This is a genomic window from Vibrio sp. L3-7, assembly GCF_963898195.1.
GTDB lineage: Bacteria > Pseudomonadota > Gammaproteobacteria > Enterobacterales > Vibrionaceae > Vibrio > Vibrio echinoideorum.
On record NZ_CAWQUW010000011.1, the window covers coordinates 57,672 to 98,361 of the forward strand.

35 protein-coding genes (1 of these 35 running past the window's edge) are annotated in these 40,690 nt (G+C 45.3%); 17 read left to right on the forward strand and 18 right to left on the reverse strand.

The window, feature by feature from the left end:
* Positions 1-1,681: the 3' portion of an efflux RND transporter permease subunit gene (locus tag AACW75_RS09775; RefSeq protein WP_145571467.1), read on the forward strand. It extends 1,340 nt beyond the left edge of the window; 1,681 of the gene's 3,021 nt are visible here — the last part of the coding sequence; its start codon lies off the left edge, out of view; it ends in the stop codon at positions 1,679-1,681.
* 69 nt (positions 1,682-1,750) lie between these two features.
* Here AACW75_RS09775 and AACW75_RS09780 read toward each other — a convergent pair whose 3' ends face one another.
* Positions 1,751-3,625 carry a methyl-accepting chemotaxis protein gene (locus AACW75_RS09780; RefSeq protein WP_145571468.1) on the reverse strand — a complete coding sequence of 625 codons (1,875 nt, stop codon included), beginning with the start codon at positions 3,623-3,625 and terminating at the stop codon, positions 1,751-1,753.
* Between the two features lie 549 nt (positions 3,626-4,174).
* Here AACW75_RS09780 and AACW75_RS09785 point away from each other — a divergent pair.
* The gene (locus AACW75_RS09785) at positions 4,175-5,611 is read left to right on the forward strand and encodes an amidohydrolase (RefSeq protein WP_145571470.1); all 1,437 of its coding nucleotides are present in this window, start codon (positions 4,175-4,177) and stop codon (positions 5,609-5,611) included.
* Positions 5,612-5,800: 189 nt separating this feature from the next.
* On the opposite strand, the gene AACW75_RS09790 is transcribed toward AACW75_RS09785, so the two are convergent.
* The 6 genes from AACW75_RS09790 to uraH form a co-directional block, all read right to left on the reverse strand.
* Positions 5,801-8,197: a hypothetical protein gene (locus AACW75_RS09790; protein ID WP_145571472.1), complete on the reverse strand. Its 2,397-nt coding sequence runs from the start codon at positions 8,195-8,197 to the stop codon at positions 5,801-5,803.
* A gap of 200 nt (positions 8,198-8,397) precedes the next feature.
* The gene (locus AACW75_RS09795) at positions 8,398-9,636 is read right to left on the reverse strand and encodes an alpha-xenorhabdolysin family binary toxin subunit A (protein WP_017086619.1); all 1,239 of its coding nucleotides are present in this window, start codon (positions 9,634-9,636) and stop codon (positions 8,398-8,400) included.
* Positions 9,637-10,403: 767 nt separating this feature from the next.
* The gene (locus tag AACW75_RS09800) at positions 10,404-11,768 is read right to left on the reverse strand and encodes an 8-oxoguanine deaminase (RefSeq protein WP_004732852.1); all 1,365 of its coding nucleotides are present in this window, start codon (positions 11,766-11,768) and stop codon (positions 10,404-10,406) included.
* Between the two features lie 226 nt (positions 11,769-11,994).
* Complete coding sequence (locus AACW75_RS09805; protein WP_145571476.1) at positions 11,995-13,446, reverse strand: nucleobase:cation symporter-2 family protein; 1,452 nt, start codon at positions 13,444-13,446, stop codon at positions 11,995-11,997.
* Between the two features lie 217 nt (positions 13,447-13,663).
* Entirely contained in the window at positions 13,664-15,007 is a 1,344-nt protein-coding gene (locus AACW75_RS09810; RefSeq protein WP_102320845.1) for an NCS2 family permease, read from the reverse strand.
* Between the two features lie 246 nt (positions 15,008-15,253).
* Positions 15,254-15,607: a hydroxyisourate hydrolase gene (gene uraH, locus AACW75_RS09815; protein ID WP_017083063.1), complete on the reverse strand. Its 354-nt coding sequence runs from the start codon at positions 15,605-15,607 to the stop codon at positions 15,254-15,256.
* 411 nt (positions 15,608-16,018) lie between these two features.
* Between uraH and puuE the strand changes: the two genes are divergently transcribed.
* The 14 genes from puuE to AACW75_RS09885 all read left to right on the forward strand — a co-directional run bounded on the left by puuE (position 16,019) and on the right by AACW75_RS09885 (position 26,513).
* Positions 16,019-16,957 (forward strand): allantoinase PuuE, encoded by a 939-nt coding sequence (gene puuE, locus AACW75_RS09820; protein WP_017076962.1) that lies wholly within the window; start codon positions 16,019-16,021, stop codon positions 16,955-16,957.
* 22 nt (positions 16,958-16,979) lie between these two features.
* Positions 16,980-17,495, forward strand: coding sequence for a 2-oxo-4-hydroxy-4-carboxy-5-ureidoimidazoline decarboxylase (gene uraD / locus AACW75_RS09825; RefSeq protein WP_017086622.1), 516 nt, complete (start codon positions 16,980-16,982; stop codon positions 17,493-17,495).
* A 123-nt stretch (positions 17,496-17,618) separates the two neighbouring features.
* Positions 17,619-18,605: an allantoicase gene (gene alc / locus AACW75_RS09830; protein WP_145571478.1), complete on the forward strand. Its 987-nt coding sequence runs from the start codon at positions 17,619-17,621 to the stop codon at positions 18,603-18,605.
* Positions 18,606-18,619: 14 nt separating this feature from the next.
* Positions 18,620-19,180, forward strand: a complete 561-nt coding sequence (locus AACW75_RS09835; RefSeq protein ID WP_004732859.1) for an ureidoglycolate lyase — start codon at positions 18,620-18,622, stop codon at positions 19,178-19,180.
* A gap of 14 nt (positions 19,181-19,194) precedes the next feature.
* Positions 19,195-20,514: a urate hydroxylase PuuD gene (locus tag AACW75_RS09840; RefSeq protein WP_145571480.1), complete on the forward strand. Its 1,320-nt coding sequence runs from the start codon at positions 19,195-19,197 to the stop codon at positions 20,512-20,514.
* A gap of 348 nt (positions 20,515-20,862) precedes the next feature.
* Positions 20,863-21,300, forward strand: a complete 438-nt coding sequence (locus tag AACW75_RS09845) for a hypothetical protein (RefSeq protein ID WP_004732861.1) — start codon at positions 20,863-20,865, stop codon at positions 21,298-21,300.
* Between the two features lie 230 nt (positions 21,301-21,530).
* The gene (locus AACW75_RS09850; protein WP_145571482.1) at positions 21,531-21,770 is read left to right on the forward strand and encodes a hypothetical protein; all 240 of its coding nucleotides are present in this window, start codon (positions 21,531-21,533) and stop codon (positions 21,768-21,770) included.
* Positions 21,771-21,786: 16 nt separating this feature from the next.
* The gene (locus tag AACW75_RS09855; RefSeq protein ID WP_145571484.1) at positions 21,787-22,260 is read left to right on the forward strand and encodes a GrpB family protein; all 474 of its coding nucleotides are present in this window, start codon (positions 21,787-21,789) and stop codon (positions 22,258-22,260) included.
* 354 nt (positions 22,261-22,614) lie between these two features.
* On the forward strand, positions 22,615-23,118 hold the full coding sequence (locus AACW75_RS09860) for an RDD family protein (protein ID WP_145571485.1): 504 nt from the start codon (positions 22,615-22,617) through the stop codon (positions 23,116-23,118).
* A gap of 38 nt (positions 23,119-23,156) precedes the next feature.
* Positions 23,157-24,392 (forward strand): MFS transporter, encoded by a 1,236-nt coding sequence (locus tag AACW75_RS09865; protein ID WP_081089942.1) that lies wholly within the window; start codon positions 23,157-23,159, stop codon positions 24,390-24,392.
* A 49-nt stretch (positions 24,393-24,441) separates the two neighbouring features.
* Positions 24,442-24,912, forward strand: a complete 471-nt coding sequence (locus AACW75_RS09870; protein ID WP_145571487.1) for a GNAT family N-acetyltransferase — start codon at positions 24,442-24,444, stop codon at positions 24,910-24,912.
* 248 nt (positions 24,913-25,160) lie between these two features.
* Entirely contained in the window at positions 25,161-25,679 is a 519-nt protein-coding gene (locus tag AACW75_RS09875; RefSeq protein WP_029222168.1) for a hypothetical protein, read from the forward strand.
* A 36-nt stretch (positions 25,680-25,715) separates the two neighbouring features.
* Entirely contained in the window at positions 25,716-26,072 is a 357-nt protein-coding gene (locus AACW75_RS09880) for a MerR family transcriptional regulator (RefSeq protein WP_145571489.1), read from the forward strand.
* A gap of 60 nt (positions 26,073-26,132) precedes the next feature.
* Positions 26,133-26,513 carry a carboxymuconolactone decarboxylase family protein gene (locus tag AACW75_RS09885; RefSeq protein WP_145571491.1) on the forward strand — a complete coding sequence of 127 codons (381 nt, stop codon included), beginning with the start codon at positions 26,133-26,135 and terminating at the stop codon, positions 26,511-26,513.
* A gap of 111 nt (positions 26,514-26,624) precedes the next feature.
* Here AACW75_RS09885 and AACW75_RS09890 read toward each other — a convergent pair whose 3' ends face one another.
* The 10 genes from AACW75_RS09890 to AACW75_RS09935 form a co-directional block, all read right to left on the reverse strand.
* Complete coding sequence (locus tag AACW75_RS09890; RefSeq protein ID WP_145571493.1) at positions 26,625-27,506, reverse strand: AEC family transporter; 882 nt, start codon at positions 27,504-27,506, stop codon at positions 26,625-26,627.
* Positions 27,507-27,793: 287 nt separating this feature from the next.
* Positions 27,794-29,128: a guanine deaminase gene (guaD, locus tag AACW75_RS09895; RefSeq protein WP_065605939.1), complete on the reverse strand. Its 1,335-nt coding sequence runs from the start codon at positions 29,126-29,128 to the stop codon at positions 27,794-27,796.
* A gap of 59 nt (positions 29,129-29,187) precedes the next feature.
* Positions 29,188-30,069, reverse strand: coding sequence for a xanthine dehydrogenase accessory protein XdhC (xdhC, locus tag AACW75_RS09900; RefSeq protein WP_004732871.1), 882 nt, complete (start codon positions 30,067-30,069; stop codon positions 29,188-29,190).
* 87 nt (positions 30,070-30,156) lie between these two features.
* The gene (gene xdhB, locus AACW75_RS09905; RefSeq protein ID WP_145571495.1) at positions 30,157-32,562 is read right to left on the reverse strand and encodes a xanthine dehydrogenase molybdopterin binding subunit; all 2,406 of its coding nucleotides are present in this window, start codon (positions 32,560-32,562) and stop codon (positions 30,157-30,159) included.
* Positions 32,555-34,000, reverse strand: coding sequence for a xanthine dehydrogenase small subunit (gene xdhA / locus AACW75_RS09910; RefSeq protein ID WP_145571497.1), 1,446 nt, complete (start codon positions 33,998-34,000; stop codon positions 32,555-32,557). The genes xdhB and xdhA overlap by 8 nt, the downstream gene beginning before the upstream one ends.
* 480 nt (positions 34,001-34,480) lie before the next feature.
* A complete protein-coding gene (locus AACW75_RS09915) occupies positions 34,481-35,215 on the reverse strand; it encodes a GntR family transcriptional regulator (RefSeq protein WP_017075215.1) in 735 nt (244 codons plus the stop codon).
* 194 nt (positions 35,216-35,409) lie between these two features.
* Positions 35,410-36,096: a DNA-3-methyladenine glycosylase I gene (locus tag AACW75_RS09920; RefSeq protein WP_145571499.1), complete on the reverse strand. Its 687-nt coding sequence runs from the start codon at positions 36,094-36,096 to the stop codon at positions 35,410-35,412.
* A 157-nt stretch (positions 36,097-36,253) separates the two neighbouring features.
* Complete coding sequence (locus tag AACW75_RS09925; RefSeq protein ID WP_145571501.1) at positions 36,254-36,769, reverse strand: GNAT family N-acetyltransferase; 516 nt, start codon at positions 36,767-36,769, stop codon at positions 36,254-36,256.
* A gap of 42 nt (positions 36,770-36,811) precedes the next feature.
* Positions 36,812-37,438 carry an HD domain-containing protein gene (locus AACW75_RS09930; RefSeq protein WP_145571503.1) on the reverse strand — a complete coding sequence of 209 codons (627 nt, stop codon included), beginning with the start codon at positions 37,436-37,438 and terminating at the stop codon, positions 36,812-36,814.
* 210 nt (positions 37,439-37,648) lie between these two features.
* Positions 37,649-38,308 (reverse strand): HAD family hydrolase, encoded by a 660-nt coding sequence (locus tag AACW75_RS09935; RefSeq protein ID WP_016785522.1) that lies wholly within the window; start codon positions 38,306-38,308, stop codon positions 37,649-37,651.
* Positions 38,309-38,719: 411 nt separating this feature from the next.
* On the opposite strand from AACW75_RS09935, the gene AACW75_RS09940 reads away from it, so the two are divergent.
* Positions 38,720-40,048 carry an anaerobic C4-dicarboxylate transporter gene (locus tag AACW75_RS09940; protein ID WP_145571505.1) on the forward strand — a complete coding sequence of 443 codons (1,329 nt, stop codon included), beginning with the start codon at positions 38,720-38,722 and terminating at the stop codon, positions 40,046-40,048.
* A 111-nt stretch (positions 40,049-40,159) separates the two neighbouring features.
* Here the strand turns inward: AACW75_RS09940 and AACW75_RS09945 are convergent, their stop codons facing one another.
* A complete protein-coding gene (locus tag AACW75_RS09945; protein WP_054546215.1) occupies positions 40,160-40,483 on the reverse strand; it encodes a DUF4144 domain-containing protein in 324 nt (107 codons plus the stop codon).
* Positions 40,484-40,690 lie beyond the last annotated feature (207 nt).

Below are 40,690 nucleotides of genomic sequence, written 5' to 3' on the forward strand. Positions count from 1 at the left end.
CCCAATGATGTTTATTCCGGGCACCATGGGCAAGGCGGTTGCGGTGATTCCAATTACCGTTATTGCTGCGCTCGTGTTCTCATTCATTGAATGTACCTTAACGCTGCCAGCGCATTTATCGTTGGCGAAAGAGAACAACTCAAAGACACAAGAAAAGGATCGATTTGAATGGATAGCGAACCACTACCGTTCGCTGCTCAATCTCGCTCTGAACTACAAGAAGTCAGTGATTGTATTGGCGTTGGTTGGCTTCTCTGTTTCTGGCTTTTTGGTGTCTTCGTTGAAAGTGGATATCTTCCCGACAGAAGCGGGTAAATACATTGAGGTCTACACCGAAGTGAAGGCAGGCACGCCGCTAAGCAAGGTGCGAGACGCCCATAAGTCGATAGAGCAAGCGATTGAATCCCTGCCGGAAACGGAACTGGTTAGCTATGAATTGGTTTACTCATCACCGGTATCGCAGGGCATCATCAACCTAACGAACTTTGACCAGCGCAGCCGTTCTGCAGAGCAGATTATTACGGCGCTTAATGAAGAGTTGAAAGTGGTGTCTGATGGCATGTTCATCAAGTTCTCGATTGATGCTGGTGGTCCTCCTCCCGGCGCCCCTGTTGAGGTACGTGTACTTGGCGGAACCGAGAGTGAACGTAATCAAACCGTGGATTTGGTGATGACTTGGCTAGAAGATTACAAAGGCGTGACCAGCATTAATCACAGTGAGGCACTGAAAGATCCTCAGCTGAATATTGTTCCTCAGTATCACTGGTTGGCGAAATACAACTTAACGGTGAGTGACTTATCGAATGCGCTGCGAGTCGGCTTTGACGGTAATAGCGTGACCTCCACTTGGCTTGGCGATCAAGAAGTCGATATCCGTGTTGTTCTGGACGAGCAATTTCGCGATATCGAGAAATTGAAAACGACTAAAATCTACACGGCAGAAGGGCAACAACTACCGCTCAGCCGACTAGCAACGGTTGAACCGATAGAAATCCCTCGTCTGATTAAGCACTATAACGGAGAGCGTGAAGTGACGGTGTCAGCGGCTTTATCTGACGAGAGTATTAGTTCAGTAGCATTAGCCGATGAGCTAATCACAGAGCTTACAGGTCAATATCCATCGAGCGTGACCATTAGCGTTGGTGGCGAAGCGGAAAGTACCAATGAGACCATGAGTGGCTTTATGGTGGTGTTCCCCGCGGCAATGGTGGCGATCTACTTTGTATTGGCGGTGATGTTCAATTCATTGTTGCAACCGCTGCTGATAATGGCGGTTATCCCGTTTGCGATTATGGCCTCATTAATGGCACTCGTGGTTCACATGCAGCCGATGTCTTTGTTTGGTTTGATTGGTGTTCTAGGCATGACAGGCGTGGTGGTCAACAACTCACTAGTGTTGATTAATCGAATCAACGAGCTAAGAATCGAAGGTTTAGATGCGATAGACGCAGTGATGCAAGCTGCGGTCAGTCGCCTTCGCCCGATTGTGATGACATCACTGACCACGGTTGCTGGCTTGCTTCCTCTGGCTTATGGATTAGGTGGAACAGACGTGTTTATGGGGCCAATGTCGCTAACACTGGGCTATGGTTTGTTGTTCTCTTTGCCAGTTGTGCTCTTGGTGATTCCTGCAATGTATGCGTTGTTCTTTTCAAGAAAGTCGTGGCTGAAACCAGAATAAAGTGAAGATAACTACAAGTAAAAACGCCGATGTATATCGGCGTTTTTACTTAGAGAGAAGGTCTAGCTTTTATAATTTGAAGCGTTCTAGGATTTGTTGTTGTTTATCGATCTCGCTCAATTGCGCATCCATACCACTGCTCATTTCTACAGCTTGCTCTGCGATTTGTTGGCTCAATTGACTGATTTGTTGTGTATTACGATTTATCTCAATAGATACAGAGCTTTGTTCTTCTGCTGCGGCTGCTATTTGATCGTTAAAACCAGAAATATGGGTGATGTTTGCTTGTACAGAACTGAGTGCTTCAGTGGCTTTTTTAGCACAAGAAATAGCGTCTCTTGCATTTGCTTCACTGACGGTTATAGCTTGTGCCATTGAGCTAGTCCCATTCTTTAGCTGGTTTATTTTGGAATGTATCTCTGTTGTTGATTCTTGTGTTTTCAAGGAGAGTAAGCGTACATGGTCAGCGACTACCGCAAAACCTCGACCAGCTTGCCCCGCACGTGCTGATTCAATCGTTGCGTTCAAAGCCAGTAAATTGGTTTGATTAGCAATCTCACTAATAACATCCAAAATACTCGTAATGCTGTTTGTTGCTTCGGTTAGGTTGTCGGATTGAGTGGAGGCATGTTTAATACTGAGCGATAAGCTTTTGATCGTTTGTTCGGTTTGCTGAACAACATCGACACTCTCTACGACATTTTTTTCAGCAAAATTGGCACTCTCTGCAGCATCTTGGGCACTTTTGGCGGTATCGCGAGCAGAAGCCGACATTTGCTCCATGGCGGTCACTAAACTTCTTAACTCTGACATCTGATGATTTACATTGAATCCTGTATCTTGTGTTGTCTTTTGAGTTGTATCTGCTTGGCTTTTCAAGGTTGACGCCACTCTCTTTGAATCCAACATTTGAACCTGCAGGTTTTCAACAAATTGGTTAAAGTTCTCTGCCAATTCAGCAAACTCGAGGTCGTTGTCTGTTTTTAAGCGATGAGTTAGATCCGCTTCGCCAGAAGCGATGTTCTTGATTGCTGAATTTAATTCTTTGATCGGTCGGAACAGGTAACCAATCACCCAATACAAGAGAATAGAAATAACGATGACCGAAATTGAAGCCATTAATATTAGGTGGGAGGTTAGGTCATTAAGGCTAGAGAAAACACGTTCTTCATTTACAAGCGCACCAATATACCAATCTTCTCCTTTCACTTTTTGTAAACTGATCAGATGCAGTGCGTCATTGAGCATAACTTCTTTTACACCCGTTTCGAGTTCTACACCTGGAGCAAACTCGGTTAAAGGCTGACCGTTGTAATCACTGTTAGGGTGAGCAATCGTTGTGCCGTCACCTGTTACCATGAAAAGGTAACCTGAGTCGAATAGGTTGGTTTGATTTACTAGTTGTGCCAGGGGGTTCAATGACACATCAAATACTACATTTCCCAAAAATTGATCATTGGGATCATTGATTGATGAAGAAACAGAAATGATCATATCGCCGGTAGATGAGTCTACATAAGGTTTGGTAACGACTATGTCATTTGATTGGCTCGCTGCGATGTACCAAGGGCGAGAGCGGACATCATAGTTTTCGTCAGGAATCCAACCATCATTCGATATGAGAAGACCATTATTCTCGTAGCCGATACCAACCGCTTGAAAGCTACTTTTCAAAGTCGAGGTCGATATTGCTTTGTACGCAAGGTCATGATTAGTAGCATCAATCATATTCAATGAATGGACTACTGAACCCACTAACTCACGGCTAGCGTTGAGTTGGTATGAAACTGTATAGCCGACGCTTTTGATTAGTTCTTGAACACTACGGTGTATATTTTCTTTAAAAGTATTGCTAGTGGCTTGTTGTTGAATTAAGCCGATACAAGTAATAACCGACAAGAACAGAAGACTGGTAGTGAGTATGATTTTGGATTGGAATTTCATTGAAAAAGTGCTGTATAGAAAGGTTGTTTTCAATGGTACAGGTCAGATGAGTGTATTTCTGTAATAAGCAATATAACCTTATATTCATTGACAGTGATCTTGCTTGTGGGATGAGCAAATTGATTTTAATACAAGTTTATACTTTTCGGGTGATGGGTTTCAGCATGTAATTTATAAGAATTTCAGAGGTCTATCATCCTAATGTTTGGAAAGATTAAGTAACCTATTCACGCAATCTAAAAGAAATCGAGCCATACATTTATGGTCGGAGATTAGAATGAATACTTATGTCGAATTTCACTAAAATTAAATGGCCTGGAACTTGGCTGTGTAGTGTTTGTTTTGTATTTCTGTGACCCGTTGTGCAATAACTCATTTATCTTGAATTCGGTTCGATTAGGTATGCCATTTTATTTAAATGACAGGTTATAGTATCGCGAAAATTGGCGGCACTTACTCTTCTGAAAAGCGAAAAGCGAAAAGCGAAAAGCTGGAAACTTATAGATGAAGCCGCTAACAATATTACACGCACAACATTAAGGTTTAGCAATGACGCTTAAAAGCTTGGCATGCACCATCAGCGCAGTTCTGCTTGCAGGTTGCGGTTCAACAGTCGCGACGCAAACATACAACGCTGATCTGATCATCACCAACGGACAAGTCCTGACTATCAACTCTGAAATGGATGTGATTGATGATGGCGTGGTAGTGGTGAAAGACGACCAGATTATCGCAGTTGGTAACGAGGATTTGATCACTCAATATCACGCCAAAAAGGTGATTGATGCTCAAGATGGAATCGTTATGCCGGGCATGGTGAACGCGCACAACCATTTACCTATGATCGCGTTTCGTGGCTTAGGAGAAGAGGGCATCTCGAACCGCTTGTTCGCTTACTTCTTCCCTCTAGAAGCCGAAAAGCTAAGCCGTGAACTGATTTACAACGCAACCAAGCTTGGCTCTATCGAACTAGCACAAAGCGGTGTAACCACTTATGCCGATATGTATTACCACATGGATGAAATGGCCAAGGCGACCAAAGAAGTTGGCTTGCGCGCCGTGTTGGGCGAAACCGTGATTAAGTTTCCAGTGGTCGATGCTAAAGAACCTTACGGTGGGATTGAGTATGCCAAAGGCTTTATTGAGCAGTACAAAAACGACGAGTTAATCACACCTGCTTATGCACCACACGCGGTGTACACCGTGAGTAAAGATAAGCTGCAAGAAATCAACAAGCTGTCTGCTCAATACGATGTGCCAGTGCTGATTCACGTTGCTGAATTCCCGAATGAAGAAAAGCGCATCAAAGACGAAACCAAAGCGACATCGCCAGTTGAATACATGGATGAAATCGGTGTGCTTGATGAGCGTGTAGTGATTGCTCACGGCATCCACCTTTCAGAAAATGACCAAAAGCTTCTCAAGCAAGCTGACGCGGGTATCTCATACAACCCAATGGCGAACGCCAAAGGGGCGACAGGCATTGCGCCTGCTTGGGAGATGTATCGTGCCGATATGCGCATTGGCTTAGGAACCGACGGGCCAATGAGCTCCAATCAAGTCGATATCATGCGTACTCTAAGTTACGCAGCTAACATGCAGCGCTTAAAGCATTCAGACCGCACCATTATGATCCCTGAGCAAGTGATTGAAATGGCAACATTAGGTGGTGCAAAAGCCCTACACATGGAAGACCAAATTGGTTCTCTGGAAGTGGGTAAAAAAGCGGACATCGTGATTGTAGAAACACAATCAGCGAACATGATGCCAAGTTACGACCCATACGCGACATTGGTTTACCAAGCGAACCCAAGCAACATCGACACCACTATCGTTAACGGCCAAATCGTGATGGAAAACCGCGTAATGCAAACCGTTCAACTGGATGATATCCGCCAAAGCGTCGATGAGTTTGAAGCTGACATTACTGAGTTTGCCAAAGAACTTTCTAAGAAGGCGATTAAGTCTAAGAGCTTGATGGATTAGGCCGTGAATCGGATTCTAAAAATCGAATAGAAGTAACAAGGCCGACATCATGTCGGCCTTTTTTGTTACGAACTCTTTCCAGAACCTTACTCCTTGAACCTCAGTTCTTTGGATGACAGCAACACTTGGTTAATTGAGGTTGCACTTGGTTAGTTAGAGAAGATCTTGATTAATTAAAGCAGCACTTAGCTAATTAGAGCAACTGTTGCCGTTAGGAATACCGCTACCTAAGAACTCGACGCGAATCTGTTCGATATCTTTCAGGTACTGGTTGTTCGCTTGCTCGGTTTTATCAAAGTTGTTAAGCGTGACATTCCATGAAGTGAATGGGGTGGGCTGGAAGTACGCGTATTCGAACTTATTCGCTACGGCGCCATCGGTAATGATGCTGATGTCGTTGGTGGTTGGATCATCAAGGCGGTAGTAGAACGCGCGTGACACGGGGTTAGAGCTGAACTGGTAATCTTGATTTTCGTATCGATCGGCATAGTTGCCTGAACTGGAGACTCGCAGGTTGAATTGCTTGCCATAAGGTAAGTTTTCACCCTCTAAGAACACTCGTACCGTGGATAGCCTAACGCGGTCAAACGAACAGAGTTGGACTTGCTCTAATGGAATAGAGAAGTTGAGCTGTCCGGTTGTTGCAAAGCTTTCGAGTTGTTCTGGGCTGGAAATGGTGTAGTTATCGATGGTGAAATCTTGTGGCGCGGGTTGGAAAGAAGACAGAGCATTCACATACTCACTTTCGATGGACGCCAAATCAAATTGGTAGTCCAAGTAGCTTTTGTTGAGAGAAGGCGTGATCTCGCTTGGCTTCAATGCCCAATATTCGTATGCCTGAACATAGTTAGATAAAGCAACGTACATCGGACGTTTGAAGTGCATCAATACTCTCGACAGTTCACGTTCAATCGAATCGAAGTTGTCGGTGTCTACTTGATAACCCCCAATTGCATCATTCAGTCTTTGCTGTTGATTGATGGTTACGTTATTGGTTAACAACAAGTCGACCAACTTTGCTTGTTCCTGAGCAAAGTTAAGCTGGGTGATGTTAATTGCCTTACCCAGAAGCACCTGTTTCTCAAGCTCAAGTAAGTACTGTCTCGTCCCTTTAATGCCTAAGCTATCGGCATATCTTAAGTTGCTGCGGATCTCGGTGATCATCAGATCCCACGCTAGATTGCTTTCATTGATGGTTGGGATATTGAAGTTAAAGCCATCCATCGCTTCCGATATCTTCTGGAACTTGATAGTTGATTTAATATCCGCGGTGAGCTGAGAGATACCAGAAATCGTTTTGGTGACGCTATCAATAATGCCCGTGACAGACTTGATATTGGTGACGAGGTTTTTCGCTTTTTCTAATGCTTCTGGGGTTTTAGCCAATTGCTCGGTTAGGTCATTGACCCCTGAAAGGTTGCCTGTGAACACGCCACTCACTGCACTGCCAATCTCGGCTATTGCTTTGAAAATCGCCAAAGCTGCGTTGAGTTGCTGCTGGGTTTTCCAATTCTCTACGCCAACTAGATAAGTCGTTCTTGCATCGAGAGTCACTAACTCCTGAGCTTTGTATTGGCTATCTACTTCGGTCAGGCTATCGCCTATCTTGTCTATGTTGGACTGGGTTTGTGTGATGATTGAAGTTTGTGCTCTAAGAACGTCTTCGATGTTAGCGAGTGCCAATTTAGCCGCTTCAATCTTGTCTTCAATGACGGTGTTTCTATCTTGAATAATGTTCCATTGAGCTTGATACGCGACCATCGCTTTCAGATACGCTTCGTATTTATCTTGGTACAACACCTTATCGAGATAAGGCACATAGTGGCTCTCTTTGGTGCTGAAGCTAATGAATTGTTTGAACGCGACGGTTTGCAAGTAAAGGTCTGAAAGGATTGGATCGTCTTCCACCACTGAACCTGAGTAACGTAAGCTCTGTTCAACCCAGTTGATGAGGTCGAGGCTAAGTTCTGGGTTGGTATCGTATAAGCTGGCAGCCATATCAAAAGAACGATTAACAATGTCTGTAAAAGGCTCAGAAGCCAATTTCATTTGCCCAGTGATGTTCGAGTCAATGGTGGTTCTTCGGTAGTGCTCTCCTGCTAATACTACAGATTCACCATCGCCCGTTTTTCCTGTTAGGGCATCTCGTGTAATGCTGCCATCGCTTTGGAAAGCGAGCACATTAATCGGTGTCTCTATCTCGCCCGCAATCACAGAAATTGAGGCAGCAGAGCCTTGTTGTCCGAGCACAAATGTCGGCGTGCCTTGACCAACGATTTTGCGTGCAAAAATCAGGATATTTTGGTTATTTACGAGCAAGTTGAAGTTCTCTGGAACCTCAATCGTATCTGCAAAAATGACAACTTTTGAAGGCTTAGTGACATAGAGGTTTTGCTCTGCAATCCAGTCACTTAGGTTGATGTGTAAATCGGATGTTGAACGCGATAGGACGCCAACATCGGAATAGGCAGATTGAACCCAGGTTGGGTATTCGGTTGAATTGGGTAAATTGTTCAGTTCAAGCCAGTCGCTAGAAAAAGCCTGTGGAGAAAATGAAAGAGAAATAATAATAGGTAGAAGTCTCATATTTATGTCCTGTCGAAATTAGTAGTCACCAAATTTTGGGTAGCAGAAGCCGCCACCTTAATTTGCTTAAGGTGCGGCTTCTTATTCGGAAGGTAATTTGGCTATCTTGTTATATTTTTAGCAGTTTCGTTGCTGTGTATAGCGTTTCTGTATATAGCGTCGATTTTATCTGTCGCGCTACTTTTCGATAGGTATAGGGACTAATCCATTTTTTGGATATATGCATTGTTTGCGAACGCTTTTGCTTTCTCACTAATATTACTCCAGTTACTTTCTGCAACTGTTGTATTCGCAAGAGCGCCTATCGCACCAAGCATGGTATCGTCTCTCATGATATCGGCATTATCTTGAGCTTGTTCTAGTGCAACGAGCAGTGAGGTGAAGTCGGCATTCATTTTCTGCCAATTCAGTTTCAGCTTATTAATATGTGGAATCGCATTTTCAATTTGCTGAGAAATCATCTCGATGCTCTCCGAAGAGCGATGATAAGAGTTATATATCTTTTGCGTGTAAGTTAACTGCTCTTGAAGCTCTTTTACTTCGTTTTGTAATTCGTTGCGAAGTTTGCGTGCTTTTTCTGCTTTATCGCCGTAGACGCCCATAATTGGCCCTGCAACCAGAGGGAACCAAGCATAAGTCACTGCGGTAGAGGCGACCGTAACGTAGTGAGTGTAATCTTTGTTGAGTTGAGTGATACGTGCATTGATGTCATTCACTCGTTGCTGAAGCGCACTGCCATCATCGCTTAGATAACCGTTATGGGTACCTTCCAACACATCTAGCTGCAATTTTTGCGTGTCCAGTGTGGCTGAAAATTCCAATAGACTTCCGCCAACGTCAGACACTTCTTGTTGGTATTTCATGGAAAAGTTCTGCAGGCTTTTTAGGTAAGCAATCGCCATTTTTCTGTTGCGTTCTACTGCTTCTATATCTTCCGGCAGTGGCGAGAATGCTTTGGCCAACATTTCATTCAAAGCATCGCTCAAAGGGGTGAGCATGTAGTCTTTAATTTGTGCGTAATTGGCCAAGCTTAATGAAAGGCCTACGATGCTTGGGTAAAGGTCTTTTTTCCAATAAAAGGCAGTATCGTGAATGTTTGAGTATTGCTCGACCAGTGCTTGAAAATTAGAGAAAGGAATGTCGTTAGGAATACTTAAAGTCGACTTCATACTGGCTTCTGTCACAGGCAGTGCTAAAGCACCTTCGACATAGGCTTGGATCTGATACCACTCTTGCTGTTTGAGAATAAAGTTGTCGGTATCTAAATCAATAAAGACGCCATTCTCACCGATTATCGTATCGTAGGTGACTTGAGGTATGTTTTGTTCAGCTGACGCTTGGTTAACTTGAACTGGCGCTGCTTGAGAAGTGAAAGCAAAAGAAGAAAGTAGCCCAATTGAAATCGAAGATAGTACGAGTGTTTTAGTGATTTTTTTCATCGTTTAGCCCTGTTAGATTTGTTATTAGCTTTTTACAAAGACAATAATCCCCCTACCATTCGATGGCATTTTTAAATATTTATGAAGGGTTATTGAATAGTTTTATATTGTTATTCTTATAATTATTTTTTTGTTTTTAAAATTGACTCCTTTAATGTGTTTTTTGTTTTTATAAGATTTGGTCAATCTATAGTAGATTTATAATGAAAAGTTCTATTTAGATCACACATTTGAATTCATATTGATTGATTGTTGATCTATTGAATTTAATGATATTTAAGTTACTACTCTTGTGTCTTTTGTCAGGCTAGGTATAGAAAGGCCTCGAGAGGTTTTTATTCTATTCATAAATGCGATAAGTGATAAAAGTATAATTACCCTCATAATTTCCATTATTACTAAATCTATTGATTAATTTGATGAATATATAAATAGAACGAGCGTTTTAAATTTGATCTGTGCCAGATAATGTTCAAGTTTTATATTGAGGAAAGTTTCTGTTAGTGGCTTTTTATTAGCGAGTGTTTTATTAGTGGAAATTATATTAGATGAAGTTAAATTAGATTATCTTTAATTAATAACATTGTTTTGGATTTATTAAGGCTGGAATTATTTAAGGAAATAGATGGATACGTAGGTTGAGAGGACATCATGTTCATGGGGTTTTAGAATGTTTGCGATATTTTCGAATCTTTAGGGTGTTCTGGGTGTTTGCCCATCAAAACCACTCACTTCTGCTTGCAGTGTTTGATGGGCAAGTGTCTTAGTTAGTTGTTATTCATCGCCAACTTACCAAGCTTCATTGCGGCAGCGTGGTGGCGGTGCATCAGTCGCTCCATGTCTACGCCAATCACGGCACCATCGTTAACTCGCCATTTTCCGGCTACCATCACTTTATCCGCTTGTTGAGCACCACAAAGTAGTAATGCAGCCAGTGGATCGTGGCTACCAGAGAAACGAATATCATCGAGTTTGAACATCGCGATGTCGGCTTGTTTACCAACCTCTAGCGTACCGATATCCGTTCTACCCATTGCGCGTGCTGAGCCTGACGTTGCCCAGCGCAGTGCGTCGAAGTGTGAAACATTGGCAGAGCCATATTGCAGGCGCTGTAGATACATCGCCATGCGTACTTCGGCAATCATATTTGAGCCGTCATTAGAGGCCGAACCATCAACGCCTAGCCCGACTTTAACGCCAGCGGCTTCAAGGTCGTTGTTCTTACAAATACCGGAAGCCAGCATCATGTTGGACGTCGGGCAGTGGCTGATGCCAATGCCTGCTTTGCCCAAGCGCTTGATCTCTTCTGGGTTGAAGTGAATTCCGTGTGCAAGCCAAGTACGTTCGTTGAGCCAGCCGACATCCTCTAGGTAATCGACAGGGCGTAGACCGAACTTCTCGATACAGAAGTCCTCTTCATCGAGCGTTTCGCATAGGTGAGTGTGCATCATCACGTTCTCACGCTCACTGATCTTGGCGGTCTCTTTCATCAGGTCGGTGGTGACTGAGAACGGCGAACAAGGCGCGAGTGCGATTTGAATCATCGCGCCTTCATCACGCTGGTGGTAATCGCGAATCAAGCGTTGGCTGTCATCTATAATGGTTTGTTCGGTTTGAATGGTGTGTCGTGGAGGTAACCCACCTTCATCTTCCCCTAGGCTCATGGAGCCGCGCGTAAATATCGCTCTCACGCCAAGCTTCTCTGCCGCCTCGACTTGTAAATCGATGGCGTTCTCTAGCCCGTTTGGCAGCAAGTAATGATGGTCTGACGCTGTGGTGCAGCCCGACATCATTAACTCAACCAGCGCCAGCTCTGTGGCAAGGCTCATCATCTCTGAGTCGAGATTGGCCCAAACTGGATAGAGGCTTTGTAGCCAATGGAAGAGCTCTTTATTCAGTGCGCCGGGGTAGGCACGCGTTAGGGTTTGATAGAAGTGGTGGTGCGCATTGATAAGCCCTGGTGTTACAACATGACGAGAGGCGTCGACGCTGTAATCTACGGGTAAGGTCGGTTCTTTGTGTTTGCCAACCAACTCAATGATTGTATTACCTTTAATGACAATACCGCCTTCTGCATCAGCTAGTGAGCCAGTGTAGATTGCGAGAGGATTCTTAATCCAGATGGTTTCCATTCATAGTAGTCCTTAGCCATCTCAGCCTTTTCAGGGAAGAGGGTCTTTGTTGGTATTTGCTGTTGATAGATAAATTCGAATCAGGGGCGTTAAAACGTTCAATGTTCTAATCATTCCCTGATTCTGTGAAAATCGGCTTACGTTAGTCAGTGAACCAGTTAGTTCTAGACTCAGTTAATTTGAGACTTAGTTAGTTCCAGACTTAATTAGTTCGAGAGTTAGCTAGTTAGTTCACTTTGGGCTCAGGGTTTTCTGATGCCGCTTGAACATCTGCTTCTGTACTTGCTTGCTGAATCTCTAATTGCTCGTCTGAGTGTCGTTCTTCTTCAGCTTGCTCTTTCATCTCTAGCTCAACTTGCGCTTGGCTTTCGGCCAGTGCTTCTTGCTCTTCTGCTCGTGAAGACTTTGGTAAAACAAGGTTCAATAGCACCGTCATGATAGTACCGGTAGTGATGCCAGAGTGAAGAAAGTTCGCAAGGTCATGCGGCAAGTGTTGCAGCAATCTTGGTTCGAAAGTGACGGCTAAGCCAGACGCCAAACCAACACAGATTACCAAGGCATTTCGCTTGGTGTCTGCGGCCTTGATCAACATGCGGATACCCGCGTAGGCAATCATTCCGAACATCACAAAACCCACACCACCTAGAACAGGTTTCGGAATCGTGACGGCAATAGCGGCTAATTTCGGGAATAAGCCACCTAAAATTAGCAAACCACCGGTTGCAGCCACAACATAGCGACTTGCTACACCTGTGATACCTACAATGCCGACGTTTTGACTGAACGATGCCAGTGGCATTGCCGTTAAAATCGAAGATAAGGTACTACCAAGTCCATCGCCCAGCAGCCCACGTTTTAAGTCTTTACCGCTGACTTGGGTTTGGCAGTTGTTGCCTAATGCCATGAAATCACCCGTAGCTTCGGCGATAACCACTATGTACACCAAGCTCATACTGATGATGGCACTCGCAGAAAAGGTAAAGCCATATTTGAAGGGCTCAGGTCCGCCAACCCAAGCGGCAGAGCTGATTTGCTCAAGGTCGACCATGCCGAGCGATAGCGCCACAATGTAGCCGCCCGCTAAACCAATCACGATGGCCGAAGCGGCAACCGCGCCTTTACAGTAAACCGATACGCCAACCACAATCCCCAAAGAGATCAGTGCTAGAAACAGCTTTGGCAGCGTGGCGAATTGTTCTGTGTTGGCAGGAGAGTCTCCGACCCAGTTCATGGCAACCGGTAAAATGGTTAAGCCGATTAAGGTAACCACTACACCACTTACCACGGTTGGGAACAGTTTCCGAACCTTGTCCATATAGAAGCTGGCACCAATCACCACGAACGAGCCGATAAGCGCTGAGCCCATGATCGCGGCGACGCCACCTTCGTTACCGATTGAAATGGCGACGCCCAAAAAGGCAAAGCTCGAACCCATCACCACAGGTAGTCGAATGCCGACAGGGCCAAAGCCGAGACATTGAGCGACGGTTACAATACCTGACGCCAGCAGCGCAGCATTGATCAGCGAAACGATCTCGGTGTTAGGTAGGCCGATAGAAGCGCCAACAATAAGGGGGACAGCAACAATGCCACCAATCGAAGCGAGCATGTGCTGTAATGCGAGTAGGAAGGTTAAGCCGTGAGGCGGTCTTTCATTTAGGGTGTACAGAAGTTTCATTTGATATTCCTCTGCCTGTGTTTCCGTTTACAGGCGATTGGCGGTCAAATAATGACTTCTACAAACTGCGTAGGGTCATAAAAAAGGTGCACTAACCGAGCGGATATTTGTGTGTTCCGCTGATTAGCACAATTAGCTTTTTCTTAAAAATGTTGTTCTAGCATGTGTCTTGATAGCTCGGCCTGCGAACAAGCCAAGCGATAGTTACGTTGGGTGATTAACCGATGAACACGAGCTTCGCGACAAAAATAGCCGCTAAGAAGTACATTGAAATAGAGACGTCTTTTGTTTTACCTGTCGCCAGTTTCAGCACTGTGTAGGTAATGAAACCCAGTGCGATACCATTCGCGATAGAGAAGGTCAGAGGCATCATTAACGCTGTAATGGCTGCGGGAGCACCGTTGGTGAAGTCTTTCCAATCCACGTGCTGCATGCTGCTCATCATCACGAATGCCACATAAATCAGAGCGCCAGAGGTTGCGTAAGCGGGGATCATGCCAGCAAGTGGAGATAGGAAAATTGCCGCTAAGAACAACACACCAACCACAATTGCAGATAGGCCTGTTCGTGCGCCTGCTGCAACGCCCGCTGCACTTTCTACGTAACTGGTTACTGGCGGACAACCCACACACGCACCGGCCACACTTGAGATACTGTCGGCTTTAAGCGCTTTGCTTAGGCCTTCAATTTTTCCTGTTTCAGGGTTAGTTAGGTTTGCACGCTCGGCCACGCCCATCAAAGTACCCGCGGTATCGAACATGTTTACAAAAAGGAAAGCCAAGATAACGCTGATCATCGAAACATCGAGTGCGCCCATAATGTCCATTTTTAGGAACGTAGGCGCTAAGCTTGGTGGAGCCGCGAAGAAGCCGTTGTAATGCACTAAGCCAAGCATCATACCGACTAGCGTTACACTCAAAATACCGATCAGCACTGCACCAAATACTTTACGCTCACTGAGTACCGCGATAATAAGGAACGCGATAGCAGCCAGTAGCGCTTCCGGTTTGGTGAAGTCACCTAGAGAAACCAAAGTCGCTGGGTTTTCGACGACGATACCTGCTGTTTTAAGGCCAATTAGACCTAAGAACAAACCAACACCCGCTGTCATGGCATAACGTAGACTCACTGGGATACTTTCAATGATCCATTGGCGGACTTTGTAGAAGCTCATCCCGACGAACAAGATACCGGAGATAAACACCGCACCCAGTGCCACTTCCCAGCTGTAGCCCATTTCGCTTACTACCGTGAACGAGAAGAAAGCATTTAAGCCCATGCCCGGCGCAAGGCCGACAGGCCAGTTCGCAAATAACCCCATTAACAAACAACCGATAGCTGCACCAATACAGGTTGCGACGAATACCGCTCCTGCATCCATACCCGATGCGGCCATAATTTGTGGGTTAACGAAGATAATGTAAGCCATGGTTGCGAAGGTGGTGACACCGCCGACCAACTCATTTTTCACACTGCTTCCGTGGGCCTTAATTTTAAAGAGCTTCTCTAAAATTCCGTTATTCGCATCTTGGTTGAGTATTTCTGTTTTACTCTCACTCATGTCAGCAAGTCCTTTTATGTTGTGATCCATTTATTGAATACAGCGAGATTTCAATATTAAGTTTTAAGGTTTTTTCCTAGCCGCTATTTCTTTAGCTACCAGTTGATTAGTCATCAACTCTCTAACTAATAACGTTATTAGTATTTTTATATGAGCGTGTTTAATGAGCGCGCATCATTTTAGATGCACGCACTAATCTGCTTAATATTTTTCGGTGAGCCTAGTTAGAAGTTCTAGGTCACGAGACTAACTGCCCCGATAGGTTGAGAAACTGTAAGGCGAGACGAGAAGAGGAACGTGATAATGCGCTTCTGGATCATCTAGACCAAAGCGAATAACAACATCGTCTAGGAAAGGCACGCCATCCAATTCCACGCCTTTACTTCTGTAGTAATCGGCTACGTAAAACACCAATTGATATTTCCCCGGTCGGAAATCATTCCCTGCCAGAATCGGCGCATCGGTTCGGCCATCGGAGTTAGTGATTACCGTCGCCAGCTTTTCTGTTGAGTCTTCATTGACCTTATAAAGCTCTACCTTGATCTCTGCACCCGGTAAGCCGTGAGTTGTGTCTAATACGTGTGTTGTTAATCTTCCCATAGTCCTTTAATAGCGCTTTTGGCGCTCCTCTGTTCCGTGGTTTATCTGTCTGTTTCGACCTTGCAAAGAATGCAACTGGTCACTTTGTTATCACTAACTATGTACGAACTGTACACAATTAGTAAAGCTAATTGTTGGAAAAATGTTAACTATTGTGTCGTTTTTTCTGACTTTATAGATCTTGATTATCGTTTTTTGGTGAGCTTTTACTTTATTAAGCTGTTGTTTTTAAATGGTAATGGTGCGTAAATTTAACTTGAATAACAAAATCTTTACATTGAGATAAATAATTGTATACAATAAATGTACAGGGGTAAGGTTGCTCTGTTTATCGAGAATCCATTTGGTTGAATCATTTGGCGACTCACTTAAAGAGCGGCTAAGCCAACCACTTATGTTAGGAGTACTTGGATGAATAAGGATTATTCAAGAAATTTGATCGGTTACGGAGCTAACCCTCCAAACCCTCAATGGCCAGGTAATGCGCGCGTCGCGGTTTCTTTTGTATTGAACTATGAAGAGGGCGGTGAGCGTTGTTTGTTACATGGAGACGACGAGTCTGAAGCTTTTCTTTCAGAGATCCCGTCAGCACAGCCGATCAAAGGCGAACGTCACATGAGCATGGAATCCATCTATGAATATGGTAGCCGTGCGGGTGTATGGCGTGTTCTTCGCTTGTTCGATGAATATGAAATCCCACTGACCGTCTTTGCGGTTGCAATGGCGATTGAGCGTCACCCAGAAGTAGCCAAAGCCATGGTCGAAGCGGGGCACGAAATCTGTAGCCACGGTTATCGCTGGATAGACTATCAATACATTGATGAGTCTGAAGAGCGCGACCACATGACCAAAGCGATTGAGATCATCCAACAAGTGACGGGTCAACGCCCACAAGGTTGGTACACAGGTCGAACTGGGCCAAATACGCGTCGCTTGGTTGCAGAAGAGGGCGGTTTTCTTTACGACTCAGATGCCTATGATGATGACCTGCCTTATTGGCACACCGAGACTGGTCATCCGCAATTGGTGATCCCTTATACACTCGATGTGAACGACATGCGTTTTTCAACAGCGCAAGGCTTTAACTCTGGTGAGCAGTTCTTCCAATATCTGAAAGACACGTTTGACACCCTTTATATGGAAGGCGAAACCGCACCGAAAATGATGTCGGTTGGGTTGCATTGTCGTCTGATTGGTCGCCCCGGTCGTATTGCTGCATTAAGACGTTTCTTAGATTACGTAAAACAGCACGACAGCGTGTGGTTATGTCGTCGAATCGATATCGCCAACCACTGGCACCAACATCATCCATATCAACCAAATAACGCTAATCATCAACAGCAAAAGTAGCAGTGAAGCAAGGAGGCTTAACGTGACTGAATTTCGATCATGCCAACCAACAACCATGGACCGCGATACCTTTGTCGCTCACTTCGCTGATGTCTACGAACACAGCCCATGGGTTGCAGAAGTGGTGTATGACCAAGGTTTGAATGCCGAAGACGACCATATCGAGAATCTTCATCTGAAAATGGCATCGACCTTGTTAGGTGCAGACCAAGGCAAACAGTTGGCTTTGATCAACGCTCACCCGGATTTAGCCGGTCGAGCAGCAGTAAACGGCGAGCTCACCGAGTCGTCGACCAAAGAACAAGCGGGGGCGGGCATCGACCAGTGCAACGCCGAAGAATTTGAAAAATTCACTTCTTACAACAACAGCTACAAAAGTCGCTTCAATTTCCCTTTTATCATGGCGGTGAAGGGAGCCAATCGTTACCAAATTCTTGAGTCGTTCGAGATGCGATTAGGAAATGATAGTGAAACTGAGTTTGCTACGGCGATTCAAGAGATCAACAAGATCGCGATGTTTCGTCTCTGGGATATGTAAGTTAACGGAGTTAACAGCTATCTCAGCCCAGTCTTAGTGCGCTAAGAGCACGCTTTATAAGCGAATAAGCCACTAAGTTCTCATTTTATTATTACTTGATTAATTGGATAGGATTACACGGACATGACCCAAACATTTGAACAATACATAAACCTTGCAGACGAAAAACTCGGCGCAGAAGCTACCTTCGCAACAGACGATTTTTTTGCAGATAAAAGCCGTCTTCTCAGCCACGCAGCGCCAGAGTGGAAAGACGACTTATACGACGATAACGGCAAGTGGATGGACGGTTGGGAAAGCAGACGTAAACGTGGTGAAGGTTACGACTACTGTGTCGTTCGCCTTGGCCTAGCTGGCACCATTGCTGGCGTTGATATTGATACCTCATTCTTCACAGGTAACTTCCCACCTTCGGCATCAATTGACGCGTGTTATTCACCACAAGGTGAGCCAACAGACGCAACAGAGTGGCAAGAAATTCTGCCTTCAATGGCATTGCAGGGTGATCATCATCATCTTGAAGCAATCGAAAGTGACCAAGTATTTACGCACCTACGTTTGAACATCTACCCAGATGGCGGTGTCGCACGCTTACGTGTTTATGGTCGACCAAGTGTCGATTGGGAAGCAATAGATTCTCAGCAACAAGTTGACCTAGCATCGGTTGAACATGGTGGCCGAGCACTCGCATGTAGTGACGAACACTACGGAAACAAAGCCAACATCTTAGGCCCAGGCCGCGGTGAAAACATGGGTGACGGTTGGGAAACAGCGCGTCGTCGTACACCGGGTAACGACTGGGTTATCGTGGCACTAGGCCACCCAGGTAACATCGAACGCATCGTTGTTGATACGGCTCATTTCAAAGGTAACTACCCTGACAGATGCTCAATTCAAGCGGCTTACGTGAAAGGCGGTACCGACGACCAAGTAGAAACACAAAGCCTATTCTGGCGTGAACTGTTGCCTGCACAAAAGCTGCAAGCGCACGAGATTCACGAATTCATTTCTGAGGTAAACGACCTTGGTGCGATTACCCACGTACGTGCAAACATATTCCCAGATGGTGGTATCAGCCGTTTGCGTCTGTTTGGTACGAAAGCGAAATAGGTAAGGAAATGAGTATGAGTAATGGAATACGTCGTTTATCCATCGAACCGTTAACCAAGCAGGCTTTTGCAGAGTTTGGCGATGTTATCGAGTCCGATAATAGTGATTTCTTCATGATCAACAGTGGATCAACACGTCGCTACCACAAGCTAGCGACAACGGATGTGCAAGACCAAGACGGAGAAGCCATCATCAGCATCTTCCAAGCCACACCGTTGAGCTACCCACTGACCATCAAAATGTTAGAGCGTCATCCACTTGGTTCTCAGGCATTTATTCCATTACTTGGTCAACCCTATTTAATTGTTGTTGCGCCAAAAGGCGACGATCCAACATTAGCCAATAGCCGAGCTTTCTTGAGCAACGGTCGTCAAGGAGTGAACTATCACAAAGGGGTGTGGCATCACCCAGTTCTCGCCCTCACCGATCAAGATCAGTTCTTGATCGTCGATAGAGGCGGCGAAGGGCATAACTGTGACGAAGTTTATTTCGACAGCGACCGAGTGGCATTGCATTTGGACGATCTGCCAACGGACGACAATAAGGAAGAGCAACGCTTAGCTAAAGCGTTGTGATACAGGAGTTTATTATGGATCCGCATATTACAGAGTGGTTGAACTTAGCAATACGCTGGGCTCACATGATTGTTGGTGTTGCGTGGATAGGCGCATCATTTTACTTTGTTTGGTTAGAGAATAACCTTAACCGAGTTAACCCTAAAACGGGCCTTTCAGGCGACTTATGGGCAATTCACGGCGGTGGTATTTATCACCTAGAGAAGTACAAACTTGCGCCACCAGAGATGCCAGAGCACCTGCACTGGTTCAAATGGGAAGCTTACTTCACGTGGATCACCGGTGTGTGTCTACTGGGTGTGGTTTACTACCTAAACGCTGAGATTTACCTGATTGCACCGGGCTCAGGCCTTGATTCAACAACGGCAATCGCGATTGGTATTGGTTCATTCGTTGCCGGTTGGTTTATCTACGATCTACTGTGTGACTCACCATTAGGCAAGACCCCCGTGTTGCTTGGCGTTGTGCTGTTTGTGCTGCTTGTTGCTGCGACATATGGCCTAACCCAAGTGTTCAGTGGCCGTGGTGCTTACATTCATGTTGGTGCAATTATTGGTACCATCATGGTGGGTAACGTATTCCGCGTTATCATGCCTGCACAGCGCAACCTGGTGAAAGCGATTGAAGAGAAGCGCGAACCGGATCCGGCACTGCCAGCGAAAGGTCTACTGCGTTCTCGTCACAATAACTACATGACACTGCCAGTGCTGTTCATCATGATCAGTAACCACTTCCCAAGCACTTATGGCTCGGAATACAACTGGCTGATCCTTGCTGGCCTAGCGATCTTCAGTATCTTGGTGCGTCACTACTTCAACACCCGTCATGGTAGTCAGAAGTTTGCATGGACAGTGCCAGTAGCGGCATTGGGTATGATCACGCTTGCGTTTGTGACTTCACCTTACGCGAAAAAGCAGATGACTCCGGTTGTGCAAGCGCCAGTGGTTCAAGAAGTGCAAGTAAGCGCGACTGAATCAGCGACAAAAGAGCTTGCTGAAAACGGTACTGCTTCAACTACGACTAGTTCTCAGGCAGCACCTGCAGACCACGCAATGCAAACTGCTAGCGCAGGCGTCAGCTTTGAAACCATCAACAAAGTCATTCAAGAGCGCTGTTCTGTGTGTCACTCATCAACCCCGAGCCACGCCGCTTTTGCTGCTGCGCCAGGTGGTGTGATGTTTGATACCCCAGAAGAGATTAAAGCTAATGTACCAAGGATTGTTGCTCAAACCGTAACAACCAAGGTGATGCCGCTCGGCAACATGACTCAAATGACCGACGCAGAGCGCGCACTCATCGGCACTTGGGTAGAGCAAGGCGCTACGCTTCAATAATGATGTGAATCCTTTACCTAAGAGCATGAGTCTTAGGTGAGGCTTGGGGAGAGTTTGGTTTCGGGCACGCGCCAAACTCATCCCACCCTGTTTCCCCGGTTCCTATAACCGGGGCTTTTTGTTTTTGGGACAAAGGGAATGCAGATTTATCATTCAGTTGGTGACTCTAGGTGCATATGTGGTTTAGAGTTCGAAGAATTGGGTTTTATTAAGTATTTTGGTGTAATCAAATCTTAATGTTACCTATGCTAACAATTTTACTTGATTATTCTTATTAAAGTTAAAGCTGTATTGAAATATCAAGTGTGCATCCACCTAAACTTGACCTAGGCATATAGGAAACCATTAATGAGTAACGTTATTCCATTTAGAAAGAAACCAACTTCAACTCAACACCCGAAAACAACGATTAAGATGAGCGATTGCCATTTTGAAGAAAATGGTATCGGTATGCTTTTAGGAGAAGGTGTAGAAGTTGAAATGGATACAACTACTTTCCTTAACAATGGCATGGGGATTGTTGCTGGCTCAACCGATGAAAAATTTCTTCAAGCGTTGTCTGAATCAAAACCTCAAGAAAGGCTAGGGTTTGCGAATGAACTAAATCAATTCGCTAGCATTCCAGATAAAGAACTACGTACACAAGAAATAGAGAAGTCTTCTATTTCCAGGAAATTATCTTCAATAGCCAATATTGCGACTGTCACAACTTGGCTTAATGAAGTTATTGAGGGCGTATCAAGCGTAGATTTTGAAGCGTTATTAAATACGATTATGGGTAGCTAGCGAGATAAAAACAGCTGAAGAGAACTTACTTAAGCTTGGTATCTCGCATAGGTGGCTTACAGTCTTTTAGCTATATCGTTTAGCAAGGAAGCTCTGTGAATCATTGCATGTCGATAGTAAGTACTTACGTTTAAACTGATTCATTGCGTGCGCAGTCCTGTATAAGGTTCTTGATATGAATCTCTACCCATGGCATTTTTAGTCCAAATTGACTTTAGTTAGGACAAAAAATGGAAGACTTGATAGTCGCGTATTTTAGGGCATTGAGCTCATTCTTTAGGTATATGTTTCAGTCGATATTGATTGAGTTCATTGGTTACGGAGCTGGCTGGATAGTCTGTAAAGTATTCACACTAGGGCGCTTCCCCCCATTGATTCCAACTGAAAAAGAGCGAACCAGAATCTCTTATCTCGGAGCTATTAGCATCGTGTTGCTTCTGTTAGCAATTGGTGTGTTCAATAGTTTTTGATTCGGAGTGAGGAGATATGAAATTTTACCCCGAGGAACAATACCAAGCGGCTTGCAACGAGCTGTTTATCCGATACGAACGTGACATCAAAAAGCTAATCCCTAACGCGAGAGTTGAGCACGTAGGCGCATCTTCTATTCCATCTGCCGTGTCTAAGGGCGATCTAGATATCTTCGTAGGTGTTGAGCTTGGCGTATTTGAGGATGTTATAGAGAGACTCACAACACTCGGCTTTACAGAGAAACTCGATACCTTAAGAACGCCGGAACTGTGTATGTTGGAGTCTACATTGAGGGATGATGTGGCCTTGCAAGTGGTCGCCAGTGGTTCTGAGTTCGAATGCTTTCTAAGGTTTCGTGACAAGCTACGTGCGAATCCGGCATTAGTTCAGCAATACAACACCCTCAAAATGTCTTGCGAAGGTTGGCCGCAAGAAGAGTACCGTGAAAAGAAGTCTGACTTTATCGAGCATGTGCTGGATCTGAAATAGCAACAGTGTCCCTCACCTCTAATTGTCCAATTAACAAAAGTTTTATTAATACAAAGTGTTAAGTCAAAAAACCTTACCTCTGAAGATTGACCTTCTTAAATCTCCTTCAAACCATCTTACCACGGTTTAATCGCTTAAATTTACGCAACTAAGCTCACATATATTGCATGGGGTATTAGTGGAAGTATTGGTTTGTGTTATGTTTCTCGTGATTTTATAAAGCGTGACTTATCCATTGAAAGCAAAGTGTTTTCTTTCGGATTAATTTCAAGATTTGTCTATTAGTACATCAACTTGGCGCTATCAAAAATCGATTGCTCTACGCCAATAATCAATACCACCTTAGGAAAGGACATGTCTGAAGTAATAGAAAACACCCCTGCAATTGTACTCGCGTCTCGATGGTCTCGGTTTTGGGCGTTTGTTATCGACGGCCTCATTTATGCAGCTGCTATGATTCCAGTGGTCCTATATACCGATTTGTTCGATCGAGCCGTTTCTAATGGAGTCATAGAGTTACATGAACAAATCATGATGTTTGTTTATGGCTGGGTGATATTCCTCTTGTGTAATGGCTACTTACTGCAAAAGAAGGGACAAACGATCGGTAAAAATGTAATGGAAATTGCGATTGTTGATATGGATGGCAAGCAACTAGGGCTATTCAACATAATGCTCAAACGAATTTTACCTATGAACATCTTTGTTTATATTCCTGTTATTGGTCAATATATATCGATTCTTAATTACCTGTTTGTTTTCCGTAAAAACAGACGCTGTTTGCATGACTTAATTGCAGGAACTCAGGTTGTTAGTGTTGCTGTTCCTAGAAATCTCGATTTCAGTACTATCGAATAGAAATTCATAATCAAGCACTTACATACTTTAGGAACTTCATGATTCATAAGCTTTTCTCAGCCATTTCTATTTATAGGTATTTACCGAATAATATCTATTATTTAGCACTGGCTAGAATGATTCTGGGAATGGGTAACTTTATCGTTCCATTTTTAGTCTTACTGTTAACCGATAAGTTGGGTTATTCCGCAACAGTCGCAGGTTCCCTTGCCATGGGTGTGACGGGCTCTTACCTCTTAGGGAGCTTTTTAGGTGGGAGATTAGCCGATAGGTTGGGGCATAAACGGATCATGGTGTTTGGCGAGTTTATGTGCGCTGTATTATTGATTACTTGTGGTTTCTTCGCCGATGCTCCGGTAGTTGTACCTGTGTTCTTGTTTTGTGCCTATTTCTTTGGCGGTTTAGCGTTGCCCGCGAGTAATGCTTTAGTTGCGGACCTTTCTACCCCTCAGAATCGTGATGCAGTCATGTCACTGAGTTATCTAGCCTATAACTTTGGTTCAGCTCTTGGTCCTGTTATGGCTGGGTACTTGTTCTGGAATCACACTGACTGGATATTTTTCGGCAACGGTTTTGCGGCTCTTTTTTGTGTTTTTATTGTGGCTGCATTTGTGAAGTTGCAACCTGGAACGGAATCGACCAGCGAGAGTGAACTGGAACAGCCCGTTTCTGGTTCGGTTTGGTCAGTTTTAAAATCAAGGCCACGGCTTTTGTTGTTCACTTTTCTATGTGGATTGCTGTGGTATTCGCTAAATCAAATGACTATGGCGAGTCCATTGTATTTGAGCCATGTGTTTGGAGAGCAAGGCCCAATTATTTTCGGGCAACTCATGACTTACGCTTGTGTTGTAGTGGTGCTGATTACGCCAATCTTAATGAAGTTCACGTCAGGTAAGGCTGAAACCGTAAGCCTTGCTTATGCAGGCTTTATGTTTGCCTTTGGTTATATGCTCGTCATGTTGTTTCCCAACATTCCTGTTCATTTTTTTGCTTGGCTATTTCTATCTGCGGGCGAGGTTCTTCTTTTGACAAAAGAGGGCATATATTTAGCAAACAACTCCCCTTCGAGTCATCGTGGACGCATTCAAGGCGTGCTCATTACCTTGCGAACGGTTTTCGTTATGCCTAGTTTTATCGTGATTGGCTACTTTATCGATGATTATGGGTACACTTTCACTTGGTTTAGTGTGATATTAATTTCAGTTGTTGGTGCCGTTGGTTTTTATCTTATGTCAGCTAAGGGGAAGCAATCTCCAGCGTTAGTCACCGAGTAGTTATTCGATTTACTAGCAGTAGTATCTTTTAGTCACCAGAGGTAGGCTTATGATTACAATTAGAAAAGCGGCTGAGTCTGATGCTCAGGATATTTTCGATATTCGAAGCCGTGCCATTGTCGAGAAGTGCTCGGCTTATTACTCAGAAGAACAGCTGTCAATATGGACGCATGGTGGAATGTCTGATGGATTCATAAGCGATGTAGTCCAAACCTTTCACGTTTCAGAAGTTGATGGCCGAGTGATTGGCAGCGGTAAGATCAACATCGAAACCGGTATGGTTGATGCTATTTTTGTTGACCCAGATTTTTCCGGAAAAGGCGCAGCGAAGCAGATGTTGCAGTTCTTAGAGGAACTCGCGATTCAACACAATTTGCCGTTAATGAAGTTAGAATCGACTCTGAATGCCGCTGCGTTTTATCGTGCGTGTGGCTTTATTGGTGATGAACTTTCCACTTATCACTCTCCTAGAGGTATTAGCCTCGATTGCATCCCGATGGAAAAGCCGTTAGTTGCTTAAATAAGCAGCGCCAACGCCAATTGTTGGTGCTGTTTTTACTTTCCCCTTACACTCTTTTCAAGTATCGAACCTAGTATCAAATTTCTCTTTGTTATACAGGCAAGTCTCTCATTATGAAGAACTTCTTTGATAGCGAACTCATGCTCTCTAGCTCCTTGAATTTCGTTTTGCTATCGCTTGGGCTAACGCTCCTTTTTCATCTTCCGATTTGGTGTGGGTTCAACTTGAGCCGACGAAAATGGAAGCTTATGGATTATTTATGGCCGTTCTTGGCGGGTATCGGGATGCTGGGTGCAGTGTCTGAGATTCGTGCGAAAGTAGCGGGTGACTGGGTTGAAACCGAACAAACCAGAGCGGTGGCGATTTTAGAATCGGTTCAGCAGTTTTCTTTGGATAAATTAAGAAGTGATACCTGCACCGGTCAGCCATCTTTAGATAATCACGCTCAGCACCACGAAGCATGTTTGTGGTATTTGAATACGGCGATCACGTTCAAAGATGTCGATTTCACCTTGTTACCCAACGCATCGGATTTTACGGTTCCTGCGCCGAGCGTGTCGCTGGTTGAAAGCGATGCCGTGTGGGTGGATGGTATGCTGAGTCAGTATGAGATGCAGAAAAACCAATACATAAAAACCAGAGAAGCGCAGGTGAAGCAGCCACTAGAAAGTATCTTTTGGTACGTGAGTCCTTACTTAGTGTGTTTCGCGATCGCGTTGCGTTTGACGAAAGTCACCGCAGAGCTCAAATTAGATAAGTGCGCATAGTTTGAGTTCCTATACCCAGATAGAAAAGGTGAAGTAATGAATGTGAGTGAGTTTTCTCGGTTGATGGGTTTGTCAGCCCATACGCTTCGCTACTATGAAAAAATCGGCTTGTTGAAAAATGTTCAGCGGAACAGTAGCGGTCATCGAGTCTATACATCGAAGGACGTTACCTGGATTGAGTTCGTGAAGCGCTTAAAAGACACCGCAATGCCACTGGATGAGATTCTAGAATACGCAAAGCTAAGGGAGTTAGGGCCAGAATCGACTTCGCAGCGCCAAGTGTTGCTCGAACAACATCAACAGAATTTGCGGTCCCATATCGAAGAACAACAAAAGCACATGGCAGCATTGGAAGAAAAAATCAGTTTGTATCGAGATGGAAAAGTCCGTTGACTTAGAGTCGACTCTAACTTGTAAGGTGTTCCTGTGAACTATAAATACAGGAACAGACTCATGAATCAATCACGTTTTGAAACTGGCTTAGAAAGACTGAATCACATCGACGGAGAAGCAGGGCAACAGGTTATCGACAGCCTCCAAGACATTTGCCCTGATCTTGCCAAGTATACTATCGAGTATCCCTTTGGTGACATTTATTCGCGCCCCGGTTTGGATTTGAAATCACGAGAGATCGCGACCGTGGCTGCCCTGACCGTACTCGGTAATTGTGCCCCTCAGCTTAAGGTGCATTTGAATGCGGCACTCAATGTCGGATGCAGTAAAGAAGAGATTAAAGAAGTGATACTGCAGATGTCGGTGTATTCGGGATTCCCTTCGGCATTAAATGGCATGTTCGCATTTAAAGAGGTGCTTGCGGAGAGAAACACAGCTTGAGGTAAATAGAAAATATAGTCTGAAAAGGGAGCGTCAACTCTGCTAAGTTGCGCTCCCTTTTTATTGATTGGCTGAATTTTAAAGGTCGTAAACCTGAAGGTTAGTGGTTCTTTAAGAGGACATAGACAGCGCGAACGACAGCAAGATAGGTAAAGTCACCACACTCAGGAAGTTGCCAAATAACACCATAGACGCGACCTTGGGTGGCTCGACATTGAAGCGTTCTGCAAACAGGTAGTTCATCACGGCGGGTGGCAGCATGGTGAACAGCACCATCATTTGTAGGTGCAGTGTTGGCAGCGGGATAAAGAAGTAGATGATGGTAAAGGCTATGGCTCCGGTAAACAGCGATTGAGCTGTGCACAACAAGCCGACTTTTAATCCGCTCAGTCTCAAGTTGACCATTTGCGAGCCCAACGACAATAGCATGATAGGTACGGCTGCTTGGCCGAGTAGCGACGTGGCTTCGTAGATTGGATTCCATACTGCAATGCCAGACAGGTTGAGCGTCATCGCTAATGTGGCGGCTAAGAATATCGGCATCTTAAGGATCTGCTTGATCGGATTACCGTCGCTCAATAGCGCTAAGCCAACACTAATGTGCACGCAAGCCGACACCACAAACAGCAGTACAGCAGGGGCTAATGCGCTCTCGCCAAAGGTATACGTGAACAGAGGAATCGCGAGGTTGCCACTGTTGCGAAACATGTGTGGAGGAGCCCAAGCTTTGAAGTTGAGCTTAAAGATCTTACAGATTGGTATCATCAATAAAGCAGGAACCAACACCGCCACCAAAGAGGCGGAAATCAGCGGCAGTTGTTCGGTGTCGAGAGGCATGGTGGTCAGCGAGGCAAACACTAGCGCAGGAATACAGACATCCATGTTGATGCGATTGATCGGTTTGAAATCGGGCTTGAGCCAACGACCCACCGCAAAGCCAGCACTGGCTAAAGCAAAAACGGGAAACAGAATGCTGACGACCTGTTCGAACATAGAATTCCTTTCTAGATTGAGTGCTTCCATTTAGCTGAGAAACGAATGTTTTAGAGAGACGCTAAAGTGAAGTATGAAGTCGAGATGTATAAACATTAACCTATCAATATAATGACTTGGCGTCACCGAAGATCGTTGTCTGTGAGCGGTTAATTTATATTTCTTTGAATGAAGCACAAAAAAGACCAGTGGCATCAGCAACTGGTCTTTAAAGGCTAGATAAATCTGGACGGATTTTTAATTAACGACGGCTGTCGCTGTCTAGCGATTGTTACTCGGTTTTAAATCTAGCTAACGAGCTTCTTGTAATCTTTGAAGTTCACATCGTAGGCCTTTTCGCCGTAGATGTAAGTCTCGCTAACGGTTCTGTCGTCACCCAAGCTCATCAATACAAACAGCTTCTCTTCAAGCTTGGTGGTTTGTTCCATTCTAAAGCGCATCAGCTGTGTAGCGTGTAGATCCAACACTACGAAATCCGCTTCTTTACCGACTTCCAAGTTACCAATCTTGTCTTCTAGATGCAGTGAACGTGCACCGCCTAGTGTTGCCAAGAACAGCGATTTAGCCGGGTGCAGCTTCTTATGCTGTAACTGCATGATCTTATACGCTTCACTCATGGTTTGAAGAATTGAGAAGCTGGTTCCTGCGCCTACATCAGTACCCACGCCGACACGAATACCGTGATCTTCCATCTCTGGTAATCGGAACAAACCCGAGCCTAAGAAAAGGTTAGAAGTTGGGCAGAAGGCGATGGCAGATTCAGTATCGGCAAGGCGTTTACATTCACAATCAGAAAGGTGAATACCATGAGCAAATACCGAACGTTTGTGAAGTAGTCCGTAATGGTCATAGACATCTAGGTAACTGTCGCGCTCTGGGAACAGCGATTTCACCCACTCGATCTCTTTCTCGTTTTCAGAAAGGTGAGTGTGCATGTACACGTCTGGATATTCTTCTAGCAGTTTACCGACAGTGGCAAGTTGCTCTGGTGTGCTGGTTGGCGCAAAACGAGGCGTCACAGCATAAAGTAGTCGGCTGCGGTTGTGCCATTTCTCAATCAGTTCCTTGGAATCAGCATAGCCAGATTCTGGTGTGTCGGTGAGGTAATCAGGCGCATTGCGATCCATCAAGACCTTACCCGCGATCATTCGTAGATTACGCTTCTCAGCTTCTTCAAAGAATACGTTGACGGACTCTTTGTGTACCGTGCCAAATACCAGTGCCGTGGTGGTGCCGTTGCTTGCCAATTCGTCTAGAAATAGCTTCGCCACTTTGTGTGCGTAAACTGGATTTTTGAAGCGCTTTTCTTCTGGGAAGGTGTAGTTCTCTAACCAATCAAGAAGTTGCTCACCGTAAGACGCGATCATCCCTGTTTGAGGGTAGTGGATGTGCGTATCAATAAAGCCAGAGGTGATCAGCTTGTCTTTGTATTCTTTTACTTCGAGTGTTTTAGGTTGGCGAGCTAATACCTCGTCGGCATGCCCTAGGTCGACGACATGGCCGCTCTCAACCACTAAAACACCGTCTTCAAAATAGTCGTAAGACTCATCGATACCGACATCTTTTGGGTCGGCGACGCTGTGTAAAATGCTGGCGCGATAAGCTTTGCGTTGCGTTGTCATGTTTACTTCCTTTTAATGACTTCAGCGACGTTATGGCCACTGAAGCTTTGCGACTTTTATTAGGCGATCTTCTCTTCCAATGGTGGTTCGCCTACGTCGCTTGGTTGACTGTGTTGATCGGTCAAATCCTGATTTCGATATTGTTTGGTTGGGCGCTTTTGTTCAAGTGCTTGGCCTTGATAGTGTGCGATCAGTTCACCAGCAACCGACACCGCAATTTCGGCAGGGTGTTTGCCATTCACCGCACTTATACCAATCGGGCAAAGCATGGTTTCAATTTGTTCTTGGCTATAGCCGCGTTGCTCTAAGCGGAAGTCGAACTTCTTGCGCTTAGTGAGCGATCCAATCATGCCGAAGTAACGGCTGTCTTCACGGTCGATAATCGCTTTGGTTAAATCGAAATCGAGCTGGTGGTTGTGCGTCATCACTAGGTAGTAGCTGTTCGGTGGCATGTGTTTCACTTCACCGACTGGATCGTCTGAGACAAGCTTTTTCACACCGTGTGGTAGCGTTTCAGGAAATACTTCTTCACGCTCATCAATCCAGGTCACACGGAAGGGTAGGGTTGCGACAATGTGCAGCAGCGCTTTGGCAACGTGGCCTGCGCCAAACAGCACAAGGTGGTTCTGCTGAGTGCCAATCGGTTCAAAGCTTAACGTTGCCATTCCGCCACAACATTGGCCTAAACGAGCACCTAGGTTGAAGCGTTCCACTTTGAGCGATTTTTCACTGGCAATCAGCATCTCTCGAGCCATTTTAGTGGCCACATGTTCAAGGTGACCACCACCAATCGTAGCGATGATTCGGTCACGAGTGACAAGCATTTTGGTGCCCGCGTCGCGTGGAACGGAACCTCTGTCTTCAAGAACCGTCACCATCACACACGGTTCGTAGTTCTCTTCCAGTTTTGCCAGTTCGTGAATCCAATTATCCTTAAACATACGTCCTCCTAAATCCCTTTTATGCTTCCTAAGCTATGTATAGGCGCCCTAAGCTATTTATTGCGATCTAAACGATCCACATGAGCCCTAAGCCGTTTCTGATTGAGCATCGACCGAGGTCGGAGTCGTTTCAGTCACTTCCTGAATCGCCATCAGAATACGCTCTGGCGTTGCAGGTGTGTTGAGCTTAGGAATCGCGCCATCGACGGCGACATAGCTAATGGCGTCTTTCAGTGCGCTCCACACCGACATTCCCAACATGAAAGGCGGTTCACCCACGGCTTTCGAGTTGAAGACGGTGTCTTCTGGGTTGTTACGGTTTTCTAAAAGGTGCGTTCTGAAATCAATTGGCATATCAGCAATCGCAGGGATCTTGTAACTTGCAGGGCCATTGGTCATCAAGCGGCCTTGCTGGTTCCACACCAACTCTTCCGTCGTTAACCAACCAACACCTTGCACAAAGCCACCTTCGACTTGGCCGATATCAATCGCAGGGTTCAATGAAGCGCCCACATCATGCAGAATATCGACACGCAGAATCTTGTTCTCGCCGGTTAAGGTATCGACGATAACCTCTGAACAAGAGGCACCATACGCGTAGTAGTAGAACGGACGACCGCGCGCTTTCTCGTGATCGTAATAGATCTTCGGAGTGCGGTAGAAGCCGGTGCTCGATAGCGAAATTTGGTTAAACCAAGCCAGTTCAACAAACGAGTTGAAGGTCATGATCTCGTCGCGGATCTGCACCATGCCGTTCTTAAATACCACCTCTTCAGGCCACACTTTGAAGTGCGAAGAAGCGAAGTCAATCAGGCGCTGCTTAATGGTCATTGCGGCGTTTTGCGCGGCCTTACCGTTGAGGTCGGTGCCCGATGAGGCTGCGGTTGGTGATGTGTTCGGAACTTTGTCTGTGTTTGTAGCGGTGATCTGGATACGTTCGACATCGACTTGGAACTCCTGTGCAACGATTTGTGCCACTTTGATGTTCAAGCCTTGCCCCATTTCCGTACCACCGTGATTCAAATGAATACTGCCATCGGTGTAGATATGGATGAGCGCACCTGCTTGGTTCAAGAAAGTCGCAGTAAACGAGATGCCGAATTTCACGGGCGTGATAGCAAGGCCTTTTTTCAAGATAGGGCTTTGCTTGTTGAACTCGGCAATGTCTTTACGACGTGCGTGATAGTCACTGCTGTGTTCAAGCTGTTCGGTTATCTCAGGTAAAAAGTTGTCTTCAACGGTTTGGTAGTAATGGGTCACGTTACGGCCTTCTTCGCCGTAGTAGTTCGCCTTACGTACTTCCAAAGGATCTTTTTTCAGGTAACGCGCAATCTCGTCCATGATGTGCTCAATGGTCATCATGCCTTGCGGGCCACCAAAGCCACGGTAAGCGGTGTTCGATGCGGTATTGGTTTTGCATCGATGACCAACCACAGTTGCATCACCTAGATAATAGGCGTTGTCTGAGTGGAACATCGCACGATCGACGATAGAGCTTGATAAGTCTGGAGAGTAACCACAGTTACCTGCAACGGTAATATCGGCACCTTGAATCACACCATTGTCGTCAAAACCGACCGTGTATTGATTGTAGAACGGGTGGCGTTTACCGGTTTGCTGCATGTCTTCGTTACGCAGCAGACGCATTTTGGTAGGTCGACCTGTAAGGTGGGCAATAACCGCAGCCATACACGCTGGAGAGGCCGCTTGAGTCTCTTTACCACCAAAACCACCACCCATACGACGCATATCAATCACGACTTTGTGCATCGGTACGCCAATCACTTCCGCGACCAGTTTTTGAACCTCGGTCGGGTTTTGAGTCGAGGTGTACACGATCATGCCTCCGTCTTCGGTTGGCATCACGCTACTGATTTGAGTTTCTAGGTAGAAGTGCTCTTGGCCGCCGATCTCTAGGTCACCAGAGATCACGTGTTTCGCTTTTGCCAGTGCGGCTTTTGAGTCACCACGTTGTTGAGTGTGGCTTTCTGTTACGAAGTGCTCTTTCTCTAGCGCTTCTTTCACATCAAGAATGGCGGGTAGCTCTTCGTATTCAATAATGGCTGCATGTGCGGCTTTGCGTGCCGTCTCTAAATCGTTAGCTGCCACGGCAATTACAGGTTGGCCGTAATATTCTACTTTGCCATCGGCAAGCAGTGGGTCACCCGGAAGAATCGCACCGATATCCAGTTCGCCCGGTACGTCTTTCGCTTGAATGGCAATTGCCACGCCTTCGAATTCGTAACACGGAGATAGGTCTATTTTGGTGATGTTGGCGTGTGCTTGCGTGCTCAGGCGTGCGTATACGTGCAGCTGATTGGGGAACTCAAGACGGTCGTCAATGTATACCGCTTCGCCCGTGACTTGCTTGGCTGCACTGTCGTGTTTAACGCTTTTACCTACGCCAGTTTTTAGGTCCTGTTTTGCAATGGTAACCATCTCTTCGTGGGTCATCGCATTGCTCTTGTGACCAGAGGAATTTGATTTAGACATAAGACGTTACCCTTGTTTCGATTTGGTTGTTTTTATTCTGTCGTTCAATGAAGTAGCGACGCAGCATGTTGGCCGCCGACAATGAACGGTATTTTTGGCTTGCACGGAAATCAGAGAGCGGCTCAAAGTCGTTATACAGTTCCTGCATCGCTAACTTAATATTAGCGTCTGTCCACGGTTTGCCTAATAACGTATTTTCACAACGAGTTGCACGCTTAGGCGTTGCTGCCATACCGCCGAAAGCGATACGAGCGTAAGAAACCTTGCCATCTTCGATTTGAATATCAAACGCGCCACACACCGCAGAGATGTCGTCGTCTAAACGTTTCGACACTTTGTAAGCTCGGAAGCTGTCGTTGGTTGGCTTAGGAATGATGATCTGTTCAATAAACTCACTCTCTTTCTGCGCTGTCACTTTGTAGCTGATGAAGTAATCTTCAATCGGCATCGTGCGTGACTCGTCTCCGCAGCGAAGTTTGATTTTCGCGTCCAAAGCAATCAGCAGAGGAGGGGTATCACCGATAGGTGAAGCATTCGCCACATTACCGCCAATGGTGCCTTGGTTACGCACTTGCAGTGAAGCAAAGCGGTGCAGTAGCTCACCAAAATCTGGATAGTGCTTTTTCAGTAGTGCGTAAGAATCACTGATAGGCAGGTTGGCACCAATGATTAAATCGGTGTCGGTCTCTTCGCATACCTTCATGTCTTCAACAAGGTTCACGCTGATCAGTGTTTCAATCTCACGATGGAATTGCGTCACTTCCAGTGCTAAATCCGTACCGCCAGCAACCAGCTTAGCGTTCGGGTGGGCTTGAAAAAGCTTTGCCAGCTCATCAGTGCTTTTCGGGGAAAAAGCTGTGAGGTGACCAAGACGTAAGTTGGCCTCGGTGTCTTGAATACTTTCTAGCTTCTTGATGGTGTTGCGTTCAAGCTCAGCAAATTGGTCGATTAAAGGCTGGCCTGTTGAAAGTGACATCGCTGCATCAACAATTGGTCGGTAGCCAGTACAGCGACACAGGTTACCCGCCAGTGATTCCATGACGTCTTCTTTGCTCGCATCGGGTTTGTTCTTGCCTAACGCAAACATCGACATGATGAAGCCCGGCGTGCAGTAACCACATTGGGAACCGTGAAAATCCACCACTGCTTTCTGCACTGGGTGCAAAGAACGATCTCGGTTTTGTAGATCTTCTACTGTGATCAGTTGCTTTCCATGCAGCGCTGAAACGAACGTCAGGCAAGAGTTCACCGAGCGGTATTGCAGCTGTCCATCAACCACTTCACCGAGAACTACCGTACATGCACCACAGTCACCCGACCCACAACCTTCTTTGGTACCGGTTTTATTAACCTTGGTACGAAGGTAGTTGAGCACTGTCATATTTGACGACAGATTATCTTCACGTCTTATTTCCTGATTGAGCAAAAAAGTAATCAAGAGACCTCCTTGTAAATCGACATATTTCCATGTGTATTCTTTTTGACTTCTAGGTCAATAATTATCCATCCTGACCCTGTGGTCAACTATTTATTTACAAAAATGCAACAAATAGTCTTTTGTGGAGATTGTGTACAATTTTATTTTAACTTTAGTTGCTTGTTTTATAAGGGTTTGAATTAAAGGTGAACAGTTTTATGGCGTGAATGAATTGATAAGTATGTATACAAGATAAAGACAAGGTTTATGGCACTGTTGGAAGTGATTCTGTAGAGGCTAAGAGCGTTGTTGAGGCTAGAATAGGCAGTGTTTTAGATGGATGTGAGCCGATCGTCGTCTTTATTTTTAGGGGAGAGGGCACAAAAAAGAGAAGTAAACACTAAGGCTTACTTCTCTCCAATTTTGTTAACAAAAGCTGTTAACAAAAAGCTGTTAACAAAACGTTGTTGAATGATGGTTATTAATCACATGTTGAATCTTCTATGACTTGCTCTTAAGCAGATCTGAGAACACAACATGCAGGTCGCTCGATGCGGTGCTGCTGTCTAGGTTGAGCTTCGAACGAATATGGCTTAGATGTTCTTGCATCAACTCTACGGCTTGTTGTTCGTTGCCTGACTCTATCGCATCCAGTAAGCCTGAGTGTTCGTCTAGAGAACAGTTCGAGTGGTTGCCCGTTTCGTATTGAGCGATCAGCAGTGAAGTTTGCGATACCAAGCTGCGTTGGAAAGCCAGCAGTGGTGCGTTCTCAGCCATTTCAGCCAGCTTGATGTGAAACTCGCCAGACAAACGTAGGCCAGAGCCGTAATCACCTTGGTCGAAAGCACAGTTCTCTTTCGCGACTAATTTTCTGCATTCTTCTATTTGCGCTTTGGTTGCGTTTTTCACCGCTAGCTCAGTGATAGCAATTTCCATTACTTCACGTGCTTTAAATATCTGCTTGGCTTCATCAACCGTTGGGGCTGCGATCATGGCACCTCGGTTTGGACGGATCACCACAACTTGTTCTAAAGAGAGACGCAGTAAGGCACGACGGATAATGGTGCGGCTAACGCTAAAGATTTCTGCTAGGGCTTCTTCGCTTAATTTGGTGGCTGGTGGCAGCCTTTGTTCTAGTATCGCGTCGAAGATATGGCAGTAAACAACATCGTCTTGAGTCTGGCCTGTGACTTTAGTTTTTACACCTTTGGAGACAGAGTTTTTGAGAACTGTCATAGAGATAAGGGCCCTTGTTTAGTCGGATAGGGTTAATCGAGAATAATTCATGAGTGCTACCCTACATTGTATACACTTATCTATACAATGCCACCGAGTGAAAGTGCGATGTACGCTTATTTGTTAATGACTTATAACATTTAGTTTGCGGTGAAGTGTGTGCAATCTTGAGCTTTAAATCATTTGGAGTGCGGCTAGACGCGATTATCACCGCAGCCGTACGCCACGATCTGGCTTATTTCGCTCAGGCTACGACCTGATTGTTGTTGCCATTCGTTGAAGGCTTTACCCGCTGCCAGTTGTGCTCGCTTGGTGTTACGGCCGCTATCGACAACATCTGTACTGCGCAGGTGAGCTTCAACATCCGAAGACAAGATAAAGGTGTCTTTGCCCATTTGGCGCAAGGTGTAGGCACCAGTATTACCACCTAGTCGCTTGCCGTGTTTTTTCAGGTAATCCCAAAGCTCTGTGATGCGCTCTGATGGCCAGTCGGCAACCATTTGTGAGAATGAATCGGCTTCACGCTTGGCGTTGTGAATCATGGTGGCATTGGCAGGGATGGTCATTACCTTGGTGAGGTGGCGAATAATACGCGGGTCTTGTGCTTTCTGCTCCCACATTTCATTCGGCAGCATCAGCATTTTTTCGATATTGAATTCAAAGAACACTTCTTCAAATTGTGGCCACTTCTTCCTCACCACATTCCACGAAATACCACATTGGAATACCTTTTCAGTAAAGGCTGCCAACCAACGGTCGTCTGTGATCTGTGATAGTTCAGCTTGTGAAAGAGGCGCACGGACAATCTTTTCGAGTTCTGCTGCTCCACCTTTACGGTGAGCCGCACGTTGATAAATGGTGTCGAATTTTTCTTGGGTCATTGAAGGTTCCATATTACATCTGTGTATCTTGAGTGGTCTAGCCAATGCTTAATGATATGGGGTCAAATCTGGCAATTAAAACAATTCTGTTAACTAAAGTAAGTCTGTTAATTAAAACAATCTTATTAATCAAAATCAGTCTGACAATTAGAACAGGCTAGCAGAGCTTTAATTCCATTTGATACAAGGGCCAGGTTTTGCCATTGAATTCTTTGACGCTTGGTTCTTTGTCGACCACCTGAAAGCCCGCTTTGTCGTAGCAGCGCTTTGCGCCGTAGTTTTGCTTGAATACGGCCAAGGTGATGGTGGTGACATCCGGTATTTTTTTCGCAGCTTCTAATGCACTTTCTATCATGGATTGCCCAAGCCCTTTGCCTCGTTGGTTTGGGTGAATAGCGACTCGGCAGAAACGAAGTTCGTTGTCTGACATGCGTTGAAATTCCATAAAGCCAAGCAAGTCATTACTTTTGGTGTCTAAGCTCGGTTCAGGTAATGAATGAGTTTCAGAGAAGGTATACAGCTCGACATGTGGCTCTTGTGATCGTTCGATGATCGAGGTTGCTTTTAACGGCCAACCAAATGTTCGCCCACCCCACAGCACGTAGTCTTCTAGGGATGTAAACCAAGTGACGATCTCTTCAGCGTCGGATGCTTTAAAGCGGTTTATTTCCATATCCTTCTCTCTTCCTTATCGCGTGTCTCTTTTTTTAAGCCGTTAAACTTCGGCGCCCAATTGTTCAAGAAAGCCACGCATGTAGTCGGTGCGCTTGTTGGCTTCCAATTTGGCGGATTCTGTATTCATGGTTTCAGCGAGCTTGAACAGCTTCACGTAGAAATGGTCGACGCTGTAATGCTTGTCATCCAAGTCACGATGTTCAGCGAATGGATCTTCGTGGTTATAGAGTTCAGCGTTAAAGCTTTGACCCACATATAGACAGCGTGCAATGCCAATCGCGCCGAGAGAATCAAGGCGATCCGCATCTTGGACGATCTGTGCTTCTAAGGTTTCAGGTGTGATATTGGCGCTGTAACTGTGCGTGATAATGGCATGATGGATCTCATCAAGGTAGGAGGCAGGATATTCGATAGATTTGAGGAAAGAGATAGCCTTGTCTGCTGCCATTTGTGAGCTTTTGGCTCTGTCTGGATGGTTCTTAGGAAAGGTGAAACAATCATGAAGGTAAGCAGCGGGTAGAACGACCTCAAGCTTTGCTTTCTCTTGAGTACACAAAGCCTTGGCGGTTTTGACTACGCGCTTGATGTGGCTGATGTCGTGCGCTGCGTCTTGTGTCATTTCTTGCTGTACAAAATCAAGCAGTTGGCTTTCAAATTTTTCTATCACGCGTCCCTTTCTCCATTTTTAGACGTTATCAATGTTGCTTATCGATCAGTGTCGTTTCATATCGACTGTAACAGTTTCAAGCGCGAGTTTTTATCTTTTATAAAAGAAATATCAACAAAAAAACCGACTCTGTGAGTCGGCTTAATAGAGAGGCTTGTCTACGTATTTTAGGACGAGACAGATAAAAGCATTATCAACAGAAGTGACAGCCTAAGCGGCAGCTTGTTGAAGCTGCGCTAACACATGGTGCAGGGAAGGGCTGATCGTGTGCCCAAGTGCTTTGACTTCTTCGCAAGGCTCAACCAAATCTGGGATCTGGAAGCTAATCATATTCGCTGCCATTGATGCGCGAATACCATTGTTCGAATCTTCAAACGCTAGGCAGGTTTCAGGGGCAACACCTAGGCGTTCAGCCGCTAGCAGGTAGATCTCTGGGTGAGGCTTACCATGAGTCACTTCACAGCCAGTGCTTAACGAGGTGAAATAAGAATCTAGGCCAGCCAGTTCAAGCTTCTTCTTCGCGATATCAAGCTGAGTCGAGGTTGCCACCGCGATTGGAATATCGTTCGATTTGAGCCACTCAAGAAGTTCGATAACGCCATCTTTTACTGGGATCGCTTGGTGCTTAACAATTGCACTGTAGCGAGTACGCCATTCGTTGTTCAGCGCTGGGTAATCTAACCCTTCACCGTAGCCATTTCTAAAGATCTGTTCGATGGTTTTTGCGTTACAGCCAATGATGCCTAGGTAGACATCCTGCAAAAACGGAACACCTTGCGCGTGACATGCCTCTTCAAAAACCTGCATACAAAGTCGCTCGGTGTCGAGCAGCAGTCCATCCATATCAAAAATAGCAGCTTGAAAATTCATATCCGTGGTTCTTTATGTGTTGTCATCGTGAGGGCGAGTATTTTGACATAGTGTCTAAGGATAGGCGAGTCAGTGTTCAGTAAGAATATGCCGAATTGTCTCGGTAATATGCTTCTAGATGAGGAGAAACCTGATTAACTTGCGTTGGAATAATATCGTTCAGTTATGAGTCTGATGTTTGATAGGCCATGCGGTTCTAACAGACACAATAATGGCTATCATACATAACAAATCTAGGTTGAGTGCCTAGCTTCCTATTACAATTCATAAACTTACAGACGTGTTAGCGTGACCATAATCTTATAAAAAACAATTTGCGTGAGCCTGCAATGATAGTGTGACCAAGTAATAAGTAAAAGGCTGAACTAAAGGACAAAATATAATTAGTCCATATTTTTAGCAAGGTTGCTTATGTTGTATTTTGAGTTTCTATTTTTATTAGTCGTGCTTTATATCGGGTCTCGGTATGGCGGTATTGGCTTAGGTGTTGTTTCTGGTATTGGTTTGGTTATCGAGGTGTTTGTCTTCAAGATGCCACCAACGTCTCCACCTGTCACCGTAATGCTGATCATCCTCGCTGTTGTTACCTGTGCTTCGATCCTCGAAGCGGCTGGTGGCTTGAAATACATGCTTCAAGTTGCGGAAAGGGTACTGAGAAAGAACCCGAAACGCGTCACCTTGATAGCACCGTTCGTGACTTACTCGATGACTTTCCTATTGGGTACTGGCCACGCGGTTTACTCAATCATGCCAATCATCGGCGATGTTGCGTTGAAGAATGGTATTCGTCCTGAGCGTCCAATGGCTGCGGCATCAGTGGCGTCTCAGCTAGCGATTACGGCTTCTCCAATCTCGGCTGCAGTGGTGTATTACCTCGCGCAACTTTCCGATGTCCAACACTCTATTACTCTGCTTTCCATTTTGATGGTGACGGTTCCTGCAACGCTGTTCGGCACACTTTTACTTTCTCTATATAGCTTGAAACGCGGTAAAGAACTGAACGACGATCCTGATTATCAAGCACGTCTAAAAGATCCTGAGTGGAAAAAACGCATCGAGAACACGACGGCGACGTCTTTGGATGAAGAGCTTCCAACTTCGGCTCGTAATGCCGTGTTGATTTTCCTACTTTCAATTGTCGTGATTGTTATCGTGGCGATGGTGCCAGAGATCAGAACCATCGTAGACGGCGACAAGCCAATCAAGATGTCGGTGATCATCCAAATGATGATGCTCTGTTTCGGCGGTATCATCTTGCTGGCAACCAAAACTGACCCACGTGATGTACCAAACGGCGTGGTATTCAAATCGGGTATGGTGGCAGCGATTGCTATCTTCGGTATCGCTTGGATGTCGGATACTTACTTCCAATACGCAATGCCTCAGTTCAAATCTGGCATCGTGGAAATGGTAACGAATTACCCATGGACGTTTGCACTAGCGCTATTCATTGTATCGGTTGTGGTGAACTCTCAAGCTGCGACGGCTCGTATGATGTTACCTGTTGGCCTTGGCTTAGGATTAGATCCAGCACTGCTTATCGGTTTGATGCCAGCAGTTTACGGCTACTTCTTCATCCCGAACTATCCATCAGACATCGCAACGGTTAACTTCGATGTCTCTGGCACCACCAAGATTGGTAAGTGGTACTTCAACCACTCATTCATGTCGGTGGGTTTAATCGGTGTAGTAGGTGCATGTTGTTTAGGCTACGCACTGGCACAGATTTTTATCGCTTAACCTGTTAACTAAGTAAAACGAAAAACAGCGCCTATTTGGGCGCTGTTTTTGTTTGTACTGTATTAATTCACTACTGTGCTTCGAAGTTAGGTTTCGAATTAATAAGCGATATTAACGTGGCTCAAAAGCCAAAGACTGAATCGCTTCTTCGATAGTCAGGAAGTGGATCTTCATCAGGCAGACTTCTGCTTTCTGGAACTCGTGATTTCGAATCAGTTTCGTCACGGCTTCAACCGAATATTGCAGTGTTCGTTTAGCTAGGGATAGTTGGTTTGAACTCGATTGAAGCGAGTAGCTGTCGCCTTCAGAATCGATGAGGTAATCATCTTCACCCAAGATCATGTCTGAGCATTCTGTTTGAAATTCGTGTTCGGATGCGACGTAAATAAGCTCATCGTCACCGTCGAGTTTTACCAAAGATGGCCAACTGATCATTACTGCCTCTAAATCATGCATGTTGAAGTTTGAGTATCGACTATAAACACTTTTGAAGCTTAAGTCAGGTATTAGTGATTGGCTTTGTTGCGTAATTAAATTTAGAGATAGAGCCACCCCGTTTCGCGTATTTCTTAGTCAATACGACAAGTTTCAGGCATACCTAACCCAATAAGCTTGTTCAACGCTTTTATCATCGCGTAAGTT

Excerpts from the sequence above, each read along its gene's own strand:
- AACW75_RS09885 (WP_145571491.1), top strand. The coding sequence starts at position 26,133 with ATGAATCAATCACGTTTTGAAACTGGCTTAGAAAGACTGAATCACATC.
- guaD (WP_065605939.1), bottom strand. The coding sequence starts at position 29,128 with ATGACAACGCAACGCAAAGCTTATCGCGCCAGCATTTTACACAGCGTC.
- AACW75_RS09870 (WP_145571487.1), top strand. The coding sequence starts at position 24,442 with ATGATTACAATTAGAAAAGCGGCTGAGTCTGATGCTCAGGATATTTTC.
- AACW75_RS09865 (WP_081089942.1), top strand. The coding sequence starts at position 23,157 with ATGATTCATAAGCTTTTCTCAGCCATTTCTATTTATAGGTATTTACCG.
- puuE (WP_017076962.1), top strand. The coding sequence starts at position 16,019 with ATGAATAAGGATTATTCAAGAAATTTGATCGGTTACGGAGCTAACCCT.
- AACW75_RS09860 (WP_145571485.1), top strand. The coding sequence starts at position 22,615 with ATGTCTGAAGTAATAGAAAACACCCCTGCAATTGTACTCGCGTCTCGA.
- AACW75_RS09915 (WP_017075215.1), bottom strand. The coding sequence starts at position 35,215 with ATGACAGTTCTCAAAAACTCTGTCTCCAAAGGTGTAAAAACTAAAGTC.
- AACW75_RS09850 (WP_145571482.1), top strand. The coding sequence starts at position 21,531 with ATGGAAGACTTGATAGTCGCGTATTTTAGGGCATTGAGCTCATTCTTT.
- AACW75_RS09840 (WP_145571480.1), top strand. The coding sequence starts at position 19,195 with ATGGATCCGCATATTACAGAGTGGTTGAACTTAGCAATACGCTGGGCT.
- AACW75_RS09880 (WP_145571489.1), top strand. The coding sequence starts at position 25,716 with ATGAATGTGAGTGAGTTTTCTCGGTTGATGGGTTTGTCAGCCCATACG.
- AACW75_RS09875 (WP_029222168.1), top strand. The coding sequence starts at position 25,161 with ATGGATTATTTATGGCCGTTCTTGGCGGGTATCGGGATGCTGGGTGCA.
- AACW75_RS09785 (WP_145571470.1), top strand. The coding sequence starts at position 4,175 with ATGACGCTTAAAAGCTTGGCATGCACCATCAGCGCAGTTCTGCTTGCA.
- AACW75_RS09790 (WP_145571472.1), bottom strand. The coding sequence starts at position 8,197 with ATGAGACTTCTACCTATTATTATTTCTCTTTCATTTTCTCCACAGGCT.
- AACW75_RS09945 (WP_054546215.1), bottom strand. The coding sequence starts at position 40,483 with ATGATCAGTTGGCCATCTTTGGTAAAACTCGACGGTGACGATGAGCTT.
- AACW75_RS09920 (WP_145571499.1), bottom strand. The coding sequence starts at position 36,096 with ATGACCCAAGAAAAATTCGACACCATTTATCAACGTGCGGCTCACCGT.
- AACW75_RS09810 (WP_102320845.1), bottom strand. The coding sequence starts at position 15,007 with ATGAGTGAGAGTAAAACAGAAATACTCAACCAAGATGCGAATAACGGA.
- xdhB (WP_145571495.1), bottom strand. The coding sequence starts at position 32,562 with ATGTCTAAATCAAATTCCTCTGGTCACAAGAGCAATGCGATGACCCAC.
- AACW75_RS09845 (WP_004732861.1), top strand. The coding sequence starts at position 20,863 with ATGAGTAACGTTATTCCATTTAGAAAGAAACCAACTTCAACTCAACAC.
- AACW75_RS09805 (WP_145571476.1), bottom strand. The coding sequence starts at position 13,446 with ATGAAACTTCTGTACACCCTAAATGAAAGACCGCCTCACGGCTTAACC.
- uraH (WP_017083063.1), bottom strand. The coding sequence starts at position 15,607 with ATGGGAAGATTAACAACACACGTATTAGACACAACTCACGGCTTACCG.
- xdhC (WP_004732871.1), bottom strand. The coding sequence starts at position 30,069 with ATGTTTAAGGATAATTGGATTCACGAACTGGCAAAACTGGAAGAGAAC.
- AACW75_RS09940 (WP_145571505.1), top strand. The coding sequence starts at position 38,720 with ATGTTGTATTTTGAGTTTCTATTTTTATTAGTCGTGCTTTATATCGGG.
- AACW75_RS09935 (WP_016785522.1), bottom strand. The coding sequence starts at position 38,308 with ATGAATTTTCAAGCTGCTATTTTTGATATGGATGGACTGCTGCTCGAC.
- AACW75_RS09780 (WP_145571468.1), bottom strand. The coding sequence starts at position 3,625 with ATGAAATTCCAATCCAAAATCATACTCACTACCAGTCTTCTGTTCTTG.
- AACW75_RS09835 (WP_004732859.1), top strand. The coding sequence starts at position 18,620 with ATGAGTAATGGAATACGTCGTTTATCCATCGAACCGTTAACCAAGCAG.
- AACW75_RS09795 (WP_017086619.1), bottom strand. The coding sequence starts at position 9,636 with ATGAAAAAAATCACTAAAACACTCGTACTATCTTCGATTTCAATTGGG.
- AACW75_RS09800 (WP_004732852.1), bottom strand. The coding sequence starts at position 11,768 with ATGGAAACCATCTGGATTAAGAATCCTCTCGCAATCTACACTGGCTCA.
- AACW75_RS09890 (WP_145571493.1), bottom strand. The coding sequence starts at position 27,506 with ATGTTCGAACAGGTCGTCAGCATTCTGTTTCCCGTTTTTGCTTTAGCC.
- AACW75_RS09925 (WP_145571501.1), bottom strand. The coding sequence starts at position 36,769 with ATGGAAATAAACCGCTTTAAAGCATCCGACGCTGAAGAGATCGTCACT.
- alc (WP_145571478.1), top strand. The coding sequence starts at position 17,619 with ATGACCCAAACATTTGAACAATACATAAACCTTGCAGACGAAAAACTC.
- AACW75_RS09855 (WP_145571484.1), top strand. The coding sequence starts at position 21,787 with ATGAAATTTTACCCCGAGGAACAATACCAAGCGGCTTGCAACGAGCTG.